General features: G+C 40.0%; 54 protein-coding genes and 1 other annotated feature (2 of these 55 cut by a window edge). Of the genes, 38 read left to right on the forward strand and 16 right to left on the reverse strand.

All coding sequences use genetic code 11. The features are described 5' to 3' along the window. The 4 genes in view from DAHG_RS12570 to DAHG_RS12585 are tightly spaced (at most 12 nt apart) and all read left to right on the forward strand, a layout consistent with a single transcriptional unit that may run on beyond the window. A protein-coding gene (locus tag DAHG_RS12570) for an efflux RND transporter periplasmic adaptor subunit (RefSeq protein WP_084744569.1) crosses the window boundary here: on the forward strand, positions 1-400 show its 3' end. It extends 1,325 nt beyond the left edge of the window; 400 of the gene's 1,725 nt are visible here — the last part of the coding sequence; its start codon lies beyond the left edge, outside the window; it ends in the stop codon at positions 398-400. Continuing rightward, positions 400-1,074, forward strand: coding sequence for an ABC transporter ATP-binding protein (locus tag DAHG_RS12575; protein WP_022938701.1), 675 nt, complete (start codon positions 400-402; stop codon positions 1,072-1,074). The genes DAHG_RS12570 and DAHG_RS12575 overlap by 1 nt, the downstream gene beginning before the upstream one ends. A gap of 8 nt (positions 1,075-1,082) precedes the next feature. After that, complete coding sequence (locus tag DAHG_RS12580) at positions 1,083-2,255, forward strand: ABC transporter permease (protein ID WP_022938702.1); 1,173 nt, start codon at positions 1,083-1,085, stop codon at positions 2,253-2,255. 12 nt (positions 2,256-2,267) lie between these two features. Beyond that, on the forward strand, positions 2,268-3,401 hold the full coding sequence (locus DAHG_RS12585; protein WP_022938703.1) for an S-layer homology domain-containing protein: 1,134 nt from the start codon (positions 2,268-2,270) through the stop codon (positions 3,399-3,401). A gap of 144 nt (positions 3,402-3,545) precedes the next feature. Here the strand turns inward: DAHG_RS12585 and DAHG_RS12590 are convergent, their stop codons facing one another. After that, positions 3,546-4,034 (reverse strand): DUF3284 domain-containing protein, encoded by a 489-nt coding sequence (locus DAHG_RS12590; protein WP_022938704.1) that lies wholly within the window; start codon positions 4,032-4,034, stop codon positions 3,546-3,548. 161 nt (positions 4,035-4,195) lie between these two features. Between DAHG_RS12590 and DAHG_RS12595 the strand changes: the two genes are divergently transcribed. From DAHG_RS12595 to DAHG_RS12635, 8 genes are all read left to right on the forward strand, one after another. After that, positions 4,196-4,687 carry an Lrp/AsnC family transcriptional regulator gene (locus DAHG_RS12595; RefSeq protein ID WP_022938705.1) on the forward strand — a complete coding sequence of 164 codons (492 nt, stop codon included), beginning with the start codon at positions 4,196-4,198 and terminating at the stop codon, positions 4,685-4,687. Then, the gene (locus DAHG_RS12600) at positions 4,687-5,850 is read left to right on the forward strand and encodes an aminotransferase class I/II-fold pyridoxal phosphate-dependent enzyme (RefSeq protein WP_022938706.1); all 1,164 of its coding nucleotides are present in this window, start codon (positions 4,687-4,689) and stop codon (positions 5,848-5,850) included. Before DAHG_RS12595 ends, DAHG_RS12600 begins: the two co-directional genes overlap by 1 nt. 175 nt (positions 5,851-6,025) lie before the next feature. Then, entirely contained in the window at positions 6,026-7,753 is a 1,728-nt protein-coding gene (locus tag DAHG_RS12605) for an ATP-binding protein (RefSeq protein WP_022938707.1), read from the forward strand. Positions 7,754-8,041: 288 nt separating this feature from the next. Beyond that, the gene (locus tag DAHG_RS12615) at positions 8,042-8,716 is read left to right on the forward strand and encodes a response regulator transcription factor (RefSeq protein ID WP_110370590.1); all 675 of its coding nucleotides are present in this window, start codon (positions 8,042-8,044) and stop codon (positions 8,714-8,716) included. Continuing rightward, complete coding sequence (locus DAHG_RS12620; protein ID WP_022938709.1) at positions 8,703-9,713, forward strand: sensor histidine kinase; 1,011 nt, start codon at positions 8,703-8,705, stop codon at positions 9,711-9,713. Before DAHG_RS12615 ends, DAHG_RS12620 begins: the two co-directional genes overlap by 14 nt. A 110-nt stretch (positions 9,714-9,823) precedes the next feature. Further along, positions 9,824-10,069, forward strand: a binding site (T-box leader). 38 nt (positions 10,070-10,107) lie between these two features. Continuing rightward, positions 10,108-11,142 (forward strand): methionine ABC transporter ATP-binding protein, encoded by a 1,035-nt coding sequence (locus tag DAHG_RS12625; RefSeq protein ID WP_022938710.1) that lies wholly within the window; start codon positions 10,108-10,110, stop codon positions 11,140-11,142. Beyond that, a complete protein-coding gene (locus tag DAHG_RS12630) occupies positions 11,136-11,816 on the forward strand; it encodes a methionine ABC transporter permease (RefSeq protein ID WP_022938711.1) in 681 nt (226 codons plus the stop codon). Before DAHG_RS12625 ends, DAHG_RS12630 begins: the two co-directional genes overlap by 7 nt. 17 nt (positions 11,817-11,833) lie before the next feature. Further along, positions 11,834-12,685, forward strand: coding sequence for a MetQ/NlpA family ABC transporter substrate-binding protein (locus DAHG_RS12635; RefSeq protein ID WP_022938712.1), 852 nt, complete (start codon positions 11,834-11,836; stop codon positions 12,683-12,685). Between the two features lie 226 nt (positions 12,686-12,911). Here the strand turns inward: DAHG_RS12635 and gndA are convergent, their stop codons facing one another. Both gndA and DAHG_RS12645 read right to left on the reverse strand, forming a co-directional pair. Next, positions 12,912-14,318, reverse strand: coding sequence for an NADP-dependent phosphogluconate dehydrogenase (gndA, locus tag DAHG_RS12640; protein WP_022938713.1), 1,407 nt, complete (start codon positions 14,316-14,318; stop codon positions 12,912-12,914). A 209-nt stretch (positions 14,319-14,527) separates the two neighbouring features. Further along, positions 14,528-15,511, reverse strand: a complete 984-nt coding sequence (locus tag DAHG_RS12645) for a D-isomer specific 2-hydroxyacid dehydrogenase family protein (RefSeq protein WP_022938714.1) — start codon at positions 15,509-15,511, stop codon at positions 14,528-14,530. A gap of 264 nt (positions 15,512-15,775) precedes the next feature. Between DAHG_RS12645 and DAHG_RS12650 the strand changes: the two genes are divergently transcribed. Then, on the forward strand, positions 15,776-16,630 hold the full coding sequence (locus tag DAHG_RS12650) for a MurR/RpiR family transcriptional regulator (protein WP_022938715.1): 855 nt from the start codon (positions 15,776-15,778) through the stop codon (positions 16,628-16,630). A gap of 68 nt (positions 16,631-16,698) precedes the next feature. Then, a complete protein-coding gene (locus tag DAHG_RS12655; protein WP_022938716.1) occupies positions 16,699-17,259 on the forward strand; it encodes a TetR/AcrR family transcriptional regulator in 561 nt (186 codons plus the stop codon). A 58-nt stretch (positions 17,260-17,317) separates the two neighbouring features. Here the strand turns inward: DAHG_RS12655 and DAHG_RS12660 are convergent, their stop codons facing one another. Further along, complete coding sequence (locus DAHG_RS12660; RefSeq protein ID WP_022938717.1) at positions 17,318-19,102, reverse strand: flavocytochrome c; 1,785 nt, start codon at positions 19,100-19,102, stop codon at positions 17,318-17,320. A gap of 165 nt (positions 19,103-19,267) precedes the next feature. Between DAHG_RS12660 and DAHG_RS12665 the strand changes: the two genes are divergently transcribed. From DAHG_RS12665 to DAHG_RS12675, 3 genes are all read left to right on the forward strand, one after another. Continuing rightward, complete coding sequence (locus tag DAHG_RS12665; protein ID WP_022938718.1) at positions 19,268-19,993, forward strand: LytR/AlgR family response regulator transcription factor; 726 nt, start codon at positions 19,268-19,270, stop codon at positions 19,991-19,993. Between the two features lie 394 nt (positions 19,994-20,387). Next, positions 20,388-21,134: a GHKL domain-containing protein gene (locus tag DAHG_RS21425; protein WP_161650535.1), complete on the forward strand. Its 747-nt coding sequence runs from the start codon at positions 20,388-20,390 to the stop codon at positions 21,132-21,134. 83 nt (positions 21,135-21,217) lie between these two features. Continuing rightward, positions 21,218-21,622, forward strand: coding sequence for a hypothetical protein (locus tag DAHG_RS12675; RefSeq protein ID WP_022938720.1), 405 nt, complete (start codon positions 21,218-21,220; stop codon positions 21,620-21,622). A 55-nt stretch (positions 21,623-21,677) separates the two neighbouring features. Here the strand turns inward: DAHG_RS12675 and DAHG_RS12680 are convergent, their stop codons facing one another. Further along, on the reverse strand, positions 21,678-22,415 hold the full coding sequence (locus DAHG_RS12680) for an SIS domain-containing protein (protein WP_022938721.1): 738 nt from the start codon (positions 22,413-22,415) through the stop codon (positions 21,678-21,680). Then, entirely contained in the window at positions 22,416-22,559 is a 144-nt protein-coding gene (locus tag DAHG_RS21175) for a hypothetical protein (protein WP_022938722.1), read from the reverse strand. Between the two features lie 96 nt (positions 22,560-22,655). On the opposite strand from DAHG_RS21175, the gene DAHG_RS12690 reads away from it, so the two are divergent. The 10 genes from DAHG_RS12690 (at position 22,656) to DAHG_RS12735 (ending at position 33,818) form a co-directional block, all read left to right on the forward strand. Continuing rightward, a complete protein-coding gene (locus tag DAHG_RS12690) occupies positions 22,656-23,750 on the forward strand; it encodes a hypothetical protein (protein ID WP_022938723.1) in 1,095 nt (364 codons plus the stop codon). A gap of 77 nt (positions 23,751-23,827) precedes the next feature. Further along, positions 23,828-24,595, forward strand: coding sequence for an ABC transporter ATP-binding protein (locus DAHG_RS12695; RefSeq protein WP_022938724.1), 768 nt, complete (start codon positions 23,828-23,830; stop codon positions 24,593-24,595). Beyond that, positions 24,585-26,621: an ABC transporter permease gene (locus tag DAHG_RS12700; RefSeq protein WP_022938725.1), complete on the forward strand. Its 2,037-nt coding sequence runs from the start codon at positions 24,585-24,587 to the stop codon at positions 26,619-26,621. Before DAHG_RS12695 ends, DAHG_RS12700 begins: the two co-directional genes overlap by 11 nt. A gap of 158 nt (positions 26,622-26,779) precedes the next feature. Next, positions 26,780-27,391: a TetR/AcrR family transcriptional regulator gene (locus tag DAHG_RS12705; RefSeq protein WP_022938726.1), complete on the forward strand. Its 612-nt coding sequence runs from the start codon at positions 26,780-26,782 to the stop codon at positions 27,389-27,391. A 21-nt stretch (positions 27,392-27,412) separates the two neighbouring features. Next, positions 27,413-27,898, forward strand: coding sequence for a hypothetical protein (locus DAHG_RS12710; RefSeq protein WP_022938727.1), 486 nt, complete (start codon positions 27,413-27,415; stop codon positions 27,896-27,898). Positions 27,899-27,940: 42 nt separating this feature from the next. Beyond that, the gene (locus DAHG_RS12715) at positions 27,941-29,137 is read left to right on the forward strand and encodes a DUF1266 domain-containing protein (RefSeq protein ID WP_022938728.1); all 1,197 of its coding nucleotides are present in this window, start codon (positions 27,941-27,943) and stop codon (positions 29,135-29,137) included. A 9-nt stretch (positions 29,138-29,146) separates the two neighbouring features. Next, positions 29,147-31,576, forward strand: a complete 2,430-nt coding sequence (locus tag DAHG_RS19585; protein ID WP_022938729.1) for a DUF6892 domain-containing protein — start codon at positions 29,147-29,149, stop codon at positions 31,574-31,576. A 99-nt stretch (positions 31,577-31,675) separates the two neighbouring features. Beyond that, positions 31,676-32,518: an AraC family transcriptional regulator gene (locus DAHG_RS12725; RefSeq protein ID WP_022938730.1), complete on the forward strand. Its 843-nt coding sequence runs from the start codon at positions 31,676-31,678 to the stop codon at positions 32,516-32,518. Beyond that, positions 32,511-33,392 (forward strand): DMT family transporter, encoded by an 882-nt coding sequence (locus tag DAHG_RS12730; protein WP_022938731.1) that lies wholly within the window; start codon positions 32,511-32,513, stop codon positions 33,390-33,392. Before DAHG_RS12725 ends, DAHG_RS12730 begins: the two co-directional genes overlap by 8 nt. A 3-nt stretch (positions 33,393-33,395) precedes the next feature. Then, positions 33,396-33,818: a DUF2000 domain-containing protein gene (locus tag DAHG_RS12735; RefSeq protein ID WP_022938732.1), complete on the forward strand. Its 423-nt coding sequence runs from the start codon at positions 33,396-33,398 to the stop codon at positions 33,816-33,818. Positions 33,819-33,854: 36 nt separating this feature from the next. Here the strand turns inward: DAHG_RS12735 and DAHG_RS12740 are convergent, their stop codons facing one another. Genes DAHG_RS12740 through DAHG_RS12765 form a run of 6 tightly spaced genes read right to left on the reverse strand, consistent with a single transcriptional unit; the run spans position 33,855 to position 38,595 of the window. Beyond that, a complete protein-coding gene (locus tag DAHG_RS12740; protein WP_022938733.1) occupies positions 33,855-34,517 on the reverse strand; it encodes an HAD family hydrolase in 663 nt (220 codons plus the stop codon). Positions 34,518-34,525: 8 nt separating this feature from the next. Further along, positions 34,526-36,013, reverse strand: coding sequence for a sulfatase (locus DAHG_RS12745; protein WP_026880972.1), 1,488 nt, complete (start codon positions 36,011-36,013; stop codon positions 34,526-34,528). A gap of 4 nt (positions 36,014-36,017) precedes the next feature. Beyond that, positions 36,018-36,836 carry a PTS system mannose/fructose/sorbose family transporter subunit IID gene (locus DAHG_RS12750; RefSeq protein WP_022938735.1) on the reverse strand — a complete coding sequence of 273 codons (819 nt, stop codon included), beginning with the start codon at positions 36,834-36,836 and terminating at the stop codon, positions 36,018-36,020. Then, on the reverse strand, positions 36,836-37,636 hold the full coding sequence (locus tag DAHG_RS12755; RefSeq protein WP_022938736.1) for a PTS mannose/fructose/sorbose/N-acetylgalactosamine transporter subunit IIC: 801 nt from the start codon (positions 37,634-37,636) through the stop codon (positions 36,836-36,838). Before DAHG_RS12755 ends, DAHG_RS12750 begins: the two co-directional genes overlap by 1 nt. Before the next feature lie 2 nt (positions 37,637-37,638). Next, complete coding sequence (locus DAHG_RS12760) at positions 37,639-38,127, reverse strand: PTS system mannose/fructose/N-acetylgalactosamine-transporter subunit IIB (RefSeq protein ID WP_022938737.1); 489 nt, start codon at positions 38,125-38,127, stop codon at positions 37,639-37,641. A 36-nt stretch (positions 38,128-38,163) separates the two neighbouring features. After that, positions 38,164-38,595: a PTS sugar transporter subunit IIA gene (locus tag DAHG_RS12765; protein WP_022938738.1), complete on the reverse strand. Its 432-nt coding sequence runs from the start codon at positions 38,593-38,595 to the stop codon at positions 38,164-38,166. Positions 38,596-38,962: 367 nt separating this feature from the next. On the opposite strand from DAHG_RS12765, the gene DAHG_RS12770 reads away from it, so the two are divergent. The 6 genes from DAHG_RS12770 (at position 38,963) to DAHG_RS12795 (ending at position 48,645) form a co-directional block, all read left to right on the forward strand. Further along, positions 38,963-40,417, forward strand: a complete 1,455-nt coding sequence (locus tag DAHG_RS12770) for an arylsulfatase (protein ID WP_022938739.1) — start codon at positions 38,963-38,965, stop codon at positions 40,415-40,417. Positions 40,418-40,729: 312 nt separating this feature from the next. Beyond that, a complete protein-coding gene (locus DAHG_RS12775; RefSeq protein ID WP_022938740.1) occupies positions 40,730-41,653 on the forward strand; it encodes a Fic family protein in 924 nt (307 codons plus the stop codon). 20 nt (positions 41,654-41,673) lie between these two features. Then, the gene (locus tag DAHG_RS20615; RefSeq protein ID WP_022938741.1) at positions 41,674-43,437 is read left to right on the forward strand and encodes a site-specific DNA-methyltransferase; all 1,764 of its coding nucleotides are present in this window, start codon (positions 41,674-41,676) and stop codon (positions 43,435-43,437) included. Positions 43,438-43,440: 3 nt separating this feature from the next. After that, positions 43,441-45,627 carry a DEAD/DEAH box helicase family protein gene (locus tag DAHG_RS12785; protein WP_022938742.1) on the forward strand — a complete coding sequence of 729 codons (2,187 nt, stop codon included), beginning with the start codon at positions 43,441-43,443 and terminating at the stop codon, positions 45,625-45,627. Between the two features lie 10 nt (positions 45,628-45,637). Beyond that, entirely contained in the window at positions 45,638-46,327 is a 690-nt protein-coding gene (locus DAHG_RS12790) for a hypothetical protein (RefSeq protein WP_022938743.1), read from the forward strand. Further along, positions 46,324-48,645, forward strand: coding sequence for a DEAD/DEAH box helicase (locus tag DAHG_RS12795; protein ID WP_022938744.1), 2,322 nt, complete (start codon positions 46,324-46,326; stop codon positions 48,643-48,645). The genes DAHG_RS12790 and DAHG_RS12795 overlap by 4 nt, the downstream gene beginning before the upstream one ends. A gap of 89 nt (positions 48,646-48,734) precedes the next feature. Here the strand turns inward: DAHG_RS12795 and DAHG_RS12800 are convergent, their stop codons facing one another. From DAHG_RS12800 to DAHG_RS12810, 3 genes are all read right to left on the reverse strand, one after another. Beyond that, positions 48,735-49,112: a TnpV protein gene (locus DAHG_RS12800; protein WP_022938745.1), complete on the reverse strand. Its 378-nt coding sequence runs from the start codon at positions 49,110-49,112 to the stop codon at positions 48,735-48,737. 115 nt (positions 49,113-49,227) lie between these two features. Continuing rightward, positions 49,228-49,722 (reverse strand): AAA family ATPase, encoded by a 495-nt coding sequence (locus DAHG_RS12805; protein ID WP_022938746.1) that lies wholly within the window; start codon positions 49,720-49,722, stop codon positions 49,228-49,230. 2 nt (positions 49,723-49,724) lie between these two features. Then, complete coding sequence (locus DAHG_RS12810) at positions 49,725-51,290, reverse strand: helix-turn-helix domain-containing protein (RefSeq protein WP_022938747.1); 1,566 nt, start codon at positions 51,288-51,290, stop codon at positions 49,725-49,727. Positions 51,291-51,388: 98 nt separating this feature from the next. Here DAHG_RS12810 and DAHG_RS12815 point away from each other — a divergent pair, with 98 nt between their 5' ends. Beyond that, complete coding sequence (locus tag DAHG_RS12815; protein WP_022938748.1) at positions 51,389-52,483, forward strand: radical SAM/SPASM domain-containing protein; 1,095 nt, start codon at positions 51,389-51,391, stop codon at positions 52,481-52,483. A 24-nt stretch (positions 52,484-52,507) separates the two neighbouring features. Here DAHG_RS12815 and DAHG_RS12820 read toward each other — a convergent pair whose 3' ends face one another. Next, positions 52,508-53,125 (reverse strand): YigZ family protein, encoded by a 618-nt coding sequence (locus DAHG_RS12820; RefSeq protein WP_022938749.1) that lies wholly within the window; start codon positions 53,123-53,125, stop codon positions 52,508-52,510. A gap of 78 nt (positions 53,126-53,203) precedes the next feature. Between DAHG_RS12820 and DAHG_RS12825 the strand changes: the two genes are divergently transcribed. The 4 genes from DAHG_RS12825 to DAHG_RS12840 form a co-directional block, all read left to right on the forward strand. Then, a complete protein-coding gene (locus DAHG_RS12825) occupies positions 53,204-54,019 on the forward strand; it encodes a MerR family DNA-binding transcriptional regulator (RefSeq protein ID WP_022938750.1) in 816 nt (271 codons plus the stop codon). A gap of 159 nt (positions 54,020-54,178) precedes the next feature. Next, complete coding sequence (locus DAHG_RS19595) at positions 54,179-56,107, forward strand: FAD-dependent oxidoreductase (protein ID WP_022938751.1); 1,929 nt, start codon at positions 54,179-54,181, stop codon at positions 56,105-56,107. A 203-nt stretch (positions 56,108-56,310) separates the two neighbouring features. Beyond that, the gene (locus DAHG_RS12835) at positions 56,311-57,162 is read left to right on the forward strand and encodes a DegV family protein (protein WP_022938752.1); all 852 of its coding nucleotides are present in this window, start codon (positions 56,311-56,313) and stop codon (positions 57,160-57,162) included. A gap of 20 nt (positions 57,163-57,182) precedes the next feature. Next, positions 57,183-57,671, forward strand: the 5' portion of a protein-coding gene (locus DAHG_RS12840) for a DegV family protein (protein WP_022938753.1). The gene runs 369 nt beyond the window's last position; the window shows 489 of its 858 coding nt (coding positions 1-489); the start codon lies at positions 57,183-57,185; the stop codon falls past the right edge of the window.

Here is a 57,671-nt window from a genome sequence, read left to right on the forward strand (position 1 = left end):
GGAAGCTAATGATACATTGCGCGCGCCAATCAGCTGTGTTTCCCGCAATGATATGCTGCTGATTGATGAAGCAAGCGCTAAGTCTTTAAATGCGGAAACTGCCGAATCTATTCAAAGCGCTGAAGTAGGCCAAATCATTAAATCCGATGATTATAAGGGATATTACTTTTTGAAAGTGGAGTCCGGTCTGTCAAACAGCAGCTATACCGCGATTTTAGATGGTGCAAAGGAAGGGCTGACTGTTTATGCGGTATCAAATGCCAGCGGCAATACCAGCAACAGTGAACCAAATATGATGAATATCGGTAAAGATTCTTCATCCGGCGGTGCTTTTTCCTTTGACGGCGGCGGCATGGGCGGCCCGCAAGGCGGTATGGGCGGCCCGGGAGGAATGCAGTGATGATTGAATTTAAAAATGTATACAAAATCTATCATATGGGTGACAGTGAGGTAAGGGCCATTGACGGCATTTCTTTCACTATTGATAAAGGGGAATTTGTGGCCATTGTCGGTCAGTCCGGCTCCGGTAAATCAACATGCATGAATATCATCGGCGCTCTTGACCTGCCCAGTGAGGGTGAATATTTACTTACCGGTTTAAACATCACCCGCTATGATGAAGATCAGCTGGCTCAAATCCGCAACCGCACATTAGGTTTTATTTTCCAGCAATACAATTTAATCCCCAAGCTTAATGTTTATGAAAATGTTGAATTGCCGCTGATTTATGCCAATGTACCGGAAAAAGAACGCTATGAAAAGGTTATCCGCGCGTTAGAACGGGTCGGGCTTGCCAACCGAATGAGGCATTATCAGCATGAATTATCCGGCGGTCAGCAGCAGCGGGTATCCATTGCCCGTGCCTTAGTCAACGATCCAAGTGTAATTTTAGCGGATGAACCTACCGGTGCCCTTGATTCTAAAACCGGCATTGAGGTGCTGGAACTATTGAAACAATTAAACAATGAAGGGAATACGATCGTTTTGATTACCCATGATAATTCAATTGCCCATCAGGCGAAGCGAATGATTCAGATTCATGATGGCAAAGTAGTCAGCGATACGCTGAATTAGGTGTGCCTATGCAAGTGAAACAAGCATTTAAAATGGCCGTGAAAAGCATTAAAGGGAATCGCTTCCGTTCCTTTCTGACGATGCTGGGAATCATTATCGGCGTTGCCTCAGTTATCGTTTTAGTTGCCCTAATCAATGGCTTCTCAAGTGACATGAGCGAATCCTTTTCAACCCTGGGCACCGAATTAATTACAGTCAATATTACCGGTCGTTCCGCCGATAATCAGGTTGCTGTTGATGAAATGATTGAGGTGCTTGACAGTTCAGAGAATTTGGCTTATTGTTCACCGCAGGTCAATATCTCAGTAACTGCAAAGGCAGATAATGAAAATGTCTCAACTACAGCTTTCGGTGTTAATGAAGATTACACCAGCATTAAGGGTTATCAGCTTAATGAAGGCAGAATGCTGCAGTATGGGGATACCAAAAACCGGCTCAAGGTGGCAGTGATCGGCACTTATATCGCCGACACATTATTCAGCGGCAAGAGTCCGATCGGCAAATCAATTAAGCTTAACGCGGAAAGCTATGAAATTGTCGGTGTACTTGAAGAGAAGGCAGACAGCAGTGAGGGCAGCGATGATGATATCGTGCTGATTCCCTACTCAGCCGCCTCCCGTCTGACCCGCAATTCAACCATTTCTTCTTATCTGTTCAATGCCTCAAGCAGCACCAGCGTAGAAGCTGGGATCAATGATATTCAAGCATTTCTGAATACGAAGTTTACCAGCTCTGATTATTACCGCATCAGCAGCGCCGCTGAATCACTGGAACAAGTTAATTCATTAACCTCGACACTGACACTTGTATTAGTGGGGGTAGCCTCCATTTCCCTTTTGGTCGGCGGTATCGGCATCATGAATATCATGCTTGTGTCAGTCAGTGAAAGAACTAAAGAAATCGGTATCCGTAAATCTTTAGGCGGAAGATACCGGGATATTCTGACTCAGTTTGTAATTGAAGCGGGTCTGACCAGCGCCATGGGCGGGGTAGCCGGAATCTTCCTTGGTATTATTTTAGCCTACATCGCATCAGGTCTTTTAGGCATGACAGTAAAAATATCACTGTTATCCGTTGCCGTCTCATTCAGCGTTTCAGTGGGTATCGGCATCCTCTTCGGCTATTCACCAGCCCGCAAGGCTGCGCGTCTAAGTCCGATTGAAGCGCTGCGTTATAGTTAGGAGAATAAGCAAATGAAAAAATTAATTACCGCGGCTTTAAGCATGCTGCTGGTATTGGGGAATGTCCAGCCAGTGCAAGCCGCAGCCAGTTCAATCTATGAGATTTTAGTATTAATGAATTTACTGACCTATGACAGTGACAATACAATCAGTGAAACAACACCGATTTCACGAGCCGAATTTGCCAAGGCACTGTATCTTCTGGCCGGTTATGGTACAACCGCTGCCAATTCCTACACCTCTCCCTTTAGTGATGTTTCGTATTCAAATCAATATGCAGGATATATTAAAACCGTTGCCTCATTAGGTTATATGAGCGGTTATGCGAAAGGCTATTTCAAACCGGATCAGACAATTACCACTGATGAAGCAATTAAATCACTCCTGCTGATACTGGGCTATTCAGCAAATGAAATCGCTGGATCAGACTTGCTTTATCAGACAGCCAGAATTAAAGGGTTATTGGATAATACAGCATTGAATGTCAATCAGCCATTGAATAAGGGTGATTATGCCCAGCTGATTTACAACGCGCTGTCAGCTGCTTTAAAAAACAGCAATCAAACACTTGCCCAGTCTTTAGGTTATACGCTGCGCAGTGATTCCTTAAGTTTATCCGATGTTATCGATGTTAATGCCGTGGGGCCGATTGCCCTGACCGGTTCAGCATCTGCCAGTGATTTCGGTTTGACTTCACCAACTACCTATCTCAATGGTGTAGAAAAAAGCGTATCAATGCGTAAGGGTGATGTTGTGTATTATTCTACTGAAACAAATAAATTATGGGTATACCGCAATTATGCATATGGCACGATTACCCAAATCAGCGCTAATCTGGAAGATGTTACCTCCTTTACTGCCGGCGGTAATTACACTTGTTCCACCGATGTCATCAAGGAACTATTTGCCGCCAACAAGCTGCGAGTCGGATATCCGGTAAGAATCAGTCTTGACCGTGACGGCAATGCCGCCTATGCCAGCTATTATGAACAAGAAAGTGATACCGACAGCACAAGCTCAAATTCAAATTCCGGCAATAATTCAGGAAACCCTTCAAGTTCCACCGTTGTTTATGTCAATGATGGCTATGTCTATCTAACGATTGACGGTAAAACATATACTTTTGAATTAAATTCCGCATCATAAAAATGATTCCTCCTAAGCAGTACGAATTGCGAAGGGGGAATCATTATTTATTTTAATATATTTTCTTTAATCGCTGATTGAAAACAGATCGCTTTGAAGCATGTCTGAATCATTAAACAGCTTAACACCTGGTACGCTTAATGTTTAGCTTGCATTCTCTTCTGCTGAATCCTCTTCTGCAGCCTTGGCAGCATCCCGATGCTTATTCTTAATCACCTGATCGATTTCCTTAAGCATGCGCTTTGCTCTGCGCTTGATTTTACGCTGATAGAAAAAATCTGATACTTTAAACAAGAAACCATGTTCTTCAACTTTAGCCTTAAAATCCTCATAGTAACAAACTTCACATAAACCATTTTCTTCAGATTCAAAACGCATCCCCATTGTAATCGTACCACTGTTTGTCTGAACCTTTAAATTATAACCCTTTTCAGGATCAAGCTCAGTCAGATGATAATGATAATCAACAGTATGCTTTCCTTTTTTCTGATGCTTTGTATGCTTAAAACCCTTCTTTAAAGATGATTTATTAATTTTCTTATTCGAGGATTGACTCACTTCATAATACAAAGAATCCAGAACAATATCATAAACCTCAGCTTTTGAACCGCTCAACAGCATATACATTTCCATGACTTATTCCCTCTTTCTTTCCTTATCATAACATAAGTACATGTGCATACTCAATCACTCATCTTCTTGTTTCAGTTTGTTTCATTAAATTATGATAATTTATCATTTACTAGAAATCTTTTTCAAGGTACAATAGGAATAGAATGTTGAGAGGTGAACTTATGGAAGAAAAAGTATTATTATCACTCATAGAAAAGAATGCCAGAAGGACGGTGAGTGATTTAGCGGATATTTTACAGGAAAGTGAAGAAAACATCTTAGATACCCTCACTGAACTTGAAAAAGAAAAGGTCATTAATGGTTATCATACCATCATTAACTGGGATCGGGCTAATGTTGACCGTGTAACCGCCGTCATTGATGTGAAATGCTCACCGGAACGTGATTATGGCTATGACCGCATCGCTTCGATGATCTATGCTTATCCGGAAGTGGATACAATGTATCTGATGAGCGGCAAAACTGAGTTTATTGTAATTATTTACGGCAAGAGTATGCAGGAAATTGCGAACTTTGTCGGCAGCAAGCTGGCAGTTGTAGATGGTGTTACGGGTACGTCTACTAACTTTGTGCTGAAGCAGTATAAATCAGCTGGGGTAATCTTTGACCAAAATGAAGATGATGAAAATGAAAGGTTAATTGTGACGCCCTAATGTATGAAGAATTACTAAGCGATAAGGTCAAAGTTCTTAAACCTAGCGGTATCCGTAAATTTTTTGATTTGGCAGCTACCCGTGAAGGGGTTATTTCACTTGGTGTAGGCGAGCCTGATTTTGCGACACCATGGCATATCCGTGAAGCCGCTATTTATTCTATCAAACAAGGTAAAACGTTCTATACCGGCAATGCTGGACTGCTGCCGCTGCGCAGGGAAATCTGCAGCTATATGCACCGGCAGTTTAATCTGGACTATGATCCGGTAAAAAATGTCATTGTGACAGTCGGCGGTTCAGAAGCCATTGATATTACCTTAAGAGCCATTGTGAATCCAGGTGATGAAGTTATTTTGCTTCAGCCTTGTTATGTAGCTTATGAGCCAAGTGTGATTCTTGCCGATGGGGTGCCTGTTTTTATTGAATTAAAAGAAGAGAATCAGTTTAAACTGACCGCTCAGCAGTTAGAAGCGGCAATCACTGATAAAACAAAGGCAATTCTGCTGAACTTCCCTTCCAATCCTACCGGCGGGGTGATGACGCGTGAAGATTATGCACCGTTAATTCCGATTATCAAGAAACATAATCTGATTGTGATCAGTGATGAAATTTATGCGGAATTAAGCTATTCTGAAAAACACTGCTCACCGGCTAATTTTGATGAGATCAAGGATCTTACTATTATCATCAGCGGTTTTTCTAAGGCTTTTGCGATGACTGGCTGGCGGCTTGGCTACATGCTTGCTAATGAAACCTTTATAACCCAGATTTTAAAGATTCATCAATATGTTATTATGTCGGCACCGACAGCCGCGCAATTCGGCGCGATTGAAGGTCTTCGCAATGGTCAGCGCCATGTTGATGAGATGGTGGAGCAGTATAAGCTGCGGCGTAATTTCATTGTTAATGGCTTTAACCGCATCGGTTTAAAAACACATATGCCGGAAGGTGCCTTTTATATTTTCCCAAGTATTAAATGCACTGGACTCAGCTCATTAGAATTCTGTGAGCGCCTGCTTGAGGAACAGAATGTTGCCTGTGTACCGGGTGACGCCTTTGGGTCTGCAGGTGAAGGGTATATCCGTGTTTCCTATGCATACAGCATTGAAGAAATCAAAGGTGCGCTGGAAAAAATCGGCGAATTTATGAAACAATTCCAATAAATAGAAAGAACTCTCCGCGGAGAGTTTTTTATTAGTTAAGCTGTTTTTTTTAGTTTGCGCAAATCAACACGAAGCGATGGAAAACCTTGGTAAATATGATATACTAATCATATATGTAAAGCATAAATTTTATAATAACATAATCATAAAGCTGGGGCTTAGGGATGGAATTCATATGAATAAATATAAAATCAGAAAAGTCATACCTGTTTTCTTTACAGCTCTCTTCTGCATCATCGCTCTGGTGATGCTTTCTACCATCTGGAGTCTGCAGGGAAACGCGAGAGTAATCAATTATACCGGCATTATCCGCGGAGCCTCACAGCGGCTGGTTAAACAGGAAATGGCGATGCAGCCCGATGATGAACTGATCGTTAGGCTGGATGCTATTCTTAGTGAACTGGCAAGCGGCCATGGGGATAACAAACTCACCAAGCTGCCTGATGAAGAGTATCAGCAATATATTAAACAGCTGCAGGCTGCCTTTGATACACTGAAGGATGAAATCATGATTGTACGCCAAAGCGGTGACAGTCAGCAGCTATATACGTTAAGCGAGGATTTTTTCGTATTATCTGATCAGGCGGTATCGGCCGCGGAAAACTATTCCCGTCATCAGGTCAATCATGCCCTGATCTTATTCATGATCCTCAGCGCTGCCTTTTTGATGCTGATTTTATTGTTTTTGAAATTTGAGAAGCAGCAGCGGCTGACTCAGGTTGCTTTAGAAAGTGCTGAACATGCGAATAAAGCTAAAAGTGAATTCCTTTCTAATATGTCGCATGAAATCAGAACACCGATGAACGGCATTATCGGTATGACTGAAATCGCTCGGCGCAATGCCGATAATAAACCAAAGCTTTTAGACAGTCTGGATAAGATAGATCTGTCCTCTGCCTATCTGATGTCATTGATCAATGATGTATTGGATATGTCAAGAATTGAAAGCGGCAAGATTGAACTTGATGATCAAGTCTTTGAATTACCGGAAGTGCTTGACCGCATCCATAGTATGTTTGCGCAGAAGGCATGTGATGCAGATGTTGATTTCACTATCAGTCATAAAGATATCAGTGTTCATACATTGATCGGTGATGAACTGCGGATCAGTCAGATTTTAGTTAATATAATTTCTAACGCTTTAAAATTTACACCTAAGGGCGGCTCAGTAACACTGGAAGTAAGAGAAAAAGAGTTATCAGATGATACCGCTAATATTGAATTTATCATTACTGACAGTGGCATCGGCATCAGTGAAGAATTCCAAAAACGTATTTTTGAACCCTTTGAACAAGCTCAGGCATCTACGGTGAAGCAATATGGCGGAACAGGACTTGGTTTGGCAATCAGCGGCAAGTTTGCGAAAATGATGGGCGGCGATATTCAGTTACAAAGCAAACTGAACGAAGGCTCTCGCTTTATCGTCAATATACCCTTAAAACGGCCGCCGGTGGAAGCTGACATACCCGTGATTGATGATTATATACCTAATATTGATTCTTTACAGAATATCCGTGTACTGCTTGCGGAGGATAATGAAATCAATTCTGAGATCGTGGTCACTATGCTTGAAAGCTGTCAGGCGGCTGTTGATCCGGTTTTTAATGGTGCTGAGGCGGTAAAACAATTCGAAAACTCTCCAGAAGGTACATATAAATTAATTCTGATGGATATTCAGATGCCGGAAATGAATGGACTGGAAGCCACCAGAACTATCCGTTCCCTAGATCGTGATGATGCCAATGAGGTTTTAATCATTGGTTTATCAGCGAATGTATTTAAACAGGATGTAGACAATGCCCTGCAAAGCGGCATGAATGATTATCTTGGCAAGCCGATTGATATGAATCATTTATTTGAAGCAATCAGCACTCACTTAGCTTATGCAAATCCAGATCAATGATCTGGATTTTTGTGTATGAACCTTACAAAAATGATAGCTTTCTGTTAGCTGATTCGATGGGTAAAACACTGATTCTATCGTATACTAAAGCCATAAAGGAGGAATGCAGGATGAAACATTTACTAAATAATATCAGAATCATCTTTTGTATTCTGGTACTTGGCTATACAGAAAAGGAGTTTGGGATGTAACATGGAAATAATGATACAAATTATAAAGGGAACACTTCATCGTTTAAAAGTTTTTATTTGGATGCTGATGTAGTGTTATAATGATGGAGAGGTGAACATCATGCATATTATGATAATTGAAGATAATGAGAAGATCAGGAATGAGCTTAGTGATTTTCTGCAGAAAAATGGATATAAGACATCAGCACCTGATGATTTTGAACATATTCTTGAAAGCATTGATCAGCTTAAGCCTGATCTTTTGCTGCTTGATCTGAATCTGCCGGTCATGGATGGACATTATATATGCCGGGAGGTACGCAAAAAAAGCTTTATTCCAATCTTGATTGTTACCAGCCGTGATTCGGAAATCGATGAGCTAGTCTCGATGAATCTGGGAGCTGATGACTATATTACCAAGCCTTACAATCTGCAGATCTTATTAGCTAGAATCGCGTCAATCCTGAAACGCGCTTATGCCAGCAATCCCCAGCAGCTAATTGTCCGTGACGTAGCCTTGGATATTTCAAAAAGTGTAGTCAGCTATAAGGGACAGAGCGTTGAGCTTACTAAAAATGAATTGCGGATCCTGCATTGTCTGTTTACCAATAAGAATCAAATTGTATCAAGATATAATCTGATGCAGCATATGTGGGACTGTGATTGTTTTGTCGATGACAATACATTAACCGTGAATATTAACCGGCTGCGTAAAAAACTGGAATATCTGAAGCTTGATGATTTAATTCAGACAAGACGGGGATTGGGGTATATGGTTGATGAAAACAATTGAGTTTATTAAGGAAAAATTCTTGCTGCTTGTGGCGGCGATATTAGTTTATTTGGCAATGCTTAGCTTTATGCTGATCACTAAAATACAGATTGAAATCGTTTTAGTCATTACTTTTCTATTTTGGTCGTATACCTTAGGCAGCTTTGTTGTGGAATATATGCGGCGAAAGAATACTTATGATGAATGGATGATGACAATGGAAAAGCTTGATCAGAAGTATTTATTAAGCGAATGCATGGAAGAGCCTAATTTTTTAGATGGTAAGATTCTTTATGAGCTGCTTAAGGAATGTGATAAATCGATGCTTGATCATGTGAATGAGTATAAGTATCGGCAGCTTGATTATAAAGAATACATTGAAATGTGGGTTCATGAAATTAAAACACCCTTGGCGGCGGCAAAGCTGATTCTTGAAAATAACCCATCTCCGGTTAGAGATTCCCTGCTTGAAGAAGTCAATAAGGTTGAGGATTATGTGGAACAGGCTTTATTCTATGCCCGTTCCTCTACCTTGGAAAAGGACTATATTATTAAAAAATTTACGCTTGAGGAAATGGTAAATAAAGTAATCCGCAAACATTCGAAGATTTTCATCATGCGGGGCATCGGTTTAAAGCTGGAAAATCTTGATCTCAATGTTTATACAGACAATAAATGGGTTGAATTTATTCTTGATCAGATTCTTGTCAATGCGTTAAAATACTGCGATGCCAGTCAGCCGCAGATTGAAATCTGTGCTTGTCAATATGCTAACTCTGTCCTGCTTGAGATCAAAGATAATGGCAGCGGGGTTGCTGATAATGAAATCGGCAGAGTGTTTGACCGTGGGTTTACTGGCAGCCGGGGCCGCAAGCAGGAAGCGTCAACGGGTTTGGGCCTTTATCTTTGCAAACAGCTTTGCAACAAGCTTAATCTTGGCATTGATTTTCGAATGAGCGGCCATCAGACCATCGTCGGCATTACCTTCCCGCTGAATACATATAATCTAGCTGATTAAATGAACAGCTAGAATGATTTGTTTTCAGTCAAAGTCATTAATGTGAAAATTCATAATTTTTCAGAAACCAGTTGACTTATTTTCACGAAAATGATAATGTAATAGCATTAAGAAACACAAGGAATTGAAGAGTAGCTTTAATGCAAGTCAAAACAGAGAGTTTATGGTTGGTGCAAATAAACAAGAGGCGCTTAAAGTGAAGATGGTCAAGGAGTGGCACAGGTGAAAGGCAGTAGCTTGTGACGGCAGCACCCGTTAACGTGATAGAGTATAACTGATGATTCAGCGTACTTGATGAGATATTGTTTGTGAGAACAATATGAACCTGGGTGGTAACACGATAACTCGTCCCTATATGGAGACGAGTTTTTTTTATAGATAAGGAGTGAAACTTATGATTAAACTAAATCACATCACCAAAACCTTTCAGACACCAAGTTTAGAGGTTCATGCTTGTAAAGATGTTACATTGGATATTGGCGCCGGTGAGATTTATGGGATTATCGGATTTTCCGGAGCCGGTAAATCAACACTTGTGCGCTGTATCAACCTGCTTGAAAGACCCACCAGCGGTCAAGTCAGTGTTGACGGCATTGAGCTGACGTCTTTGCCTGAAAAAGAGCTTAGGGCAGTGCGTAAAAAGATCGGTATGATCTTCCAGCATTTCAATCTGATGCGTTCCCGCACAGTCGCTCAAAATATTGCTTACCCCTTAAAAGGCAGCGGTTTGAGTAAGGAAGAAATCAACAAAAAGGTCAATGAACTGCTGAAGCTGGTTGATCTTGAAGAAAAAGCCAATGTTTATCCTTCACAATTAAGCGGCGGTCAAAAACAGCGTGTGGCAATAGCCCGTTCACTGGCTAATGATCCAAAGGTCTTGCTTTGTGATGAAGCAACCAGTGCCCTTGATCCGCAGACGACTAAATCAATCCTGCGATTGCTGAAGCATGTCAATGAGCAGTTAGGAATTACTATCGTATTGATTACTCATGAAATGGCTGTAATTAAAGAAATATGCAATCGAGTGGCAGTCATGGAAAATGGCGAGGTTGTAGAAGAAGGCAATATTCTTGATGTATTCTCTTCGCCTAAACAGCAGGTAACCCGTGATTTCATCGATTCCACATCGACGATTAATAAGATCTATGAACTGATTGAAACAGATGATCCAATCGTACAGCTGGCAAAGGGCGAAAGCCTTGTCATCCTGCATTATACAGCCGGCAATACCGATAAGGCATTGATTTCCGATGTATCAAGACAGTTCAATATTGATTCAAATATCGCGTTCGGCAATATCGAAATTATTCAAAATACACCGCTTGGCAGCTTAGTGGTGAAGCTCAGCGGTGAAGAAGAAAATATTCAGAAAACAATTCTCTATTTAAGGGAGCATAATGTGAAAGTTGAGGTGCTGAAAACATGCTAGACTTCCTAACTCAGCTGATGCCTAACGTTATTGATAAGTGGCCTGCTTTCGTTCAGGCATGTGTTGAATCACTTCAGATGATTGCCTTTTCAGGCATTATCTCCTTTGTATTTGGCCTGATCTTTGGCGTTACGCTTACAGTTACAAATAAAGATGGCATCCTGGAAAATCGAATCATCTGGACGATTCTTGATAAGCTTGTCAATATCTTCCGCGCCATTCCCTTCATTATATTGGTTGCTTTGCTGATGGATATGACCCGCGCGATTGCCGGTACAACAATTGGTGTCCGCGGCGCAATCTTCCCATTGATTATGGGTACGGTTCCTTTCTTCTCAAGACAGATTGAGTCTGCGCTGGCGGAAGTTGATTATGGATTGATTGAAGCCAGTCAGTCGATGGGCGATTCCCCATTTCAGACAATCATCCGCGTTTATTTAAAAGAAAGTATTCCTGGTATCATCCGTGCTACAACCATAACCCTTATTTCACTGATTGGTCTGACTGCCATGGTCGGCGTTGTCGGCGGCGGCGGTATCGGTAACTTTGCAATTCAATATGGTTATTCACGGCATCAGACAGATATTACCTATGTATCCTGTATCGTTATCTTAATCTTTATTACTTTGATTCAGTCAATAAGCAACGTACTGATTCAGAAAACTACACATTAGAAAAGGAGAAAACTAAAATGAAAAAATTATCAAAAATCTTATGTGCATGCCTATTATCACTTTCCCTTGCTGCCTGCAGCTCCAATGACAAACCAAGTGATCAGACAGAGGGTAATAACCCAACCGATGAAAGAATCACGGTTAAGCTGGGTGTTGTTGGTACAACAAATGAATGGTGGGATCCGGCTATCGCTGCGTTAAAAGAAGAAGGCATTGACCTGCAGCTCGTTGTGTTTTCTGAATATGTACAGCCAAACCGCGCTTTATCAGAAGGTGAAATTGACTTAAATGCATTCCAGCACTATGCTTATTTAAACAAAGAAATTGAAGAAGTAGGATATGATATTACCGCTATCTCCGATTCAATCATCGCCCCATTTGGTATTTATTCTAAGAAGATTGCATCTTTAGATGAATTAAAAGACGGTGATCAAATCGCAATTCCACAGGATCCGACAAACGGCGGCCGTGCCTTAAAGGTTCTTGAACAGGCAGGGTTGATCAAGGTTGATCCGGCAGCTGGTTATACACCAGAGGTTAAGGATGTTACAGAGAATAAGTTAAATCTTCAGTTTGTACAGGTTGAGGCAAGTCAGACAGCGGCATTGCTTGATGATGTAGCGGCTGGCTTCATCAATGGCGCTCATGCGGTTGATAATGGATATACACCAAACCAAGACGCAATTTATATTGAACAGGTTGTAGAAGGCGGCGATAACCCATATATTAATGTGATTGTTGCCAGAACAGCTGATAAAGATAACGAAACTTATAAAAAGGTCATTGAAGCATTCAAAACTGCTGAAACTGTTAAGGTTATTGAAGATGTTTATAAAGGTGCTTATAAGCCAGCATTTACATTAGAATAAGACGTGAATATCAAAAGACAGGGTCTCGCCTGTCTTTTTTAATGCTCATTTAAAACAGTCTACCCTCTATATGAAAGCGTCTATAAAAGTTATTTGACAGTATTTTTGTACCATCGAGGAAGCTGAATCTTTTGAATTTTTAATACTTAAGCTGTTATATCCTTTTATAATATAAAACAGCGGCAATCCTAACGATCCCGCTGTTTTATACTTTTATTTACTGTGTTTACTCCCAATGTGTATGGAAGAAGCCCGGTTTATCCACTCTTTCATATGTGTGGGCGCCAAAGTAATCACGCTGTGCCTGAATCAGATTAGCACTTGTCCTAGCGCTGCGGTAGCCATCAAAATAAGCAATGGTACTCAGCATTGCCGGTGCATAAATGCCGCTCTCAATAATATTAGCCGCAATCTTGCGCCATGCCTTTTGAGCAGCCAGTAATTCATTACTGAATTTCTTAGTCATCATCAAATTTGGTACAGCTTCCTCATCATATGCTTTCTTGATTTCTTCAAGGAAATCAGCTCTGATAATACAGCCTTCACGCCAAATCATCGCAATTTCGCCAAAATTCAGTGTCCAGTCATTTTCCTTAGCGGCTTCCTTTAACAATTCAAAACCTTGGGCATAGCAGCAAATTTTAGCTGCATATACCGCCTGTTCCAATTCATTTATGAAAGCTTCTTTATCATCAATTTCAAGTGTCGATTCAACATTAAAGACCTTGCTTGCCTGTACTCTTTCATCCTTAATCGCCGATATATATCTTGCGAATACCGATTCAGCAATTGTAGGAATTGCGGAACCAATATCCAAACCTTCCATGCTTGTCCATTTACCGGTACCCTTTTGACCAGCCCGATCCAAAATAATATCTACCATATATTCGCCGGTTTCTTCATCACGGCGTTTCAGAATTTCTGCAGTGATTTCAATCAGATAAGATTTAAGTTTACCTTTATTCCAGCGTTCAAAAATATGCTGAATCTCTTCTACGCTGAACCCTGCACCATTGCGCATTAAATCATAGGCCTCACAGATAATTTGAATATCCGCATATTCAATACCATTATGTACCATTTTGACATAATGCCCTGAACCATCCTTGCCGATATAGGTACAGCAAGGCTTACCATCTTTTGCTTTTGCCGCGATGTCTAAAAAGATTGGTTCTACAACCTGATAGGCTTCATAATCACCTGAAGGCATCATGCTTGGACCTTTCAATGCGCCCATTTCACCGCCCGATACACCAACACCGATAAAGTGCAGACCAAGCTGCTGCAGTTCCTGAAATCTGCGGATCGTATCTTTATAGAATGAATTACCGCCATCAATGATAATATCGCCCTTTTCCAATACATCCTTTAAACCATCAATTACCAGATCAACCACCTTACCGGCGGTAACCATTAAGAAAACACAACGGGGTTTCTGTAACGATGCCACAAATTCATGCAGATCATAACAAGGTACGACAGCTTGATTTTCAATCTTTTCCTTCATGAATTTCTCAGTAACCTCATGACTTTTGTTGAATACAGAAACCTGATAGCCATGATTCATCATATTCAGCGCTAAGCTTTGACCCATTACACCTAACCCATAAACACCAATTCTGCTCTTTTCCATTTTGCCACTTCCTTATCTTTTCTTGAATAATTCATCACATTATTCATGCCTAATTTCTTAGGATTATATTTTTTGGCTTAAATACAGTCTGCTTCTGTATGAAAACCATTGATGATAACTTAACTATTTATTAATCATTGAATCTATTAATAATCATACACCCATGTGATACTAACAGCAATTGACACGACCATACAGCATCTAATTCTTTATAAAACTACTTTACAGCAGTCAGGCATCATGTTATTGACAACCCTCTCTACATCACTGACACATTTATTACCCATCCCCTCAAGGCATTCTATGGTATATGCGGAGGTATGCGGTGTTACGATGACATTATCATAACGGAAATAAGGATGTGAATTGTCTGAGGGTTCATCATGCATTACATCCACTGCCATTCCCTTCACAATACCTGATTCTATTGCTCTGCACACAGCTTCCTCATCAATCAGATCACCGCGTGCTGTATTAGTAATATAAACACCCTTTTTCATCTTATTGAAAGCCTCATCATTTAAAATATGATAAGAAGTCTCATTTAATGTACAATTTAAAGAGATTACATCCGCTTCTCTCAATAAAGTTTCAAGGTCAGCCTCTTCAATATCATGTGCCGCTGCCCATGCTTTATCCAATAACGGATCACAAGCAAGCAATCTTGAATTAAAACCATGTTTCAGAATTTCCGCGACCCGACTGCCAATATTTCCGCAGCCTATCACACCAATTGTCTTGCCGCTCAAACCATGACCTACAAACTGCGCGCGTTCAGACCAGCGATTTTCACGAGCCGCGTTGACTGCCTCAACAGTCATCCGCATAACACACAAGAGATTTGCAACCGCATTTTCAGCAACCGCGTCTCGTTCAATCAGCGGCCAAACAATGGAAACCAAGGTGTTATGCTTCTTGGCAGCTTCTAAATCGACATTGTTATAACCTATACCATGACGGGAAATCAGCAGCAATTCATCCTTATATTCGAAGAACTCCTGATCAAAGAAAGGGGTAATAGAGGCAATGATGATATTATAACCGCTTAATCTCTCTGCAAGTTCTTTGCCATGCATGGCTCCATCCACCGTTATACGCTTAACTTCACCGATTTTCTCTAAGCGTTCCATTTGCGATGGAAAACGTCTGCCAAAACTGCTTGAATTAACGATTGCGATACGATAATTGCCCATATGAATCTCCTTTACATGCAGTCTGTAAACATGAATCTTAGTTATCAAACATGATTGATAACCTTATGGCTATATACTATCACAAAATATTTTTTTGTAAATATAAATTATAGAAAAAATATTTTTTCTTTGCTATGAACGGTTTAAGCATCCAGAATATCGTCCTTGAATTATTATTCATATGCTTTTATGAAGAAAATCTTTTTCTTGTGATATAATTCTATTAAGAAAAAATATTTTTTATTATCTAAAGGATGAAATAAAATGACACAGGAAAGCACACGTTTAAAAATTAAATCAATTTACCGCGATTTAAGCGTTAAGGAAAAAAGTATTGCCGATTATATCCTAAAGAATCCCAAACTAGTATCCCGCTCTACGATCAATGAATTATCCAATGTGCTGGGAATTGCTGATTCCACATTTTTTCAATTTACCCGCAAGCTTGGCTATTCAGGGTTCAAGGATTTTAAAATTGCCCTGCTGACCGAAGAATTCGATGCGGAAATTTCCATTCATGAAAATATATCTAAAAGCGACGATGAAATTACGATTGCGAAAAAGGTGTTTGATTCCACAATTCAATCCCTTGAGGATACGAAAAAGCTCATTGAAGCGGATAGCTTTAAGAAAGCTGCGGATATCCTGCTCTCATCAAAAGAGACTTGTTTCTTTGGCCTTGGCGGTTCAAATGTAATTGCTCAGGATACTTATCATAAATTTTTGCGTTCGCCGATTAAATGCACTTGGACTTCTGATTATCATATGCAGCTGATGCAGGCTTCAATGCTTACCGATGAGGACTGTGCCTTTGTCATTTCTCATACGGGCATTACTAAAGAAGCGATTGAATTGGCTAAATGCGTGAAGGAAAATGGAGCGAAATTGATTGTTGTTACCAGCTATCCGCTTTCAGAACTCGCTAAAATGGCAGATGTTGTTTTCATATCGACAGCTGAGGAAACTTCTTACCGCTCTGAAGCACTATCGTCACGCATCGCTCAGCTGGCAATTATTGACGCGATCTTTGTGATTGTCATGTTTCATGATGAAAAAAGTTCTAATGAATCATTAAAGAAGATTCGTCATGCGATAGCGATTACTAAGGACAGCATTTAAAAGAATTGTTGTTTTATTTTGTAATGCCAAATTTTATTTAAGCTTGAAAATTATGCTATAATAGGTGCATGAAAAAACATTCAAATAAAGATAAAATTATTGAACAAGTAAAGCTATTGATGGATGAAGATGCCTTCAGCACCATGACGGTGAGGGAAATATGCGGGCGCGCTGACGTATCAATCGGCAGCTTTTATCATCACTTTAAATCAAAGGAAGATTTAATTATGGAACTCTTCCGCATTAGTTCTAAAAGAGCGGAAGAAAACCAGCGGCTGAATATGAATAATGAAAATGAGTGGAAAAACCTTGATGCCTATATCTTATTTCAGATAAAACTGCTGGAAGAAACACCAATTGATCGGCTGAAGTATATTTATACATATAATTTGAACCATTATCAGCCAGCGGCATTAGCGCCTAATCGTGATATCATTAAAAGTCTGCTGTTACGGGCACAAACAAAAGGACAAATGAATCAGCAACTAACGATTGAAGAAAGTTTGGAACATATCTTTGCCTTAATTCTGGCCAATTCAATTAATTATTGTATGCGGGATGCCCAGTATGATATCAAGAAACAGCTGCTTGATCAGATTCACCATCTTGTAGCTTTAATCAGTGCTTGAAACAAAAAGAGTCTCAGTGAAACGTCTGCGTTATCCTGGGACTCTTTATTTAATCTATTTATTTGTTAGCTTTAGCATATTCGGCTGATGTTTCACCGGCAATACGTCCCATAGTGACAAAGGACTGAATTGCGGTTCCGCTGCCTGGGTATTCTTTATCGATCAAGTCGCCGCTGCTGACTTCACCTGCCGCGTACAAGCCTTGAATTATTGAACCGTCTTCACGCAGAACTTCCGCTTTTAAGTTTGTTTGCGGGCCTGCGAATGTACCTGCGGTATTCATTGTACAGCGAATCGCGTAATATGGTGCGCTGTCAACACTGTTCATCAATTCCGCATTCTTGCCAAAGTCATCATCGACGCCCTTAGCCGCCAGTTCATTATAACGGGCAACTGCGGCGCTTAACTTCGTGGCATCCATACCAGTCTGGGCTGCCAGATCTTCCAATGTATCTGCGGTAAAACCATTGCCTTCTTCGATGGATTTAGTAATGTTCTCACTGCTCATTTTATCATCCAGAATAATAAAGAATTCAGGTGCATTGGTTTCTCTCAAAACAATCGGTGTTCTTACAGGTCTAGGTGCTGATTCATCCATAAACCGTTCACCTTGAACACTTACAAATAAACCAGAGTATGTAAACAGATCAGCCATCGCAGAACCATAAGGGAGGATTTGAGCGATTGCACTGTCATTACCAATAATTTTAGCTCCAATATCTCTAGCCATGATTAAGCCGTCGCCCTCATTACCAGCGCCGACATTGGTTCTTGAATCAGCATAAGAAGGTGAATATTCAGCCTTTAGTTCAGGGTTGCGGTCATAGCCGCCAGTAGCCAGTATAACAGCAGCGGCATTGATGATGACCTTATCACCATTGCTCTGAGTAGCTTCAACACCTACTACCGCATTATTTTCATCAACAATTAATTTTTCTCCGCGCGTTTCCATCATAATTTCTACACCGGCATCTTTAGCTGCCTGTGCAAGTGGAGTAATGAAGCCCTGACCGCTGCCGCTGGCCGCATTTAAGCCTCGGTTAGGTGTCATTTCCGGATTAGGAGTATCAATTACATCCGAGAATTCAACACCATTTTCAATCAGCCAATCGATATTGGCACTGGAATGATCAGCAATCATACGCAGTTTATCTTCATTAACCTTGCCATTGCCTAATTTAATTAAGAAATCAGCAAATTGTTCAGGTGTATCCACAATGCCCTGTTCACGCTGAAAAACACTGTCAGCTGCTAAGATTTTACCGCCTGACAAAGATGTACTGCCGCCCAGCACCGCTGTTTTTTCAATCAGCAGGATGTTTTGACCAGATTTAGATGCTTCAACAGCTGCTGATAAACCAGCAACACCGCCGCCGACAATCACAATATCAACATTCTTTTCAATAACTTCTGATGTTTTATCTTCTTTTTCAATTGGCTTCTTTAAAGCTTCAATGTCAGCGCCAGCCTCACTTAACGCCGCTTCAGCTGCTGATAAGATTGCCGTTGATGTTTCTGTAGCACCGGAAATTGTATCAATCGCCAACGATTGATGATCAACAATTAAACCCGGAAGATCAGCCAGCGGTTTATCAGAAATTCCCGCTGTCTCCTGATGTTCAATAACACTTACTTCAGTGATTTTATGATCCTTAACCGTTACTGCCAGTTTCAAATCACCGCCATGGCCGCTGCCGCTGCCTTCATAGCTGCCGTCAGCAACATTCTCTAATCCATTTTTCACATCGCCAGTTTCATTTCCTGGATCTTTAGTAGTACAGCCGCTCATCGAGAAAAACAGTGTCAGCGACAATAAAGCCGCCAAAATTTTACTAGATTTCATAGTGTCCCTCTTTTCTTACTAGAACATGTTCGGTTTCATTGTAGAAGATAACAACGATTTTGTCAATACTATCACAAGCAGAATGTTTTCTCAGCTCTAACCTGTTTGACTCAGCCGCGAGTAGATTTTTAATGTATAATTAAATCAGCAAGGGGAGAAGAAACTATGAATTATGACAGAGTAAATGATGAAAGTACAATTTTAATTATTGATGATCAGCCGGCATTTTCTGAGCTTCTGAAAGAGAAGCTTACTGATATAATCAAACCTTCATTCCATGGAACTCAGATAACCATTATCAAAAATATTAAGGATTACAAACGATATATTAATGATTCAGTTATAGCTATCTTTTTAGATATTGAAATGCCAGTCAGCGGCTTTAAGATTGCTGAGGATATAAGTTCAAGCAATATACCAATCCTCTTTATATCTAATTTTGAAGCTTTAGTTTTTGACGCCTTATTATATCAGCCGTTTTATTTCATACGCAAAAAACATCTCAATGAGGATTTAGATAAAATAGCTAAGTGGCTGATTCATACAATCGACAATCAATCCTATCAGCTAACAGAAAACAATATTGATACATCAATCCGCGTTAATGATATTCTCTATATCCGAAGCAATGGTAATTATGTTGAAATTCATACCCTAAATCACATGTATACTGAAAGAAAAACACTGCAATCATTTATGCCAGATATACGATTTAAGCAATTCTTAGTGCCCGCTCGAGGATACTTGGTCAATTATTATAATATTGCTCAAGCTTCTAAAGAAGTTATCAGCATGAAATCCGGAGTTCAAATTTATATTAGCAAAAATCGTTTAAAGTCTTTTTATGAAGCCTATTATCATTTACTGGGAGGTGAATTTTATGAGTTTTAATCTTTTAACGATTTTCAGTATTACTGCCATGGGTTTAGTATTTACTAAATTATTCAAAAACAATAGATTATTAACCATTTGTATCATCATTCTATCCGTATTATCTGTGTTAAAGATTGATGCTAATAGTTCATTAACTGTCACACTGATGATTCTATTCTTACTCATGATTAACTATAAAAGTTTTATACTTACTAATTTCCTTATTTTATCCTATGTCCTTCAGTCAGTTCTGCTGCTTTCATTTGTATTTTCAAGTGTTAACTATTGGGAAACAAAGGATCTACTGGCCGTAAGTACCGCTCAGATTTTAAGACTATTGTTGTTATTGACAATGACTTTTTTAATCATTAAATATCATGAATCAATCATTAAATACTGCTCAGCATTCAGTATGAAAGAAAAATTATTCCTCTCTTCTTTAGCGTGGGTTTTAATTCCAGCAATTATTTTTTCAGGCCGTATGCATCTTTTTCTTGATATATACTGGGCAATCTATGCTTTTATAGCTTTCTTTTTAGGTCAGTTCTTTTGTTTTTACCTGTTTTATTTTATTGAGATTCACACGGTAAAAGAAACTGACAAGATTTATGCTCTGCAGGCAGCTAGCGCATACGAAAATGAAATTCATGAATTATTAACTATGAAAACTGAAATTGCCAGAACTTATCATGAGTTAGATACTATCAAAATGCTGAAAGACTATTACGAGAACAGCTTTATACCAATAAAGGAAGGAGTAAATACCCAAAACAATGTGCTTAATTACATTTTAAATCAAGGCATTGATCAGCTACATAAAGATGGTTTTCAGCTTAAATTGACAATTAATTTCTCTGATTATCCATTAACTGAAACAGAAACAGCAAGCCTTTTCAAAAATTTATTTAAAAACATCTGTCAACACGCGAGCCATGATCATGTTGTAGATTTAAAGATAATCGAAGTAAAGAAATTATTTGTAATCATTTGCAGCAATGGATTTAATCCGCACGCATCAAGCTCAGAAAATAATTGGCAGCATGGATATGGTCATTCAGTAATGAGTGAAATTGCTGATTCACATGGCGGACACATTGATATTCAACAAGATAGCTATAAATATACGTTAAAAATAATCATCCCATTATTTAATCCCTAAATCAGACTATTCATCACAACGTTATTGAAAATCATAGACAGCGTGTAATAATTTATACAACAGTGATTAAAGGAGGTGTGATTATGCTGAATTGGCCAATTTATCCAACTGAAAGTTTTATTGCCTGTTTATTACATTGCGTCACCAGCACTGTATGTATAGGGCTTCTCTTTCACTGGCGATTATTAATCAAAAAAGCAAGCAGGCAAATGATTGATGAAATGATGATAAATCACTTAAAGTTCAAATATAGTATGATTCTAATAAAAGTGAGCAGTTTATGCTTATATGCCCTTGGCATTCTATTTGAAGCAGAGAGTTATCATCTGCGTTATGTTTTACCGCATGTGTATCCATTTATGCAGTTATTTAAGATTGGCTTTTTATGTTTTTATATGCTTGATCTCTTAACAATAGTATTTTTTATCAGTCATTTATTTATGATAAAAGAAAATCTGAAGAAAAGAGCCATTGAAAGTCAGCAATGAATCGCAATATAAAAGCAGTAGTGCATGTGTGATGCGCATACTGCTCTATTTGTTTTTAATCTTTCTTCCGATTGATGATGTACTTGTCAAACAATACTTTATTAAATTCATCCGCATTGTCTGCATTGCTGCTTCTGAATACCGGGATTTCTTCCATGCCGTCATCGATGCATTTTTGAATAAAGGTAGACATCATAGCCTGCAGCATAAAGCATGACATAATTGTTGATACAGGGCCTGTTGAGATTAAATCATTATGTTTAATGCTTGCATCGCCTAAAGGACCGCGGTTATCAAGAATTACATCTGCATATTCAAACAGCCGTTTGCCGCTTGGATGTCTTGAAGCAATACTCTTTGAATGAGAAAGTGAAGTTACCGCGATAATCTTAACTCCCTTCTCCTTCAGCCGTTTTGTATATTCTACTACTAACCCATTACGGCCAGAATTACTTGAAACAATGACTACATCATTAGCCTTCACATGATATAAATGTTCCAAAACATCAGCATATTCTGGAATTCGTTCAATCGTCGTACTCTTAGTAGGATGCGTTAAAAGCGTCAGCTCAATTTCGACAATCGGCACAATCTTCGCATAACCGCCAGCACGGGCATAGAGATCCTGCCCCATCATATGTGAATGTCCAGTACCAAACGCGTAAATCGTTCCACCCTGCTTTTCACAGTCAAATAACAGCTGAGCCGCCTGCTCAATCGCATCCTCATCATGCTCCTTCACATCATTCAGACGCTTGGTAATCTCATTATAATACTGTTCAAGCAGACTCATTTACGCAACCTCCTTCTTTCTTAATTTACAGCATGGGCAATGCTTCATTTCTTCCGGTGCATACAACATAAAACCAACCGTTGTCCCCACTACCACACCTAGCAGTACACCCGCTGTCAATAAACAAATTTTTTTCTTCGACATAACAGATCTCCTTTCGCTTTATATTCTCTATCATACACCGAAAGCACTTGCGATACAATTGGATTCCCTTATAATTAAGGATAAGGGAGTGATATAATGCGAGCTGCTTCAGTCTCATTTTGTTTTACACCGGATAATGCGGTCTATCTTAACGGTTATGAAAAAAGGCGCTGTCTGTCGGAAGGTGTGCATCAGGATTTAATGGCCACCGTGTTATTGCTTGAGGATGTGGAAAAAACAGCAATTATCAGCTTTGACTTATGTGGTATTGATCAGGATCTGATTCAGCGTATCGCCGGCTTCAGCAATTTTTCTACGGATCAGCTTTTTGTCTGCGCTACACATACACATGCCTCACTGAATGAATTTCCACTCTATTTATCTTTTGGTCAGCTGGCAATGCGTTCACCGAATGAAAATATTCGCAGCGAGTTAGCGCGCCAAACCGCGAAAGCATTGCTTGAAGCAGAAAGAGAGCTTGAGGAAGTAATTCCTTATTCGAAAGTCGCGCAGGCTGCCGGTCTTTACGCCAACCGCAATGATCCAAGCGGTTTAGTTGATCGTTTTTTAAACCTGCTTCTATTTCAAACTCATGATGGGCGCAATAAAGGCTGTATTCTGCATTTTAATGCCCATCCTACCGTACTTGATTATCATAATACACTTATTTCACCAGATTTCATCGGTACAACCCGCAATTTAATGACGGCTCAGTTTCGTTGCCCAATTACCATGATCAACGGTGCCTGCGCGGATGTCAGCACCCGCTTTACCCGCCGTGATGCCAGTATTGCTGAATGTGAACGAATCGGAACAGAGCTCTATCATCGGATCAGTGACTGCACCGATTTGAAAAAACTTGATCCTGCCCTTTCACTTAAACATCGAATTTATCAAGCAGCTACCTGTGTCTATCTGCCAGAGCTTAAGATGGATCTTTCAATTCTCGAATTAGGTGAACTGGTACTGTTTGGTTTCCCTGGTGAAATCAGCGTCCGCTTTTCCCGGGAAATTAAACAGCTGTTTGATGAACGGCGGGTATTGGTCTGCGGTTATACGAATGATTATCTTGGCTATTTCATTGATAAGGAGGATGCCAGAGATACTTATGAAGCCAAGATCTGTACACTTCAGCCTGAGGAAAGTACAACATTTATTGAATGGTTAAAAACAACCCTTACATTTTTGTAAGGGTATTGTTATCCAAAGCAATGGCTTAGAAGCAAGCAAACGGATACAATAAAGACAAGGAAAGAGAGGTTTGTTCTATGAATAATCTTGTAGACATACAGAATATAGAAAAATACTACGGCAATCGCAGCAACGTCACAAAAGCGATTGACAATATTAGTTTTACTGTCAAAAAAGGGGAATTCGTAGGTGTTATGGGTCCTTCTGGTTCAGGTAAAACAACCTTGCTGAATTGTATCTCAACGATTGACACAGTAACCAGCGGCAAGATTTTTATTAATGATCAGGATATTACTAAGCTGAAACGAAATGGCCTTGCGAAATTCCGCCGTGAGGAATTAGGTTTTATCTTTCAGGACTTTAATCTTTTAGATACCCTGACTGCTTATGAAAATATTGCTTTAGCCTTAACCATTAATAAAGTACCGGCATCTAAGATTGATGAGCGGGTCAAAGATGTCGCAAGTAAGCTGGAAATTCAAAATGAATTAAATAAATACCCGATTCAGATGTCCGGCGGACAAAAGCAAAGAGTTGCCTGTGCGCGTGCTTTAGTTACGAATCCAAGTCTCATTTTGGCAGATGAACCAACAGGTGCTTTGGATTCTAAGAGTGCCAGAATGCTGCTGGATTCAATGGAAAAGCTGAATCAGGAGTTTAAAGCAACCATCATGATGGTAACTCATGATGCCTTTACCGCCAGCTATGCACACCGCATCTTATTTATTAAGGATGGTAAAATATTTAATGAAATCATTCGTGGAACAGACAGCCGCAAGACATTCTTCAATAAAATCATCGAAGTTGTAACCTTATTAGGCGGAGACAGCGGTAATGTACTTTAAGCTTGCACTGCGGAATGTCAGAAAATCATTCAAGGATTATCTGATTTATTTTCTGACGCTTACCTTCTCTGTCTGTCTGTTTTATGCTTTCAACTCATTTCAGGAGCAGCAGGCTGTTCTCGAAATGACAACGATACAAAGTGATATGATGGATAACGCGGCGATGATCATGCTGGCATTGTCATGGGTTGTAGCTGTTGTTTTGGCTTTTTTAATCATCTATGCGAATAATTTTCTGATTAAACGCAGAAAAAAAGAATTTGGCCTGATGATGATTATGGGTATGTCCAAGACTAAAATATCCAAGATACTCTGTTATGAAACATTTATGATCGGTATTGTTTCATTGATTACCGGTTTATTTGCAGGTTTTCTATTATCCCAGGGACTGACAGTGCTGACGGCTCAGCTGTTCGTACTGCCGCTGACTAAATTTAGATTTATCTTCTCATGGAGTTCAATGCTGATTACAATACTCAGCTTTGCCATTATCTTTATTCTTGTCATGTTATTTAATACTTTTATCTTAGGTAAATATAAGTGCATTGATTTGCTGAATGCCGATCGAAAGAATGAAGCTTTTAAGATTAAATCAACAACGCTTACTATCATTCTATTTGTTCTTGCATGCATCTTGCTGATCGGCGACTATATCTTTGTTATGAAAGCAGGCATCAATATGTTTACGAATCTACCTGCAATCATTATTGCCGGCAGTCTGGGAACCTTGTTTTTCTTCATGTCATTATCCGGCTTCCTGCTGCGTTTTATCCAATCAAGCAAGCGCTTATACTTCCGCAAGCTGAATATGTTTGTGTTAAGACAGGTGAATTCCAACATTAATTCCAATGTAATTTCAATGAGTGTTATCTGTGTTATGCTGTTATTGGGAATTGGTGCTTTTTCTACCGGACTTTCAATTAATCAGACAGTCAATGCCAATATCAATGCCAATACGCCGTTTGATGTTACCGCTGATGTTTATTATCAGAATATGAGCTTTGATGATGCAATGGCCGAATTAGGGGCTGATTTAAGTGATATTAAATCTAAGTTCACAATGGATATATATTATGATTATGCCGGAGAGGATACACCGGGTACAACCTATGCCACATTAGCAAAACTGATTCCTGAAACTGATCTGGATAGTGTGATGATTAATGCCGGCAGTATGCCGTTAGCGATTTATCCATTATCTGATTACAATAACTTCCTTCAGGCTAAAGGATTGCAGACAATTTCACTCAATCCTGATGAGGCAGTCTTAGCGGCTGCGAATGAGCAGGCATATGATGCCATCAGCAGTGTGTACAATCATGCTCAAAGCATTCAGGCATTGAATCAGGAATTAAAGCTTGTAAAGCGGGATCTTCCGATTACCAATGTAATTAATAACACAGCAATCACAACAACCATCGGTTTAATCGTTGATGATTCGCTGATTGAAAATAATCCGCCTAATTCATTTTATATGGATACCCAGTTTGCAATTTCGCATTATACGAATATTACCTTAAAGGATGGCGCAGATGACACTGCCTTTGCCCAGAAAATCTATGATGCCTATGCTCAGAATCAATTAGACGATATGTTTATCTATATGGATACCCGCAGTGAAATTTATGCAAGCAGCACTGGCTTGACGGTTACCTTTACTTATGTCGGCATTTATTTGGGCTTTGTATTCCTGCTGACTAGCTGTGTCATGCTGGCGCTCCAGCAATTATCACAGGCTGCGGATAACCGCCGTTATTATCTGGTGCTTAATAAGATTGGTGCTGATGCGAGAATGTGTTCCCAATCAGTTAACTTCCAGATTGCGATCTATTTCATGATGCCGCTGTCACTAGCTATCGTGCATTCATTGGTAGGTATTACCGCTATGGACAAGGTTATTGCGATTCTTGGCAAAACAGATCGTTTAATGCCGGCATTGATGACCTCAGGCATTGTTGTCCTCATATATGGGTTATATTTCCTTGCGACCTGCAGCGGTTATAAACGAATCCTAAATCAAAAGTAAAAACATAATCAAAACTTAATATTACAGCATGGCATATGTCATGCTGTTTTTAATCGTTTTATGTCTGGTTTGTGTTGGTCACACTTGTGTCATTGAGTTGCCCTTGCTATAATAAAGATAGATTTAAATATTTGTTTTTATTTTAAGGAGGGTATATCATGCCTAAGGTTGCTTATTCTGAAATAGACCGCAATAAAATCAAGGAAGACCTAATAGAAACCGGACTGGAATTGTTTTCTAAACAAGGGATTCAGCATACGACGGTTGAACAAATCTACACCCGTGTTGGCATTTCAAGAACCTTCTTTTACACCTTTTTCCCAGCAAAAGAGGATTTGGTTGTAGAAGCCTTTTATTGTCAGCAGCCCAAAATCTTGGCATATGCGCAAAAGCTGATGGATGACCAAACCCTGAACTGGCATGATAAAATCAATCATTTTCTTCATGATTTCTGTTATGGCGGACAAGGTCATTTCACAATCATGAGTGTAGAGGAACAGCAGTCATTTTCCAAGTGCCTTTCCGGTGAAAAGCGCGAAGAATTTCAGACAAGAAGGCTGACATTTTTCAAAGAAGTGCTGAATATCTTTGAAATTCATGCTGATACGCAGACCACAAAACTGCTTGGCAATTTAGTATTCTCTGCGGCTGTCTTATGCAAAGCAATTCCAGATACACTGCCTTTCCTATTTTCTGACGCAGCGGATGATTTGGCAGAATTTCAAATTAATCACATCCTTAAATATATGGAAACGCTGCATCAATCATAAATTACAAGGAGGAATAACATAATGGGATTATTCAACAAATTTTTTAAAGGACCTGAGATTGATCAGGCCAAGAGTGATGCAAACCGCAGCAAGATGCGCGCCTGCTTTGATCAAGCTGTGGAAAACGGCACTGAATACAAGCTGGCGGCTGGCTATACTGAAGACGTAAGCCGTTTTAACTATGGCTTGGTTCACGGCAGCAAATCAAAAATCGGCAGCTTGATTGTCGGCTGGAATGAGCAAAATGAAACAATTGTTGTAGTACCTACAACGCCTGACCTTGATGAATGCAGCAATCCAGTCTACTATCGCCGCTCAGAAATTTATAAGGCATACCGTAATAAATATCCAACCGATGCCTTTATCATCTATCCGGATAAGAAGGGTTACATCGCGATTAATATTTTTGAGTGGCTGGAAGATGAAAGCAACTATATTTATATTGATCAAGAGGCTGAAGCAAAGGCCTTTACCGATTTCTTTATGAATCACTTTAAGACGAAGTAAGAGTTACAGTTCATATCATAAATCCATAGGAGGATACTTATCATGATTGATATTGAAGAAATGATGAAACGAGCACAGGAAGCCAGTGAAGCTGCATCCAAGCAGTTAAATGAATCAATTGAAAAAAGTAAAAAGATCAGTGAAAAGATGCAGGCTGATGCTGAAAAGGCTGAAGCCGAAAGAGCAGCCCGCCAGTTGTCAGCCGATGAACAGGCAATGGCAAACCAGCAGCGGCAAGTCGAAATTTTAGGCCAGATGTTTAATCCTGAAATCATGGCACAAATGACAGCTAACGAAGATATGCTTAAACAGATGGTGGATCAGAAAGCCGCTGAAGCAACGGCTGGCATCATGGATCAGCTGTTTGGTGAAGATATGGGAGTGATTGCGGCTGCTTTAGAAACCTTGGCTATGGAAGAAGAGGATGAGGACGAGGAGGAAGAGGCTGAATTTGATGATGCTTTAGAAACGGAGTTATATAATATATTAGATGAAAAAATGGCACAGCTTGCAGCGCTGCCGGAGCCGGAGCCAATCACATATGCTAAGGATGATGCTCGGTGGAGACAGTTTGGGATTCTTCTTTCAGGCATGATAGCTAAATTAAATGATCATCAATTAGACTGCATTGATGTTGAGGAACACATTCCTCTTATGGAACAGCAAATTGTATCATTAGTACGCCGCACATGGGGAATTAATGGACGCGGTGAACTGATGGATACTCTCCGTTATCTGACTCAGGAAGGTTATACGCTGCGCTATCAGATTTATTGTGAAGCTAATTCACCGGAAGAATTAATAAGCAATACTGATAGTGAAGAGGAACAAGCGTCACTGCGCCGTGCTTGGCGTTTTGCGCAGCATTATAAAACCCACTATACACCAAGTTTCATGATTGGCTGGGATATTGGACGTGCCGCTATGCTGACACGGTGGGGATGTTATTTAGGCTGGCTTACTGAAGGAGAAGCGACGGGAATCCTATCGGATCTGTCACAGCGGGCAGTCAAGGCTTTAGATAACTGGCGCGAATTTGCTCAATCTTATCTTTTTGGCGGTTTGATGTGGAAGCTGCTTTGCAATGATGCTTCAGCAGAAAGCTATCTTAGCTTCTTAAGCGATGCTACTGCCGATTTGCTTGCCGGCTTGCCTGAAGACGATGACGGTCAATGGGCGGCCTGTCCTTGGCCTGAATATCAAGAATCTCATTTTTCGGATATGAACCGGTATCATTAGAGGAACATCATGTTTGACCTTATTGCTTTAGAGAAAGATGCCCTGGATATTCTTAATTTTGATGGAGAGATAACTGATACACTGGCAGAACTGCGCAAGAAATGGGGGCGGGACATTCCCGCTCTTTTTGACCAGCAATTTGATGATGTTGTGATGCAATATATGACCTTTGAACATGAAGATGGAATACAGGCGCTGGGTCAGGAACTAACTGCTTTCGGATGGTGTCTCTATGACTTTGATGAAGAAGACGAGCATTTATTCATCCTGCTATCGGATAAAGAAAAAGCCTCCTTTGAACAGCAGTGCCGCAAAGCTGATCACTATTTTAAGCTGATGAAGCAGCGCGGACGCGCGTTTGGGCAGGCTGCCAAAGAACAGCCTACACAACCGTTAATGCCTTGCAATGACACATATTTCCCTCAAGATGCCTACTATACGATACAAACAATTGCCGGTAATTTCGCAAGTGGTATTTGGATTGCCAAGGACGAGATACAGCAGGGAAAGTTTGTAGCTGATCTGCGTGAACGGCCATTAAAGCCGATTAAAGTAAACTGGGAAGGATTTCATGGCTTTACTTATTCCCCAAAATTAGACTTTTATGCCGCTATCTATACTACAAAGTATGCTCAAATGATAATTGGCGGAAAGGATGCGGCAAGCGTTAATGATTGGGGAAAACTGACACCTCGTTCAATGCGTAGATTGAACCGCTTGTATTGGTGCAATGACTATCTCTGCACAGGGGATGAGGAAAGTGTTTTGATTCTCAAAATGAACGAGTCCGGCGTAGAGGATGTCCAGCGGTTCATTCTCTCCCCCTCCGACAGTATCTGCCGCTTTGCAATTGACGGTTTGGGACATCTTTATATGAATCGAGGTCATAGTGACAGCGAAATTCTCAGATATGAAAATCGAGATTTACAATGCCACCCCTTCCGCCGCAGCGGCTATGATGAATTGGACAACTCCCTGCCTGTCTTTAATACATCACGCCTGCTGATGATCCGTGAAACTTCAGGATGGGATAACAATCATTCTAATCTGTTGGATTTAGACATGATGAATGGCTGCTGTAAAATTGTTCCATTGCCAGGGTTAGGTGAAAATCTTAAGCTGCATCCTTTCATCAATGATTGGGTGATAATCTATAATTCAGGGGATGATTTTCGAACTGATTTCGCCCAGCTATGGAATCAAAAAAGCGGTGAAATACTGCGCATCCGTCCCGGTATGTTCGCTTCCTGCAAGCCAAATCAAATCGCGGCTTTGCCTGATGGCCGAATAATCATCACGACTCTGCAGACAAAGGTGGGCAGCGTTATCCATGAGCCTAAGGATTTTTGGGGATTTCTGCGCTTAGCCAATAAGCCGAAGCATCTGGGAAAATGGCGGCGTTATCATTCTCTTTATCCTGACATTCCGCGTACCTTGCCAGCAAATCAACAGTTACATATTAAAAAGAATCAGCTTGTGATTTGCGGAAAGAAACTAATTCCACCCTTCACTTTAGAAAAAGTGACTGAAATTCTTGGCACCGCTCGCATTGTGACTAAGCAAGGGGCCCGCAAGGACAGCAATACTAACGATGCGCAGCTAAAACCGGTGATTTATTATGTGTGGGACAATCTAGGTATTCAAGGCCAAGTCAATAATAATGAAATTGAAAATTTTATAATCTGCCTTTCTCGCCATGATCACAATCTTGCCGCAAAATCATTTGACGGCAATGTGCTAATTAACGGCAGGGATTATATTGAAACAAACTGGGAGACTTTTGGTTCTATCAACACGCTTAAGCTGGGCTGTTTCACAATTTTCACCTGTTTACCTCGCTGTACTTTAGAAAACAACGATGAAAAGCTTAAGGCTATAATCGCTTATTATGCCAGTCATATTAAAATATACTACACGCCTGTAAAGCTGAACGCTAAATCTTTAAAATATAAGCTTCCTAAATGTAACGAACCATTACTAGAATTTAAAAATCTGAATTTCAAATTGGCTGTGATGAATGTTTTGATGTATGAAAAGAATTTGATAAAACCAAAGTTTAATATCTGGGAATTTGCCAGTGAATACACTCAACGCAAAATTGATCCGGAAACTGAGGGCTATGACAAATTAATACCTGAAGCCGCAGACTGGTTTATGCGTTATCCAATTCCTGCCCGGTTAGCTTCTGAAATAACCGAAATCAACATGGATGGCGGCGATGAAATTAACTGCCAGCTTGCCCCTAACTGGGATGGTGAGGACAGCTTGTTTGATATCGATGCCATTGATGAAAATGAATTGCGTCAATTCCCTAAGCTTAAACGAGTATCTATCTTCACAACCAATGAATACAATGTTGTTTCAATATTTCGTAAATTAGGAATTAAGGTTGTTTCAGCCTATGATATCCCTTTTGAAATGGATATAAAAAAAATTTAAAAAGAAGGACATCGTATCTGCGGTGTCCTTTGTGTCATATCATACAAGAAATTAAAATCAGAAGGTGCTACAATAATGAATAATGAAAGGAGGATCAGCATGTCTCAAATACAGGAACAGCGTCATGTCTATTATGATCATGACTTAGATATAGAAGCCTATAACCTCAGCGGCATCGTTCAGAAATTCCCTAATCATTTTCATGAATATTATGTCATTGGCTTTGTCGAGGGAGGCAGCCGGCATCTTTGGTGCAAAGGAGAGGAATATGATCTGTCGGTGGGTGATCTGATTCTTTTTAATCCCCGTGATAATCATTACTGCGCGCCGATTAATGGTGAGATACTGGATTATCGAGCCGTAAATATTAATCCTGAAATCATGGTTAAGATGGCAGGTGAAATCACAGGCAAGGAATTTACGCCTTATTTCATACACAATGTCATTTATCAAAGTGATATCACTCGTTCATTAAACGATTTATATAATGCGATTTTAAACCATGCCCCTAAGCTTGAAAAAGAGGAAGCCTTCTTTTTCCTGCTGGATCAAGTATTTCAGGAGCATGTCATGCCCTTTGATGAAATCAGTGTCAGTGAACCTGATCAGCAAATTAAATTGCTTTGTACCTATATGGAAGAGCATTATTCAAAAAATATACAGCTTGATGATTTAGTAGCTATGACTAATTTCAGTAAATCATATTTATTGAGATCGTTTACCCGTCAAATTGGTGTATCACCTTACCGCTATCTGCAGACAATCCGAATTGACCGGGCTAAAAAACTATTGGAACAGGGCATTTTACCAATTGATGCGGCAGTAATGACTGGTTTTGCGGATCAAAGTCATTTCACAAATTTCTTTAAAGAATTTATCGGCTTGACGCCAAAACAATATCAGCGGATTTTTATCAATCCTAAGGGGAAGAAAAATGAGTGATCAAGCAAAAGGACATCTGTTCGCATTCATTACGATTCTTATCTGGGGGACAACTTTCATTTCCACTAAGGTGCTGTTAGTTTATTTTACACCCATTGAAATTCTTTTTATCCGCTTCTTAATTGGCATATGTACCTTATGGCTTGTCTGCCCGCAAAAGCTTAAACTTGTCGATTCGCGGCAGGAATATACCTTTGCGGCGGCAGGTTTATGCGGTATCACCCTGTATTACTTATTAGAAAATATTGCACTGACTTATACGCAGGCGGCTAATGTCGGAGTCATTATTTCAATCGCGCCTTTCTTTACGGTGATTTTCAGCTGTCTGTTTCTGCATGATCAACGCCCAGGCCTACGTTTCTTTTTAGGTTTTTTGATAGCTATGGCCGGCATTGCCCTAATCAGCTTCAGTAATGCCGCTTTAGAACTAAATCCGATGGGCGATCTGCTTGCGGTTGCGGCTGCCTGTATCTGGGCTGCCTATTCAACGCTGACCAAGAAAATCAGCAGCTTTGGCTATAATACGATTCAAACTACACGCCGAACATTCTTTTACGGTTTGATCTTCATGCTGCCAATCATATTCTTTACCGGTTTTCAAATGGATTTGAAAAGTCTCATTGATCCGCAGAATTTGTTTAATCTGCTATTCTTGGGTCTTGGCGCATCAGCACTTTGTTTTGTTACTTGGAACAGCGCTGTAAAAACACTGGGGCCAATCAGAACCAGTGTCTATATCTATATGGTGCCAGTAATTACGACCGCTGCCGCTGCCCTCATTCTTCATGAAAAGATTACTTGGCAGATGCTGGCTGGTATACTGCTTACATTACTTGGTCTATTTTTATCTGAAAAACACAAAAAGGAGAATTAACTTATGGATATCAACAACAATAAATGCGTGATGGTGCTTGATGCTGATCTGCCTCTTGGCTTATTGGCCAATACATCAGCAATTCTAGGCTTCACAATGGGAAAATTACTGCCAGAGATGGCAGGCCCTGATGTCATTGACAAAAGCGGCAAGCAGCATCTCGGAATCATCGCGGTTCCAATTCCGATTTTAAAAGGCGATAAAGAAATTGTACGCAATATTCGTGAAAAACTCTATCAGCCTGAATTTTCAGAGGTTGTAGTTGTTGATTTCTTTGATGCCGCGCAAAGCTGTAACCATTATGATGAATTCATTGAAAAAATGGCTGGGATTGAAGAATCTGAACTTAATTATATGGGAGTAGCTTTATTCGGCCCTAAAAAATTAGTTAATAAGCTTACCGGCTCAATGCCATTACTGCGATAAAAAACCTCAGGTCACATACCTGAGGCTTATTTTTACTTAAAATAGAATACTGCGGTCAAATTCAGTAAAATCGCGGATTATTCCATCAACACCCAGTTCTTTGAAACGAGCATCCTTGCTTTCATCACCTAAAGCGATGACTGTCGCATGAACGGCTTTGCCAAACTGAATACCGGAAACACTGTCCTCTACAATTACTGATTCTTCAACCGGAATGCCGATCAGCTCGGCAGCGGTTTTAAACATTGAAATCTTATTTTCATGACTGCCGTCATCATAAACGATCTTATCCGGATCAAACCAATTCGCAAGCTGGAAATGTTCCACAAAGAAGTCGATATTTGGTTTAATCGAAGCACTTGCAATATTCATTGGAACATTGTGTGCCTTCAATTCATTTAGAAGATCAATAACACCAGGTGCAAGCTTGAAGCTTTCCGGATTCTCAAGACACATCTGACGATAGCTTGCTTCCTTTTCTTCAGATAACTGACGGGAATAATCATCATCAATCGGATGTGTGAAAATCATTTCCAGCACCTGTTTATTGTTGCGGCCATGCATCTTAGATGTCAGCTCTTCATGACTCATCGGAACCCCGCGCAGCTTTTCAGACATCGCGTTCCATGCTAATTCATGATAGTGGCTGTCCCAAAATAAGGTTCCGTTAAAATCAAAGAGAATTCCTTTTTTCTTCATTGCCTCACCTAATCCTTTAAGCCAAGGCGCTGCTTCTGTTCCGCAGGCGCTTCATGCTCATCCAGTGCCTTATCTAAAAGCTTGATACAATATTCTTCAGCCTGATGATCAACACCGGCCAGATTGATTTTCTCCGCATAATCATTATCTAAATTAAATAATTTAGTAGCTTTTACCTCGGACATACCGCAGCTCACATTATCGATAATCGACGGTGCATTAACTGGTACGCGGTAAAGCGGATACTCTGTGCGTTTCAAATATCTGCCAGTCTCAATCTGCGGCTCCAATCCTTTACCTAAGTATTTGCGGATCGTAGTCGGAATACATGTATATTCGTAACATGGTTTATTTTCACTGTTTGGTGAACGCAGATAGACATAATGGCCATCTGTTACATTCACTGCCATCGCGTGATAACCAAATAAGGCATAGTTTTTTTCATAATGCTGTGGGTCATGAATCAGCTTCATCCATGAGCTTCCCTTTACACTGTCAGGGATTGCGATACCGCTTGCTTCAAGAACCGTCGGCATGATGTCGATATTCTGCGTAATTTTTGATATACGCTGACCGCCCAGCTCATTCTTTGGAAATTTTACAATCAGCGGCAGATGTGCAAGCTCATTATAAAGATGCATATAATTCTTACCGAAATAGTCTCTTTCCCCCAAGAAATAGCCATGATCCGTTGTCATAATCATTAATGTATCCTCATACATATCGAGTTCCTTCAACTGATCAATCAGCTTGCCGAACCATTTATCCGTCATCGTCAGCAGTGCTGCATAGCGTTTTTGAATATAATCAACAGCATCATCAGGCACATTAACACGATCATAATCAGGAATTTCAAAATATTCACGGTCAAGCTTGGCATCTTCATACAGCTTCATGTATTCTTCTGGTACATCAAATGGTTCATGCGGATCAAACGCTTCAACCATCAGGAAGAAATCATCCTTGCCCTGATTATCCTTCAGCCAGTCACAAGCTGACGCAAAGGTTCTTGGTGACGGATATTCCTCTTCCTTCGGCCATTTAGTACGATTCCATTGATATTGACGTCTTACCTTGCCATAAGAACTCTTAGGCATCGCTGGATCATCAATTCTTGATACCCATGGATCGCCTTCCTGACCGCGGTGATAATCCCATGTATTAAATTGCTGCACATACCCTTCACCGCCTAAACGGAAGTAATGGCAATGATCGGTTGTGATATGAGTAAATATATCATGCTCCTTTAATACGGAAGGCAACGTTACATCAAAAGGTTCAATCGGCCCCCATGAGCGCTCTAAGAAATTCAGACGGCCGCACAAGATATCACGGCGCGCCGGCATACAAGGCGCTGATCCGATCCAGTGCTGGTCAAAGGTTGTAGCTTCCTTTGAGAAGCTTAGGATATTAGGTGTCTTAACAAATGTCTCAGGATTATAACAGGAGAGCATTTGTCTCCTGAGTGTATCCATCAATATTACAACTGTTCTCATTTAATTATGCTAAAATGCCAACCCATGATAATGCGATACAAGCAACCAGCACCCCAAGGATAACCCAAGCTGTATTTTTACCATTGGATTTCTTAATAAATAAGTAGCAGATCAATACCAGAATTACTGGCAGCAAGCAAGGCAGAACCTTATCTAATTGTTCCTGCAATGCAATCGATCCTTCACCTGAAGCAATCGTAATACCCGTAGCAACCTTAACGGTTGTTGGAATCAGACCGCCGACAACGACAACACCTAATACATTCGCGAAATTAGCAAGACGGTCAAAAATCTGCAGACCGCTGATGCCGCCTTCAGCACCTAATAAAGAAACACCTTTTTCATAACCTAAATGCAGACCATAATATTTTAAAGGCCAATAAAGCAGGTTAATCATTAAGAACATTACAATTGGACCGATAATACTGCCGTTAGCTACGCACATTGAAGCACCGATACTGCCGGCGATTGGGAACCAAGTCAGGTTCAGCATACTGTCGCCTAAACCAGCGAACGGACCCATTAAACCTGTCTTAATCGCTACTACTGAATCTTTATGATCTTCATCTGTGCTTTCTTCAAGCGCAGCTGTGATTCCTAAGATAAAAGGAATAGCAATTGGATGTGTATTGAAATACTCAAGATGACGCTGCATTGCATGTACGCGTTCTTCCTTTGGACGATCGCCGTACAATTCTTTTAATACGGGAGCAAAATCATAAGTTAAGCTTAAGCTCTGCATACGTTCATAATTGTGTGAGAACTGAGTAGTCTGTGTTCTCCATAATACTTTATTTAAAGTTTTCTTAGTAATTTTACCCATTATAGATCATACTCTCCTTCCTCATCAGTTCCCGCTGTATTGCTTACAGCAGCACCGGCAGGTCTGGTCATGATTAAATCATAAAGACCGGCAACAACAGCACCAATCAAGGCAACAGCAAGGGTTGGAAGTCCCATATAAGCAGATAATACGAAGCCTAAAATTAAGAACATCCACATATTTTTCTTCATCATCATCGTTAACAGCATCGCAAGACCAACAGCTGGAATAGCCTTAGAAGCAACGTTGAAACCAGTTAAGATTTCAGCTGGAATTGCCGCCAGAATCGAATCGATGGTATTAGCACCTAAATAGCAAGCAATGAATACAGGCACGGCACGGCTTAAGAAGAAGCACAAGCCGCCTAAGTAATGAAGCGGTGTGATCTTATCAAAATCACCGCTCAGCGCTACATTATCCGCAGCGTGTACTAATGAAATATTCGTAGTCATAATCAGCATGTTGATCTGTTGAACAAGCATTGCTGTCGGTACTGCCACAGCTACTGCCGTAGCGATTGCTGTTTCAATATTAGCACCAGACATAATAGCAATTGAAGCACCTACTACTGTACCGGAAATTACATCAGGAGGTACATAGGCTCCAATATTATTTACACCAAGCCACATTAATTCAAGAGTTGCACCAATAATAATTGCCGTTGTCATATCCCCTAAGATAATACCAACGCCGACTGACGCAAGAAGCGGTTTTCTAAAGCCTAAATGCGGACCAAACTGATCCAATGCGCAAAGTCCTGCCCATAATGCCAGAAGCAGTGACTGAACCAAGATTCCCATGGTTAATCCTCCTTATAGTTTTTAAGTAAATCGACAAACATCATTTTTTCATCACGAGTTGTTGTCTGCATCGTTACTGATACGTGTTCATCATTGATCAATGCGTCAAAAGCAGCCTTTTCTTCAGGTGTTACTGACACATTCTTATGCAGGCGCACACGCTGATCATTAAAACGCATGCCGCTGACATTCATCTCGCTGAATTCAAATCCATTCTGTTTGCATTTTAATGCATCGATTGGAGATGTAAACAGAACCATTGTCACTTTTTTAATTGTCGTCTTTTTCAGAACGTCCAAGAATTGATCAACACCAAAGATGCTGACTTTAATTCCCGGTACCGCAAGTCCTGCAACTGATTTTTGAATCGGATCATTCGCAACCGCGTCATTAACAATAATTACTGACTCAATGCCATAATCCTTGATCCATGTAGTCGCAACCTGACCGTGAATTAAACGGTCATCAATATTTACTAATCTTACTGCCATTAATATAACCCCTTTCCAAACGCTTGTTTGTATGACTTATAGATCGTCTATGTCGTCTTCATCGCTGTTCAGCGAAACATTGATTGGTGACAGAGCAATGGCATGAGTAGCCTCAATCCGCTTCTTTGCTTCTTCACCACTTAAATCTCTGCAAAGCAATAAGTCGATCAATACTGGTAAACTCAAACCCGTATAGCCAATGATCTTCTTACCCTTTAGGATACAGCGGGAGACAGCATTGAAAGGTGTACCGCCGTAAATATCACATAATACGATAATTTCCTTGCATGTTTCTGCCAGAGTGTCATAAGCCGCAGCTATTTCCTCTTCAAAAGCATCCAGTGATTTATCAACTGTAAGTGCCAGAGCAGTTACTTCTTCCTGTGGACCGACAATCATTTCTGCACTGCCTAACGCAGCTTTGGCGAATTCACCATGACTGACTAAAATGATTCCTAAATTACTCATTGTTCCTCCTATCGAACCAATATGTAAGCGCTTAATATTGTGTACATGGTTATTATATCGGCACTGCAAGCCATGTTCAATGTATTTTTTTCTACTAAAAGTTGTTTATTTCGCATAAAGTTTAAATATTTCATAATTTCCCAATTAAAGAATGTTTTGTTAATAAATCACATATCTAAATCTTGATAAAAATTACTCAACACTCAAAATATTACATAATTTGCTAATTATTTAAATAAAATGCAGATTTTTTATCTTTCTATCGAAAATCGCAGTTAAAATAATCCATGATTTTTTCATTTTTTAACTTTTATAACTGTTTAATTGTAAGCGCTTTTAATATAATAAGAGACAAAGGAGACTGGATATGAAAAAACCTAATATAATTTTATTGATGTGCGATCAGCTCCGCGGTGATTGTTTATCCTTTGCCGATCATCCGGATGTAAAAACACCCTACCTTGATACGCTGGCAGCTGACGGTGCTTTCTTCGAAAATGGTTATAGTGCCTGCCCAAGCTGCATACCGGCACGTGCCGCGCTGCTTACCGGGCGTTCACAGACTAAGCATGGCCGAGTAGGCTATCAGGATGGTATTGACTGGAACTATGAGCATTATCTCGCTGAAGAATTAACCAAAAATGGATATTATACACAATGTGTCGGCAAGATGCATGTCCATCCGCCTCGCCTGCTCTGCGGTTTTCAGGGTATGCGGCTGCATGATGGCTACATTGGTCACTACCGTAAGGCAAATACGCCTTATTGGATGCATCAGAATGTCAGCGATGATTATATGCGCTTTTTAAAAGATCATCTAGGTCATGACGCGGATGTAAATGCCAGCGGTGTAGAAAATAATTCATGGGTTACTCATCCATGGATCTATGAGGAACGTTATCATCCGACGAACTGGGTTGTTGATGAAAGCATCCGCTTCTTAGAAACCCGGGATCGGACGAAGCCTTTCTTTTTAACGGCTTCCTTTGTCCGTCCTCACCCGCCATTTGACGCACCGCAGTCCTATTATGACTTATATAAGGATAAACAGCTTCGTGAACCGGCTCATGGTGATTGGGTCGATCCAAGCCTTACTGAACAATATGGCAGAGTATTAGATTCTGTGCATGGCTGCCGTGATGATGAAATGCGGAATCAGGCAATGGCTGGTTATTACGCATGTATCACTCATATTGATCATCAGATCGGCCGTTTGATTACCGCCTTGGAAAACGATGAAACCTATCATGATACAATCATTGTATTCACTGCCGATCACGGTGAAATGCTGTTTGATAATAACTGCTTCCGCAAGGTACTTCCTTATGAGGGAAGCACTCACATACCAATGATTGTACATGTCGGTAAAAACATTAAAAAAGTTACCCCATTCAGAAGTGACAGCGTGGTTGAATTAAGAGATATTATGCCTACACTGCTTGAATTTGCCGGCATCGATATTCCTGACACCGTGGACGGTATATCAATGGCACCGGAAATTATCGGTGAAAAGCCACATCAACGTGAATATCTGCATGGTGAACACAGCGGCGGTGTACAGTCTAATCATTATATCGTTACCAGTCATGATAAATACATTTGGTTCTCCCAAACCGGCAGAGAGCAGTATTTCAACCTTGACCAAGATCCTCGTGAGGAACATGATTTAATCCATGAGCAGGCATATCAAGATAGAATTCATACATTGCGCAGCCATCTGATTGATGAATTAAAAGATCGTGAAGAAGGTTATACTGACGGCAGACAGCTGCTTAAAGGAACTCCTAAAGCAACCCTTGACTGGCTGAAAAACACAATTTAAAACAAAAGAGATCCGCTTGGGGCACCCTACATAAAGAAGGGTGCCCCAAGTGGCTTTGTATCTCAATTTAATATTGTTGTGGTGTGACAGTCAAACTGTCATGCTTATCATTATACAGAACGTATGTTTGCTTGCCAAGTGCTTATCTGAATATTTTTTGGGGAGACAGGGAATACTAATTATTTTATCCTAATAAGTAATTTTGAATCGGCAAACCAATTTTAAACTATTTTCAAAAGTCGTTGTAATTATTCCGATTATGCGATATACTATATTTGTATTTTAATGTTCTCAAATCAGGAGGTATGAAAGATGGAATATTTAACAGTTACGCAAGCGGCAGAAAAATGGAGTATTTCTACCCGTCGTGTTCGCCTACTTTGTGCTAATGGAGAAATCGAAGGCGTGATCCGTAAAGGCAAATTATATATGATACCTGCTGAAACAGAAAAACCGTTAGATAAGCGGAAGTTGCCAAACAAAAGAAAACGTGGCGAATTTGCAGATATACTTACAGCAATAGATATAAAAAAAATAAAACTTGATAGTATGCGTCCGCTTACCGTAGGCGAAACACAGCGTTTGCGTGACGAGTTTATGGTTGATTTCACCTATAATTCAAACGCCATTGAGGGTAATACGCTTACTTTAAAAGAAACTGCTATGGTGCTTGAAGGCATGACGATTGACCGTAAACCTTTAAAAGACCATCTTGAGGCTGTGGGGCACCGTGACGCATTCCTGTACATTGAAGAAATTGCGCAAAATAAAACAAGATTACGAGATACAGAAATTAAGGCAATTCATTCGTTAGTGCTAATGAACAGACCTGAAGACAAAGGTGTTTACCGCCGTATTCCGGTTACTATTTCAGGTGCATATACCGAACCGGTACAACCATATCTCATTGAGCCGAAATTGACAGAGTTACTTGCCGAAAACGAAAAGCGAAAAAAGGCAATGCACCCAATCGAACGCATTGCCCGTTTCCATCTTGAATTTGAGGGAATCCACCCTTTTATAGACGGCAATGGCAGAACCGGGCGTTTAATTCTAAACCTTGAACTTATCCGAAATGGCTACCCTGCAATCAATGTTAAGTTTGCAGATCGTAGACGATATTATGATGCTTTTGACACATTCTATCATGACGGTAAAGCCGACGATATGGTTTTGCTTGTTGCCGAATATGTAGGTGAACGACTTGATAAATATTTGGAAATTGTAACGACATAAAGAATTGTAGGAGAAATAATATGAGCACAAATATATCGAAACAAAAGCGTGAAGATTTGCTTGCTAAAATCAAGGAGATTCGCGCCTTTATATCTTCTGCACCACAGGACGAGAACACGGGCAATCTGCTCTCTTATCTTTCCGACCTTGAGAAAGATGTAAACGGCAAGAAATACGGTCTTGTATTTGAGGAACACCGTGAGGAGATTGACGAGATACTGGACAAAAATACGCCGGTACTAAATGAGGATAAAGACCTTTTCATTGACAATGGCGGACAGATGAATTTTCTTATAGAGGGAGACAACCTTGCGTCTCTTAAATTGCTTGAAAAAACACACAAGGGCAAAATTGATGTGATTTATATAGATCCGCCATATAATACATTAAATGACGGATTTACATATTCCGATACATTGGTTGATGTCAACGATACTTTTAGACACTCTAAATGGCTTTCTTTTATGCAGGAAAGATTGAGTTTTACCCGCCGTCTTATGTCAGATAAAGGCATTATTTTCATAAGTGTAGATGAGAATGAGTTTGCACAAATAAAACTGATGTGCGATGAAGTATTTAACGAAAAGAATTTTATTGAATGTATTGTATGGAATAAACGCGTTCCAAAAAACGACAAAGGCATTGGAAATATCCACGAATATATCTTAACCTATGCTAAAAGTTGTGATTTTAAGTATAAATTTATGGTCCTTAAAGATGGGCTGAAAGATATAGATGATTTATTGCACGAATGCAAGAAAAACGCTGTCAGCATAGAAGAAACCGAAATGCGTCTAAAAAGGTTATATAAAAAGAACAAGTACGACCGTGCAGTTACTCTTTATAATGCAGTTGACGAAAATTATAGAGCGTGGGGAAAAATCAATATGAGTTGGCCCAATGGCAATACATTTGGCCCTCGATATGATGTTATTCACCCTGCAACCAAAAAGCCAGTTCGTGTGCCAGATCGTGGTTGGCGTTGGAGTGAAGCATCATTTTTAGCCGCTGTTGATTACGATAATGTTATAGAACGCTTTGATGGCAGTTATATGTGCGGCAATATATGGTTTTCAAAAGATGAAAATATGCAACCAAGTTCTATTAAATATTTAGATGATGTAAATCGTATGCTCTTGCGCTCAATAATCAGCCTTAAGAGTGATGGTGGTATTGAATTAGAGAAATATTTTGATAAAAAGAGCGTTTTCGCTTATCCAAAATCAGTAGAACTACTCCGTATGTTATTAGATTCCATTACATACAACAACAAAGATTGTACCATTTTGGACTTTTTTGCCGGTAGTGGTACAACGGGCCACGCCGTAATGAAACTAAATTCAGAGGACGGCGGTAACCGTAAGTTTATCCTCTGCACGAATAACGAAAACAATATCTGCCGAGATGTCACTTATGAACGCATTAAGCGTGTGATTGACAAAGAAGGGTATGCCGCTTCGATGAAATATTATAAGGTTGATTATATTCCTATCAACGAGCGTATGTATTACGAATACGCAGATGAACTGCTTATACATATCCGTGAGCTTGTTGAACTGGAAAATGGTGTGAATTTTACGGACAATGCTGAAATTGCTATTGTACTGACCGAAGAAGAGCTTGCTGATTTTATGGCGAATATAAAAGCCTATGGCAAGTGCCGCAAACTGTATATGGGGCACGATTTGCTGCCTGATGAAGAGCAGGAACAGTCCCTTGCCGATCACGGCATTGAGATCAATATTATTCCCGATTACTACTACCAGGATTTACGGGAGGTGTAAACTGTGCAACTAAAAAATTTTCAATTATCGGCTGTAAAGTCACTTTTTGAGGCGATGGACAAGCCTGCCCGTGACATTATCCTAAAAAGCCCTACAGGCAGTGGAAAAACGATTATTCTCACCTATTTTATGCACCAGTATGTGCAGTCCTATCGTAATACTGTATTTGTATGGCTCACTCCCGGAAAGGGTAATTTGGAGGAGCAAAGCAAGGCAAAGATGGATAAGTATATCCACGCTGCCCAAACGAAGCTGCTCTCCGATGTAATGTCAGGCGGCTTTGAAGAAAACGACAACTGCTTCATCAACTGGGAAAAGCTGACGAAAAAGGGCAACAACGCTCTGAAAGACAGCGAACGCACCAATTTCTTGGAACATATCGAACACGCTCTGAATGCCGGTTTGCATTTTATCGTCGTTGTGGACGAAAGCCATCAGAACAACACAGTGAAGGCGGATGAAATTATTCAGTATTTCCATACGGACAAAATTATCCGTTGCTCCGCTACGCCGAAAGGTATCAAAAATGCGGAAATCATAGAAATTCCTGAAGCGGATGTTATTGCTGAGGGACTTATCAAGAAAATGCTCATCATTAATGAGAATTTTCCACAGCGTGTGGAAATGGAGAACGCCACCAACTATCTGTTGGAACAGGCGTATTCCAAGCAGCGTAAAATCCGTGCGGAGTTTCTTTCCGCCGGAAAGGACATCAATCCTTTGATTGTGGTGCAGATCCCAAACAAATCGGAGAAATTGCAGGACGATGTGGAACGCTGGTTTGAAACACAAGGCGTAACTTATGAAAACGGTCAGCTTGCGGTGTGGCTCTCTGATATGCGCGAAAACTTGGAGGGCATTGAAGAAATCAATGCTCCCTCTGTTGCTGTTATTATCAAGCAAGCTGTTGCCACGGGATGGGACTGTCCGAGAGCCGCCATCTTGGTAAAACTCCGTGATAATATGGATGAAACCTTTGAAATTCAGACAATTGGGCGTATTCGCCGTATGCCGGAGGCGCACCACTACGGCAAAGATTTGTTGGATAGCTGTTATCTCTACACTTTCGATGAAAAATTCACCGCCGGTGTCAAGTTGAGCCTCGGCAAAGGGGCTTTGGAAGCTGCTACCTTATTCCTTAAAAATGAGTATAAAGGCATCATCCTAACCTCTGAACAGAGAACAATGGTGACAGACCACCGTAATCCGAAAAAGGCGCTGCTCTCCGTGGCAAAGTACTTTGAAGAAAAATTCAAAACCAGTACCAACAAGGCGGAAAACAAGGCACGCTTGCAGACAGCAGGCTTTGAATTTAGTGCAGATATTCTGCGCCATACCCTTTCGGGGGAAACTGCAACTTTAGATTTTGCTTCGACAGATATGAATACGGTAGTAATTACCGAAAAGCTGAATACCCATGATCATGGTCATATGTATCATCAAAAGGTGGGTAAGATTGGCATGGAAATTGGGATGGAATACAGCTATATGAATACCATCATTCGTAAGCTGTTTGACCGTAATTTTACATACAGCCGTAAAATTCTCGCAATGGAGCCGAGAGAAGTCTACGCCTTTGTTATCAACAATGCTGACCTGCTTCGCCATACGGTGCGTGATGCGATGGCAGCGGAACTTGAACAACTTACCCTTGATATTAATCAAGTATCGAAAGTGCCATTTCGTATTCCGCAATCCTGCCTATTCACCTATGATGGCACTGCAAAAACACAGTTAGAAATGAAGAAAAATGTGTATCAGGGCTATCTTTCCTCTGCGGAAGTCCGATCCTCTTCGGAACGCAAATTCGAGAAATTCTGTGAAAAGTGTGATGCCGTGGAATGGGTATATAAAAATGGCGATAAGGGCAATGAGTATTTGTCCATCGTATATGCGGATAATTCGGACAAGCAGAAGAATTTCTATCCTGACTATATAATAAGCGTAAACGGTGAAGTTTGGATCGTGGAGACCAAGGGCGGCTTTGACCGCAGTGGTAATAGCCAAGATATTGACATTTTCACGCCGAAAAAATTCGCTGTGCTGAAAAATTATCTAAATCGCTATGACTTAAAGGGCGGCATCGTCCGCTATGACGAAAAAAGTGAAGAACTGTGCATTTGTATGGACAGCTATTCCGAGGATATTAACAGCGATAGCTGGGTTGTACTGAGTGATATTTTGAAGTGAGGTGAAAGTCTTGAGGATAACTGACCACAAGGTATTAACTGAGTTTTTTCCCGCAAAAGTGCAATTTTTCAGAATAGATCCTGAAGATATCTCAGCAACATTATCAGATATTTTGCGTACTCTTATGGACTTGTCTTGGCTCAGTAAATTCGATCAGGATTTTGAACAGAAAGCCTTTTCCTCCCGTGCAAAGAAAACTATTGATGATATTAAAGAAAAGTTTGACAAATGCGTTGACGACTGTATCAGCAAAGACGCCGGCGAGTATGTGGTATCTGAATTAGCCAGAGAAACTATGATTTCTGAACTGGACTATTTAGATATTCCACTCGATGAACTTGTTGGTAAAAAGCGATCTGGAAATCCCGGGTTTGATTTTCATTCACAGAATAAAATTACGGATACAGTTATTTTCGGTGAAGCAAAATATGTTGCCACTACAACAGCGTATTCATCGGCATTGCCGCAAATTGTTGACTTTATCAAAGATGGAAAAGATGTTGAGGATCTTCCAGAATTAAAACCATTCTGTACAACATCGGCTTTGCAAAGAGCAGCCGATGGAAGAAAGGGATTTTCTGCTGCATTTTCAGCAAAAACTACAAGCACAGACAAAATAATAGCTAACATCACGAAACGCCCGGACTTTCAATCATTACTCCAATACGAAGAACTCATTTTGGTGGCGGTGGACTTATGAATACTGTTTTAGAAAAGGGCAATATCATTGCCAAAATCCGAAAAGGGGAAGATTTAGAGCAGATTATTGACTATGTCAAATCTGAAATTTATCAAAATGGTCCCAATAGCTCTGTGGTTTTAGAAATACTTTCATATTTCAAATTGTTCCAACCAGAATTTTTAACGAAGGATGAGCAAGAAATTATTTCCACAATGGGACTGTTTTTCAAACATCCCAAAATCGAAAGCCTTACAGGATCAGTTTTTGAGATGTATCATCAGCAACTCAACAGCGAATTTGGCAATGACTACACGCCAATGCAGGCAGACATTCTTAAGAAGATACGAGATTTACAGTATTTCAGCTTTTCAGCACCAACAAGTACAGGGAAATCATTTGTATTTCGACATCTTATTACTGATTGTTCCAATGATGTGGTTGTCATCGTCCCCTCAAGAGCACTCATTAACGAGTACTATGACCGATTGAACAGTCTTGTGGACAGAAAAACTGTAAATGTTCTGACTTTTGTTGATAGGATTAATACAAAACACATTCACAGAAATATTTTCATACTGACACCTGAGCGTGCAAAAGAGCTGTTCAAAAATAAAGATTGGCTAAATATTGATTTGATTTTGTTTGATGAAGCCCAGCTCAGCGATGAACACTCGGTGCGAGGTCTCTATTTTGATAGTATTGTGAGGCGCGCACTAAAGTATTTTCCTGACGCAAAATTCGTTTTTGCACATCCGTTTGTTGAAAACCCGGAAGCACAATTGCAGAAAAACGGTATCGAAATCATCGACACAACTGCAACATACAAGAATTATGAATTAAAAAATGTAGGACAGATTTTTTACACTCACGACACCACAAGCCAGAAATTCTATCATTTTGGGAGTGTTCCTATAACGTTGGGGAAACGCAAGCTGGAAGCAAACTTTGATCCCATTGAATCAGCACTGAAAAAGGGTGGTAGCGTACTGATTTATGTACCAAAGTCACATATTTACAGTAAGCAGATATATGGTCAATTTCAGAAGTATGTTTCTATGTGCCAACCAATTAATGATCCTGTTGCAATAAAAATGATAGATGAACTAAAGGAGTATATTGGTGCTTCAACAACGGATAAGTTATTTTATAACTCTGATATGTTGGAAAAACTGAGATGTGGGATTGTTGTTCATCACGGTTCAATGCCATTGACAGCCCGTTTGATATTAGAGCATTTTACACAGCAAGGCTTCTGTAAAATTTGTTTTGCTACTTCTACGCTGGAGCAGGGAATCAATATGCCATTCGATGTGGTTTATCTTGACCGTTTCGAGGAAAGTAAAACACTTTCTGTTAAAAATCTGATTGGTAGAGCCGGTCGCTCTACCAACAAACCTGTATTTGATTTTGGTAGTGTGGTATTGCGTCCAAATGCGATGAGCAGATTCCGTAATGTATATCGCAAAAAGAATACTCTTTCTTCAAAATCTCGCTTAGATACGACAGATGATAAAATGGACGAAAAGTATGAGGAGTATAAAGAAGCAATTAATTCTGGCGAATTCTCTGATGAATACAATTTGACAAATAAAGATCTGGAAAAGTTGAAATCAGATAGCGTTACAACGGTCGTTCCTACCCTACTTGATATGATGTTTAATGGTAAAGATTTTGTTTTACCTAATGCAGTTGCAAAAGAAGTCTATGAGGATTTTCAATGTTTGTATAAACAATATTTGGGAAGAGAATTAACTGCAGCGGAGAAGTATGTCTTTGATTCAGCAATAAAGATTATGATCTGGAAAGTGCACGGAAAAACATTTAGCAAGATATGTCAAGAAAGATATGCTTATGTTTCAAAAGTTGCTCAACGTCGTTTATTATCGAAAACAGGGCATCAGGAAGATGCAGATAATCTGACAGTTCGATATATTGCCGGTTACAGTGATATTCCAGATAAAGAATTGCGAGCCTTTCCACTATTTCCTGCTGATACTAAGGGAAAGGATGTAGACTACGATCGTATTGTCTATGATACATATGATTTTCTTGATAAACTAATTGGATTTAAGTTGAGTGATTTGTTTTACGCAATTTTTCATCAGTATTTTATTGAATACCAAGATGATCGTGCCGAAAGGCTTGCAAAGTTTATTAAATACGGGACAGAAGATCCAACTGAGATATGGATGCTACGATATGGTTTTTCTTTTGAAGAGATTGAATGGCTAAAGCCTTGTGTAGATAGCATAGATCAAAGCGAAATCATATTTAACGAAAAAATTGAAAATCTCAGCGATGTTCAGAAAAGTAGTATCTCAAAATTTATTTTTTAAAATTATATGAGTATTTTGAAACTTCTCACAATATGCATTTGAACTTAACACAACGACGGCAAGGATTTCTCCCTGCCGTCGTTTGCTCATTATGTGTAAATCAAATCAGTGTTCACGATCTCGGTGGCTCTGCTGCGGATGTTGTTCATCCGAGCAACCCATTTCATTTGATTTTCCAATTTGAGTTGTTCAGTAACTCCCTCTTGCTCAGCCATCTGTTTTACCTGCCGAGAAAACAATTCTTCCGCCCGTTCATCAATATCGGCAAGATAGCTATTTAGCTTACCGTTCGTGAGCAAATTCATATATAAAACCCTATGATTTTGCTTTAGGTAGCGTTTATGCCACTGTCCCCAAATGCCGATAGGTTCTGTTTCTTCATTGGGTAGTTCCAAACAAGGCAAATAATAATCTCCCTGCTTTTCGTACCAAAGACCGTTCTTCTCATCGTAAAATCTGTTTGCCATTTTGTAATCCTCCAAATGTATTGATTTTCCTACAAACTCAATCATTCCGGCTGACTACAAAGCACAAGGGAGAAGTTACTTCCTTATGTAGCCTCTCCCTTGGATCTCTTTATTATTATAAGGAAGCAATTTGCTTAGCCGCCATTGACGCTGAAATATCACTGACATCAAGCTTAATCGTATTCAGCGTTTTATAGCCATCAAGCCGCTGTATACTTCGCTGGATGATTTCTGGTTCACGGATACCTTGATCAACATCCTTTTGAAGACGTTCCCGCAGGCTTTCTTCACGGCATATCAATGAGATCACTTTTACCTCACAATTGGCGGTTTCAATTGCCGATAACAGTTCATCAATGATTGACTGCTCATGCATGACCCAGCAAAAGATTATATTCTCATACACACTGCATTGAATAAAGCTATTTAATAAGAATTTAATATTCGCCAGCACCATTTGTTTCGTTTCTTCATTTACTTCAAAAGGATGCATATCCCAACACCAGTCACCGTCAAGAAATACACAATGATTTAATTGCTTCTTCAGCAGCTGACAAACAGCAGTCTTTCCTACTCCCATCGTACCGCCGATCATATAAAGCTTTTTCATTATCAATCAACTGCCTTGCTGCGGTATTTACTTGGTGAAATACCGATGATCTTCTTAAATACCTTATTAAAATACAGCTGATCCTCAAAACCCACTGCCTCAGCAACATCCTTAATTTTCATATTCGAATGCTCCATCAATTCAATAGCCCGCTGAATCTTCTGTTCATTGATATACTGAATCAGATTCTTACCGGTTTCCGCCTTAAAAATACGGCTCACATGGATTTCACTGATGCCCAAATGCTTTGCAATCATCTCCAAAGTAATCTTCTCATTAATATGCTGTTCCACAAATAAAATAATCTTATTCACATTTTTCTTATATTTACGGCTCGTTTTATCAAATATCCAATTCGCGATCGTATTAAAAATCGTATCTAATTCATTACTGAGCTGTTTCAGTGTCTCGCACTTACTGACAACTAAACGCATTGAATCAAAGTCACAGGTGCCGCTCTTATAATGCTGTGCTTCCTTTTCTTCAATCAGCGTCAGAATCATCATAAACAGCGATATGATTTGTTCCGGATCTGTATGCTGCATCTCAAAATAATGCAGCAGCTGGTCCTTGCAAGTCAGAATTTCATGAATATCCCTTACGCTGACCTTAGTTAAAAAATCAATTTGATTTTGAATCAGCTCCCGATTCACATCATTAAAATCAGGCACATGTTCCATTACACATACACTGCTGTCACCATGATAGAATTTCCAATTATGATAATGCAATGTCTTAATGTACTGTGAATAGAAAGAAGAGACACCGCTTACCGCGTCTGAAATTGTTATACAGAACGTAAATCCGGTACCGCTCTCTAAATTCATCAGCAGGCTTTTCGCAATTTCAATATAGGTTTCAAGCTGATACGGCGGAACAAGCACGATGCCTGAGTGCTTCTTTGAGAACAAGATTTTCACATTCGGTATATTCTTGAATGCCTTCTCTAATTCATAACTGATATCATTATGCAATACATCCTTATCCTGACCAAAGATCTTCGTATGAAACAGATTGTACACATGATCAAGTCGGAACAAAAACATCCGGTATGTATTGTTCAAGATTGGCAGCTTATCAATATCAATAGCCTTTAACACACGCTTCTCATCGATTTTCTGCTTATCGCGAATTAAACCCATCAGCTTCTGCAAATCTGATTCAATAGATATATCCGAATAAGCAATTAAATAATCAGCTTCATTTAATTCATTCAGTAAATCGATGAAATTCGCAAAACGCAGCTTACTTTTCACAAAATAATCATAAGCTCCAAGCTTCATTGCCATACGCACAGTTTCATAATCAGACTTTTCTGAGATTACTACAAAACGGCTGCTTGGATACATTTTCTTGATCCGGCTTAAAAAAGAAAGACCGTTGCCCTCTCTTAAATCAATATCGGTAATAACTAAATCATACAAATATTCTCCATAAGATGAGATTGCGTTTTTTTCATTATCAACAGTTGCCAGAATTTCATAGCCATATTCATCCCAATTGATCATATTCTTATACAGATTCAGAATATCCTTATCTTTATCTACAATAAGTACGGTTTTTTTCATGCTGACACTTCCTTATTTTATTCATTATAACATATTTTCTTAATTGAAACGCTCTCATAAGTTAGCTATAATGATAATATGATGTTAGGAGATATAATATGCAAAGTGCTTCTTTTTTAATTAAACCCGCGTCTTCAAGCTGTAACCTGCGATGCAGTTATTGCTTTTATTTTGATGTTAGTAATAACCGTGAACAGGATAATTACGGTATCATGGATGAAACAACGATGAATGCGATGATTGAACGGATTTTCGCGGATATGGATGAAAACGGTAAAGTAACCTTCGGGTTTCAGGGCGGTGAACCAACGGTTGCCGGTCTTGATTATTTTAAACGCTTTATCACTAAGGTAAATGAAGTGAAGGGAAGCTGTACCGTCAGCTATGCCTTACAGACCAATGGAACGCTGCTGGATGATGAATGGTGTGAGTTTTTCCATGAGAATAAGTTTTTGTTAGGTGTATCCTTAGATGGTTATGAAACGAATATGAATAAATTTCGCTATGATGCTCAAAAGAAAGGTGTCTATTATCGTGTATTGAATGGTATTAAGCTGCTGCGTAAGCATCAGGTTGATTTTAATATCTTATGCGTAATTACTAAATCACTTGCCCAGCATCCAAAAGCGCTGTTTAATTATTTCAAAGAGAATAAGTTTGATTATGTTCAGCTGATTCCCTGCCTGCCATCATTAAATAATGATGAAGAAATGAATCGTGAAGCGCTGACCCCTGAATTATATGCCTCTTTCTTTGGCCAGTTTTATGACTGCTGGCTTAAACATTTAAGAAACGGCCATTATTTAAGTGTAAATCTGTTTGATAATCTGATTGGTATGATTAATGGTCATGCCCCCTATCAGTGTGGATTGCTGGGTAACTGTTCACCGCAAAGTGTGGTGGAAGCTGACGGCAGTGTGTATCCTTGCGATTTCTTTGTTACAGAAGATAGGAAATTAGGTAATTTTAAAGAGATGGGCTTAGTTGAGTTAATCAAGAGCGAGCCTTCACAGGCATTCCTGAAAGTACGCGCTGAAGAAAAAGCTGTCTGTCAGTCATGTCAGTTCAGAAATATATGTCATGGCGGCTGTAAGCGGCAAAATGTTTGTTTCTTAAGTGATGACTACTGCGGTTATCAGCATTTCCTTGGTTATGCGATGCAGACATTGCCGCAGATTGCTAAAATGTTTTAACAAATAAAGGGACATCCGTCCCTTTTATTTTATTATCTCCTGTTCGACAATTTCTTCACCGAGGAAGATAATTTCGGCACTGCCGCTGGCTATTTCCTGTATCGCGTCATTCAAATCATCACTTCGTGAACGATAGACATAGGTAACTCTTTCATCGTATACCTTGTTTAATATCTCCGTATCATGATGAGCAAGAAAATAATCCAGCTTGCCGATTAAATCATAGCTGAAAGTTAATGAATATTTATATGTTAAAACTTTATCGGTTAACGGTGCCAGCTTAATCGCTTCTGATACACTTTTAGAATATGCACGAATCAAACCGCCGGCCCCCAGTTTAATACCGCCAAAATAACGCACGACAACAGCCACTATATCATTCATCTTATTCATTCGCAGGCTTTCCAGCATTGGCACACCGGCTGTACCGCTTGGTTCACCATCATCATTGCTGCGCTGCAATTCACTATGCTCCCCGATTAAAAAAGCGGAACAGTGATGAGTTGCATTGGGATGGAGTTTCTTTATCCTTAGAATATACGCTTTTGCTTCTTCTTCATTAAAAGCCCGATTCAAGTAACAGATAAATCGGCTTTTTTCAATTTCAAATTCATTCATAAATTCTTCTTTTAAACGAGGCATATCGATCACCGCTTCAATTATAGGGGAAATAGGCAGAAGTTGCAAATTGATGTATAATTAAAACAGGGATGTGATGGTATGAAACGGTATAAAATTGGTGAATTTGCCCGTGAGATGGGTGTCAGCCAGGATATGATTAAACATTATGAGAAATATGGCATCATAAAGCCTGAGATTGATGAACAGACTAATTATCGTTATTTTAATATTAATCAGGGTGAAAAAATTATTGAAAGCAAGAAATATCGAAATCTTGGCTTTACGATTAAAGAATCAGCAGAATTAATTTTTGATAAGGATTTTGCTGGCATCACTGAGGCATTGAAGGGTAAACGAGATGAGATGGAGATTGAAATAGAGCGGATGCAGGCATATTTAAGCCAGATCAATCAGCTTTTAAAAATAGGCGAACGTTTTGATCAGCAATCTGACAGCTGGGAAATTGTTCATTTAGATGGCTTTTACTTTCTGAAGCAGACTGATAATTATGAATTCAGTCAGGATGAAGCCGTTAAAGATAAGGTCAGGGATTGGCTCGACCGGCTGCCGATTACGAATCAGGCTGTCTTAGTTCCCCGGATGTCCTTTTATGAGGGAACATTTGATCATCAATGGGGCTTTTCTATATCCTGTAAGAAAGCGGCGGAAATTAATCTTGATGTCTCTTGCGCTAAATTACTGCCTGCCGGTAAGTATTTTGTATTCGCAAGCGGTTCATTGCAGAATCAGCCGATGAGTAAGGAACGGTTTCATGAGGTTAAAGAGCTGATGGATAAATTCAAGCTGCAGTATGGTGATGAAGTGCTGATGGAATGTGTCTTTAAAAGTCATGATCATGGTGAGGGGTTCAGTCACTTTATTGTATATATTCCGATCCTTGAACCTGTGGGTTAGGCATAGGTTGTCTCTGTTTAATTGTGAATTTGATAACGAAATGAGCCTTAAAGGGCTTTTTTTCTTGTTCATTTTTTATCAAAAGCCGTATTAAATAGGGGTTGACTCATGGCTAAGACCTTATTTTAAGCTTATTAAGGTAACAAATGGAGGGAACTTATGAAAAAACTAATTTGCGGATGTCTAGTTCTGATGCTGTGCGCTTCAATGAGCGGCTGTACATCAAAATCAGATACTCCCACTAACACTTCTGCATATACAGAAGGTACTTACACGGCTGCTGCCAAGGGCAATAACGGTGATGTCAGTGTTGAGGTTGTATTTACAAGTGATGCGATTCAGTCAGTAACTATCACTGAACAGCAGGAAACGGCCGGTATCGCGGATGGCGCGTTAGAAAAAATTCCTGCCGGCATTGTAGAGAATCAAAGTCTGAATATTGATACGATTGCCGGGGCAACAAATACCAGCAACGCAATTCTCAGTGCGGTGGAGGATTGTGTGAAACAAGCAGGCGGTGATGTCGAGGCATTAAAGAATAAAACGACAGAGGTCGTAAAAGGCGAACAGGAAGAAATCAGCTGTGATGTAGTTGTAGTCGGCGGCGGAGCTGCTGGTACGGCGGCTGCATTAGCGGCGGTTGAAGCAGGTAAAAATGTTATTTTAATCGAAAAGACTGCTAGTCCGATGGGGGCCGGTACTTTCGCCGGTGTATTATTTGCCACTGATTCCACCCTGCAAAAGGAAGCTGGCAAAACTGTTGACCCGGAATGGGTTTATGATCAGTTCATGGAAACCAGCGAATATCACGCTAATGGTGCCTTGCTGGCTAATGTCATTGCGAAATCAGGATCTACGGTTGACTGGTTAATTGAAAACGGTGTTAAGCTGAATCTGCTTGATCCAGGTCATGGCGGTGTTATCGGTCACTTAGGCAATCCGACAACAGCCCACGGTTATGATGAAGGCGGTGTCGCAGCGATGACTAAGCTTCATGAAGTAATTGAGACAAAGGGCGGCAGCGTTCGTTATGAAACTACCGGTACTGAATTAATTATAACTGATGGCAAGGTCAGCGGCGTGATTGCCGTAAAAGCTGACGGCGGTGAATTAAGAATCAATGCCTCATCGGTGGTTCTTGCGACAGGCGGTTTTGCGGGTAATGCGGAAATGACTACTGAAATTTTCGGTGATGTTAATTATGGCAATCCAGTTGTAAAATCAAATACTGGTGACGGTATTAAAATGGCATGGGCAATCGGTGCTGATAAAGGCATCGTTATTCCGCAGAATTATGGTATTGGTCCTGACTTCTCCACAGCCAGTGATGAATTAAAACAGATTGAAAATTACAGCGCGCTGACTGGCGCTTTCCAGACACCGGTTCTCTTTGTGAACTCTCAAGGTACTCGTTTCACCAACGAAGAAGTTGTACTAGAAGCAGCTCATGGTGCTGAAACATTAAGAAGTGTCAGCGGCGGTGAAATTTATTCAATTCTTGATCAAGGAATCCTTAATCAGGTTGCTGAAGGTGGTCTTGCGGAATTAGTGGATCGTTACAGTATCTTCATCGGCAATAATCAGCGTTATATTGAAGGCGGCCATCAGGTTGATACTGATCAGCGTTATGCTGACAGCATTACGCCAAAAGATGTAACGGCTGCACTTGAAAAAGCGGTTGAAGAGGGTATTGTCATCAAGGGCGATACAATTGAAGAATTAGCTGAGAAACTGAATATGCCTCGCTTAACGGCTACGTTAGATCGTTATAATGAAATGTGCCGCAATGGTGCTGATACAGATTTATATAAAGCTTCTGAATACATGGATGAATTAGCTGAAGGCCCATATTATGCGGTTAAGTATAAATATGTGAATTATCTTGGTACCCTTGGCGGTGTTGAGGTTGATGAATATCTTCAGGCAGTTGATGCTGCCGGCAAGCCGATCGATAACCTTTGGGTAGCCGGTGCTGATGCCAGCGGCGCTTATGGCAACGCTTATGTGCCATTTGAAGGCGGTACATTAGGCTTCGCTTATAATTCCGGACGCATTGCCGGTGAAATGGCTGCCGCCAACGCTAAATAAATCAGATTAAGTCTATATCTCCCTACAAATTGGTCCTTTCAATTAGTATATAAAATACTATTGAATAGGACCTTTTACATATCTTATAAATGAATCATTGATCTTATTTGTCATTTACTCTTGAATTGATTTGTGAGAACATCAAAAATAGGGTATAATATTTTGCATAGGTAACTGTCCTCTGACAGGAAAGGATGGATGAAATGAAAGTTGCATTCGTAACCGATACAAGCTGTGGTGTTTCACCCGCTGAAATGAAGAAGAAAGATATAATTTGCATTCCTTTGCAGATTGTATTTGTAGATCAGGATAAAACACTGTTGGATTTTGTTGATACCAGCAATGCTGAAATTTATAAGCTGATTCGTGAAGAACAGCGCATGACGACTTCAATCCCGCCGCTGGGTCTGATTGAGAAAATATTTGATGATATAAAGAAACAGGGCTATGACACTGTATTCTGTATACCGATTAACGCGGGTTTATCAAGCGCCTATAACGCATATCGTCTGGCAGCTGAAAACATTGGACTGAAATTCATTCATGTAGATATTTATACGACAGCCTGTATGCAGAAATATTGTATTGAATTGGCACATAAGATGTATAATGAAGGTGTGGCGATGGAGGATATCATCGCTAAGATCCAAGATATCGGTGATACTGGACTAACACTTGTTATGCCTGGTGATCTTGACCACTTAAAGCGCGGCGGCCGCTTAACACCGCTGGCTGCGACCTTGGCAGGATTGCTTAAAATTAAACCAATTCTGAAAATCGATAAAAGCTGCCTTGGCAAGATTGATGTTTTCGATAAGGTCCGCACTTATAACAAAGCGGTTGACCGCATGGTTCAGGAGCTGATTAATCGTAAAGTTGATGACAATTATATGATTTATGTCGCAAACAGCGATTCTTTGGAACAAGCTGAATATGTGCGTGACCGTCTGCAGGAGCAATTTCCAAATCATGAGATTGAAATCTGTGATCTGGTTTCCGTTATTTCCGTTCACACTGGCTGTGAATGTGTAGGTATTCAGGCATTTAAAAAGTAAAACTTACGGGGGGTAAGAACATGAAAGTTGCATTTGTAACTGACAGTGGCTGTGAACACAACCAACAAGAAATGAAAGCATTGGGAATTTACAGTTTACCGCTGCAGATCAGCAATGGAAGTGAAACGATATTGGAATTGGAAGATGCCAGTATTGAAGAGGTTTACAAGCGTGTACAAGCAGGCGAGTTGATGAAGACTTCCCTGCCGCCGTTAGGTTTGATTGAGGAATTATTTGCTGATTTAAAAAAGAATGAATATGATACCGTATTTGCGGTGCCAATCTGCAATGGTTTATCGGGTACGATAAATGCCATGCGGCTGGCGGCTGAAGAAAATGGACTGACTTTTATCTGCATGGACACCTATGTTACCGCAGAAGTACAGTTCTACTGCATCACATTGGCAAAGAAACTTTATGAAGAAGGAAAAAACCTTGATGAGATTCAGACGATTCTTCAGGCTGTTATTGACAGTGCCAGTACCCTGCTGATTCCAGTTGATCTGAAT

Source organism: Dielma fastidiosa, assembly GCF_000313565.1.
GTDB classification, from domain to species: Bacteria; Bacillota_I; Bacilli_A; order Erysipelotrichales; family Erysipelotrichaceae; genus Dielma; species Dielma fastidiosa.

Excerpts from the sequence above, each read along its gene's own strand:
- DAHG_RS12705 (WP_022938726.1), top strand. The coding sequence starts at position 26,780 with ATGCCTAAGGTTGCTTATTCTGAAATAGACCGCAATAAAATCAAGGAA.
- DAHG_RS12770 (WP_022938739.1), top strand. The coding sequence starts at position 38,963 with ATGAAAAAACCTAATATAATTTTATTGATGTGCGATCAGCTCCGCGGT.
- DAHG_RS12675 (WP_022938720.1), top strand. The coding sequence starts at position 21,218 with ATGCTGAATTGGCCAATTTATCCAACTGAAAGTTTTATTGCCTGTTTA.
- DAHG_RS12710 (WP_022938727.1), top strand. The coding sequence starts at position 27,413 with ATGGGATTATTCAACAAATTTTTTAAAGGACCTGAGATTGATCAGGCC.
- DAHG_RS19585 (WP_022938729.1), top strand. The coding sequence starts at position 29,147 with ATGTTTGACCTTATTGCTTTAGAGAAAGATGCCCTGGATATTCTTAAT.
- DAHG_RS12605 (WP_022938707.1), top strand. The coding sequence starts at position 6,026 with ATGAATAAATATAAAATCAGAAAAGTCATACCTGTTTTCTTTACAGCT.
- DAHG_RS12595 (WP_022938705.1), top strand. The coding sequence starts at position 4,196 with ATGGAAGAAAAAGTATTATTATCACTCATAGAAAAGAATGCCAGAAGG.
- DAHG_RS21175 (WP_022938722.1), bottom strand. The coding sequence starts at position 22,559 with ATGTCGAAGAAAAAAATTTGTTTATTGACAGCGGGTGTACTGCTAGGT.
- DAHG_RS12630 (WP_022938711.1), top strand. The coding sequence starts at position 11,136 with ATGCTAGACTTCCTAACTCAGCTGATGCCTAACGTTATTGATAAGTGG.
- DAHG_RS12795 (WP_022938744.1), top strand. The coding sequence starts at position 46,324 with ATGAATACTGTTTTAGAAAAGGGCAATATCATTGCCAAAATCCGAAAA.
- DAHG_RS12590 (WP_022938704.1), bottom strand. The coding sequence starts at position 4,034 with ATGGAAATGTATATGCTGTTGAGCGGTTCAAAAGCTGAGGTTTATGAT.
- DAHG_RS12635 (WP_022938712.1), top strand. The coding sequence starts at position 11,834 with ATGAAAAAATTATCAAAAATCTTATGTGCATGCCTATTATCACTTTCC.
- DAHG_RS12735 (WP_022938732.1), top strand. The coding sequence starts at position 33,396 with ATGGATATCAACAACAATAAATGCGTGATGGTGCTTGATGCTGATCTG.
- DAHG_RS12805 (WP_022938746.1), bottom strand. The coding sequence starts at position 49,722 with ATGAAAAAGCTTTATATGATCGGCGGTACGATGGGAGTAGGAAAGACT.
- DAHG_RS20615 (WP_022938741.1), top strand. The coding sequence starts at position 41,674 with ATGAGCACAAATATATCGAAACAAAAGCGTGAAGATTTGCTTGCTAAA.
- DAHG_RS12665 (WP_022938718.1), top strand. The coding sequence starts at position 19,268 with ATGAATTATGACAGAGTAAATGATGAAAGTACAATTTTAATTATTGAT.
- DAHG_RS12585 (WP_022938703.1), top strand. The coding sequence starts at position 2,268 with ATGAAAAAATTAATTACCGCGGCTTTAAGCATGCTGCTGGTATTGGGG.
- DAHG_RS12775 (WP_022938740.1), top strand. The coding sequence starts at position 40,730 with ATGGAATATTTAACAGTTACGCAAGCGGCAGAAAAATGGAGTATTTCT.
- DAHG_RS12750 (WP_022938735.1), bottom strand. The coding sequence starts at position 36,836 with ATGGGTAAAATTACTAAGAAAACTTTAAATAAAGTATTATGGAGAACA.
- DAHG_RS12835 (WP_022938752.1), top strand. The coding sequence starts at position 56,311 with ATGAAAGTTGCATTCGTAACCGATACAAGCTGTGGTGTTTCACCCGCT.
- DAHG_RS12760 (WP_022938737.1), bottom strand. The coding sequence starts at position 38,127 with ATGGCAGTAAGATTAGTAAATATTGATGACCGTTTAATTCACGGTCAG.
- DAHG_RS12700 (WP_022938725.1), top strand. The coding sequence starts at position 24,585 with ATGTACTTTAAGCTTGCACTGCGGAATGTCAGAAAATCATTCAAGGAT.
- DAHG_RS12725 (WP_022938730.1), top strand. The coding sequence starts at position 31,676 with ATGTCTCAAATACAGGAACAGCGTCATGTCTATTATGATCATGACTTA.
- DAHG_RS12715 (WP_022938728.1), top strand. The coding sequence starts at position 27,941 with ATGATTGATATTGAAGAAATGATGAAACGAGCACAGGAAGCCAGTGAA.
- DAHG_RS12580 (WP_022938702.1), top strand. The coding sequence starts at position 1,083 with ATGCAAGTGAAACAAGCATTTAAAATGGCCGTGAAAAGCATTAAAGGG.
- DAHG_RS12730 (WP_022938731.1), top strand. The coding sequence starts at position 32,511 with ATGAGTGATCAAGCAAAAGGACATCTGTTCGCATTCATTACGATTCTT.
- DAHG_RS12825 (WP_022938750.1), top strand. The coding sequence starts at position 53,204 with ATGAAACGGTATAAAATTGGTGAATTTGCCCGTGAGATGGGTGTCAGC.
- DAHG_RS12745 (WP_026880972.1), bottom strand. The coding sequence starts at position 36,013 with ATGAGAACAGTTGTAATATTGATGGATACACTCAGGAGACAAATGCTC.
- DAHG_RS19595 (WP_022938751.1), top strand. The coding sequence starts at position 54,179 with ATGAAAAAACTAATTTGCGGATGTCTAGTTCTGATGCTGTGCGCTTCA.
- DAHG_RS12765 (WP_022938738.1), bottom strand. The coding sequence starts at position 38,595 with ATGAGTAATTTAGGAATCATTTTAGTCAGTCATGGTGAATTCGCCAAA.
- DAHG_RS12680 (WP_022938721.1), bottom strand. The coding sequence starts at position 22,415 with ATGAGTCTGCTTGAACAGTATTATAATGAGATTACCAAGCGTCTGAAT.
- DAHG_RS12575 (WP_022938701.1), top strand. The coding sequence starts at position 400 with ATGATTGAATTTAAAAATGTATACAAAATCTATCATATGGGTGACAGT.
- DAHG_RS12810 (WP_022938747.1), bottom strand. The coding sequence starts at position 51,290 with ATGAAAAAAACCGTACTTATTGTAGATAAAGATAAGGATATTCTGAAT.
- DAHG_RS12600 (WP_022938706.1), top strand. The coding sequence starts at position 4,687 with ATGTATGAAGAATTACTAAGCGATAAGGTCAAAGTTCTTAAACCTAGC.
- DAHG_RS21425 (WP_161650535.1), top strand. The coding sequence starts at position 20,388 with ATGAAAGAAAAATTATTCCTCTCTTCTTTAGCGTGGGTTTTAATTCCA.
- DAHG_RS12815 (WP_022938748.1), top strand. The coding sequence starts at position 51,389 with ATGCAAAGTGCTTCTTTTTTAATTAAACCCGCGTCTTCAAGCTGTAAC.
- DAHG_RS12655 (WP_022938716.1), top strand. The coding sequence starts at position 16,699 with ATGAAAAAACATTCAAATAAAGATAAAATTATTGAACAAGTAAAGCTA.
- DAHG_RS12800 (WP_022938745.1), bottom strand. The coding sequence starts at position 49,112 with ATGGCAAACAGATTTTACGATGAGAAGAACGGTCTTTGGTACGAAAAG.
- DAHG_RS12645 (WP_022938714.1), bottom strand. The coding sequence starts at position 15,511 with ATGGGCAATTATCGTATCGCAATCGTTAATTCAAGCAGTTTTGGCAGA.
- DAHG_RS12690 (WP_022938723.1), top strand. The coding sequence starts at position 22,656 with ATGCGAGCTGCTTCAGTCTCATTTTGTTTTACACCGGATAATGCGGTC.
- DAHG_RS12740 (WP_022938733.1), bottom strand. The coding sequence starts at position 34,517 with ATGAAGAAAAAAGGAATTCTCTTTGATTTTAACGGAACCTTATTTTGG.
- DAHG_RS12620 (WP_022938709.1), top strand. The coding sequence starts at position 8,703 with ATGAAAACAATTGAGTTTATTAAGGAAAAATTCTTGCTGCTTGTGGCG.
- DAHG_RS12695 (WP_022938724.1), top strand. The coding sequence starts at position 23,828 with ATGAATAATCTTGTAGACATACAGAATATAGAAAAATACTACGGCAAT.
- DAHG_RS12625 (WP_022938710.1), top strand. The coding sequence starts at position 10,108 with ATGATTAAACTAAATCACATCACCAAAACCTTTCAGACACCAAGTTTA.
- DAHG_RS12820 (WP_022938749.1), bottom strand. The coding sequence starts at position 53,125 with ATGCCTCGTTTAAAAGAAGAATTTATGAATGAATTTGAAATTGAAAAA.
- gndA (WP_022938713.1), bottom strand. The coding sequence starts at position 14,318 with ATGGAAAAGAGCAGAATTGGTGTTTATGGGTTAGGTGTAATGGGTCAA.
- DAHG_RS12650 (WP_022938715.1), top strand. The coding sequence starts at position 15,776 with ATGACACAGGAAAGCACACGTTTAAAAATTAAATCAATTTACCGCGAT.
- DAHG_RS12660 (WP_022938717.1), bottom strand. The coding sequence starts at position 19,102 with ATGAAATCTAGTAAAATTTTGGCGGCTTTATTGTCGCTGACACTGTTT.
- DAHG_RS12755 (WP_022938736.1), bottom strand. The coding sequence starts at position 37,636 with ATGGGAATCTTGGTTCAGTCACTGCTTCTGGCATTATGGGCAGGACTT.